Source organism: Pandoraea terrae (assembly GCF_902459695.1).
GTDB classification, from domain to species: Bacteria; Pseudomonadota; Gammaproteobacteria; order Burkholderiales; family Burkholderiaceae; genus Pandoraea; species Pandoraea terrae.
In genome coordinates, this window is record NZ_CABPRZ010000003.1 from 286,355 (window position 1) to 342,569 (window position 56,215).

At 61.7% G+C, this 56,215-nt stretch carries 54 protein-coding genes and 1 pseudogene (2 of these 55 cut by a window edge); 27 read left to right on the plus strand and 28 right to left on the minus strand.

What is annotated here, in order from left to right:
- A protein-coding gene (locus tag PTE30175_RS05075; RefSeq protein ID WP_191628839.1) for a leucine-rich repeat domain-containing protein crosses the window boundary here: on the plus strand, positions 1–864 show its 3' portion. Its footprint begins 318 nt before the window's first position; 864 of the gene's 1,182 nt are visible here — the last part of the coding sequence; the start codon falls outside the window, past its left edge; the stop codon is at positions 862–864.
- Between the two features lie 229 nt (positions 865–1,093).
- The gene (locus tag PTE30175_RS05080; protein ID WP_224788609.1) at positions 1,094–2,077 is read left to right on the plus strand and encodes an ADP-ribosylglycohydrolase family protein; all 984 of its coding nucleotides are present in this window, start codon (positions 1,094–1,096) and stop codon (positions 2,075–2,077) included.
- 21 nt (positions 2,078–2,098) lie between these two features.
- On the opposite strand, the gene PTE30175_RS05085 is transcribed toward PTE30175_RS05080, so the two are convergent.
- Positions 2,099–3,037: a LysR family transcriptional regulator gene (locus tag PTE30175_RS05085; RefSeq protein ID WP_150695962.1), complete on the minus strand. Its 939-nt coding sequence runs from the start codon at positions 3,035–3,037 to the stop codon at positions 2,099–2,101.
- 291 nt (positions 3,038–3,328) lie between these two features.
- Here PTE30175_RS05085 and PTE30175_RS05090 point away from each other — a divergent pair, with 291 nt between their 5' ends.
- Both PTE30175_RS05090 and PTE30175_RS05095 read left to right on the plus strand, forming a co-directional pair.
- Positions 3,329–4,504: a porin gene (locus PTE30175_RS05090; RefSeq protein ID WP_224788610.1), complete on the plus strand. Its 1,176-nt coding sequence runs from the start codon at positions 3,329–3,331 to the stop codon at positions 4,502–4,504.
- Positions 4,505–4,533: 29 nt separating this feature from the next.
- Positions 4,534–5,985 carry an amidohydrolase family protein gene (locus PTE30175_RS05095; protein WP_150695963.1) on the plus strand — a complete coding sequence of 484 codons (1,452 nt, stop codon included), beginning with the start codon at positions 4,534–4,536 and terminating at the stop codon, positions 5,983–5,985.
- 129 nt (positions 5,986–6,114) lie between these two features.
- Here PTE30175_RS05095 and PTE30175_RS05100 read toward each other — a convergent pair whose 3' ends face one another.
- The 3 genes from PTE30175_RS05100 to PTE30175_RS05110 form a co-directional block, all read right to left on the minus strand.
- Positions 6,115–7,425, minus strand: coding sequence for an MFS transporter (locus tag PTE30175_RS05100; protein ID WP_150695964.1), 1,311 nt, complete (start codon positions 7,423–7,425; stop codon positions 6,115–6,117).
- Between the two features lie 132 nt (positions 7,426–7,557).
- Positions 7,558–8,976 carry a pyruvate kinase gene (gene pyk / locus PTE30175_RS05105; protein WP_150695965.1) on the minus strand — a complete coding sequence of 473 codons (1,419 nt, stop codon included), beginning with the start codon at positions 8,974–8,976 and terminating at the stop codon, positions 7,558–7,560.
- Between the two features lie 30 nt (positions 8,977–9,006).
- Entirely contained in the window at positions 9,007–10,101 is a 1,095-nt protein-coding gene (locus PTE30175_RS05110) for a tartrate dehydrogenase (RefSeq protein ID WP_150695966.1), read from the minus strand.
- A gap of 109 nt (positions 10,102–10,210) precedes the next feature.
- Between PTE30175_RS05110 and PTE30175_RS05115 the strand changes: the two genes are divergently transcribed.
- Entirely contained in the window at positions 10,211–11,137 is a 927-nt protein-coding gene (locus PTE30175_RS05115) for a LysR substrate-binding domain-containing protein (RefSeq protein WP_150695967.1), read from the plus strand.
- Between the two features lie 4 nt (positions 11,138–11,141).
- Here PTE30175_RS05115 and PTE30175_RS05120 read toward each other — a convergent pair whose 3' ends face one another.
- Positions 11,142–12,185 (minus strand): Vgb family protein, encoded by a 1,044-nt coding sequence (locus tag PTE30175_RS05120; protein ID WP_150695968.1) that lies wholly within the window; start codon positions 12,183–12,185, stop codon positions 11,142–11,144.
- 392 nt (positions 12,186–12,577) lie between these two features.
- On the opposite strand from PTE30175_RS05120, the gene PTE30175_RS05125 reads away from it, so the two are divergent.
- The 3 genes from PTE30175_RS05125 (at position 12,578) to PTE30175_RS05135 (ending at position 16,385) form a co-directional block, all read left to right on the plus strand.
- Positions 12,578–13,963: an MFS transporter gene (locus PTE30175_RS05125; RefSeq protein ID WP_150695969.1), complete on the plus strand. Its 1,386-nt coding sequence runs from the start codon at positions 12,578–12,580 to the stop codon at positions 13,961–13,963.
- Between the two features lie 79 nt (positions 13,964–14,042).
- Complete coding sequence (locus PTE30175_RS05130; RefSeq protein WP_150695970.1) at positions 14,043–15,149, plus strand: porin; 1,107 nt, start codon at positions 14,043–14,045, stop codon at positions 15,147–15,149.
- Positions 15,150–15,158: 9 nt separating this feature from the next.
- Positions 15,159–16,385 (plus strand): M20 aminoacylase family protein, encoded by a 1,227-nt coding sequence (locus tag PTE30175_RS05135; RefSeq protein ID WP_224788611.1) that lies wholly within the window; start codon positions 15,159–15,161, stop codon positions 16,383–16,385.
- On the opposite strand, the gene PTE30175_RS05140 is transcribed toward PTE30175_RS05135, so the two are convergent.
- Both PTE30175_RS05140 and PTE30175_RS05145 read right to left on the minus strand, forming a co-directional pair.
- Positions 16,363–17,256, minus strand: coding sequence for a LysR family transcriptional regulator (locus PTE30175_RS05140; RefSeq protein WP_150695971.1), 894 nt, complete (start codon positions 17,254–17,256; stop codon positions 16,363–16,365). The genes PTE30175_RS05135 and PTE30175_RS05140 overlap by 23 nt on opposite strands.
- A gap of 103 nt (positions 17,257–17,359) precedes the next feature.
- Positions 17,360–18,073: a hypothetical protein gene (locus tag PTE30175_RS05145; RefSeq protein WP_420819604.1), complete on the minus strand. Its 714-nt coding sequence runs from the start codon at positions 18,071–18,073 to the stop codon at positions 17,360–17,362.
- A 256-nt stretch (positions 18,074–18,329) separates the two neighbouring features.
- On the opposite strand from PTE30175_RS05145, the gene PTE30175_RS05150 reads away from it, so the two are divergent.
- Positions 18,330–18,770: a hypothetical protein gene (locus tag PTE30175_RS05150; protein WP_150695973.1), complete on the plus strand. Its 441-nt coding sequence runs from the start codon at positions 18,330–18,332 to the stop codon at positions 18,768–18,770.
- 106 nt (positions 18,771–18,876) lie between these two features.
- Here PTE30175_RS05150 and tnpA read toward each other — a convergent pair.
- Positions 18,877–19,179 (minus strand): annotated as a pseudogene (gene tnpA / locus PTE30175_RS28520) (IS200/IS605 family transposase); the annotation flags it as partial.
- Between the two features lie 53 nt (positions 19,180–19,232).
- On the opposite strand from tnpA, the gene PTE30175_RS05160 reads away from it, so the two are divergent.
- On the plus strand, positions 19,233–20,477 hold the full coding sequence (locus PTE30175_RS05160) for an RNA-guided endonuclease InsQ/TnpB family protein (RefSeq protein ID WP_150695974.1): 1,245 nt from the start codon (positions 19,233–19,235) through the stop codon (positions 20,475–20,477).
- Between the two features lie 127 nt (positions 20,478–20,604).
- Here PTE30175_RS05160 and PTE30175_RS05165 read toward each other — a convergent pair whose 3' ends face one another.
- The gene (locus PTE30175_RS05165; RefSeq protein ID WP_420819605.1) at positions 20,605–21,345 is read right to left on the minus strand and encodes a GntR family transcriptional regulator; all 741 of its coding nucleotides are present in this window, start codon (positions 21,343–21,345) and stop codon (positions 20,605–20,607) included.
- 195 nt (positions 21,346–21,540) lie between these two features.
- Here PTE30175_RS05165 and PTE30175_RS05170 point away from each other — a divergent pair, with 195 nt between their 5' ends.
- The 4 genes from PTE30175_RS05170 (at position 21,541) to PTE30175_RS05185 (ending at position 25,919) form a co-directional block, all read left to right on the plus strand.
- On the plus strand, positions 21,541–22,920 hold the full coding sequence (locus PTE30175_RS05170; RefSeq protein WP_150695975.1) for a class-II fumarase/aspartase family protein: 1,380 nt from the start codon (positions 21,541–21,543) through the stop codon (positions 22,918–22,920).
- Positions 22,921–22,946: 26 nt separating this feature from the next.
- Positions 22,947–24,362 (plus strand): cation:dicarboxylate symporter family transporter, encoded by a 1,416-nt coding sequence (locus tag PTE30175_RS05175; protein ID WP_150695976.1) that lies wholly within the window; start codon positions 22,947–22,949, stop codon positions 24,360–24,362.
- Between the two features lie 94 nt (positions 24,363–24,456).
- Positions 24,457–24,834, plus strand: a complete 378-nt coding sequence (locus PTE30175_RS05180; RefSeq protein ID WP_150695977.1) for an ArsR/SmtB family transcription factor — start codon at positions 24,457–24,459, stop codon at positions 24,832–24,834.
- A 2-nt stretch (positions 24,835–24,836) separates the two neighbouring features.
- Positions 24,837–25,919: an SRPBCC domain-containing protein gene (locus PTE30175_RS05185; RefSeq protein WP_150695978.1), complete on the plus strand. Its 1,083-nt coding sequence runs from the start codon at positions 24,837–24,839 to the stop codon at positions 25,917–25,919.
- Positions 25,920–26,040: 121 nt separating this feature from the next.
- On the opposite strand, the gene PTE30175_RS05190 is transcribed toward PTE30175_RS05185, so the two are convergent.
- From PTE30175_RS05190 to PTE30175_RS05210, 5 genes are all read right to left on the minus strand, one after another.
- A complete protein-coding gene (locus PTE30175_RS05190) occupies positions 26,041–26,769 on the minus strand; it encodes an amino acid ABC transporter ATP-binding protein (RefSeq protein ID WP_150695979.1) in 729 nt (242 codons plus the stop codon).
- On the minus strand, positions 26,744–27,478 hold the full coding sequence (locus tag PTE30175_RS05195) for an amino acid ABC transporter permease (protein ID WP_150695980.1): 735 nt from the start codon (positions 27,476–27,478) through the stop codon (positions 26,744–26,746). The genes PTE30175_RS05190 and PTE30175_RS05195 overlap by 26 nt, the downstream gene beginning before the upstream one ends.
- A 3-nt stretch (positions 27,479–27,481) precedes the next feature.
- Positions 27,482–28,180 (minus strand): amino acid ABC transporter permease, encoded by a 699-nt coding sequence (locus tag PTE30175_RS05200; RefSeq protein ID WP_150695981.1) that lies wholly within the window; start codon positions 28,178–28,180, stop codon positions 27,482–27,484.
- 51 nt (positions 28,181–28,231) lie between these two features.
- On the minus strand, positions 28,232–29,056 hold the full coding sequence (locus PTE30175_RS05205) for an ABC transporter substrate-binding protein (RefSeq protein ID WP_224788612.1): 825 nt from the start codon (positions 29,054–29,056) through the stop codon (positions 28,232–28,234).
- 238 nt (positions 29,057–29,294) lie between these two features.
- Complete coding sequence (locus PTE30175_RS05210; RefSeq protein ID WP_150696080.1) at positions 29,295–30,245, minus strand: LysR family transcriptional regulator; 951 nt, start codon at positions 30,243–30,245, stop codon at positions 29,295–29,297.
- Positions 30,246–30,371: 126 nt separating this feature from the next.
- On the opposite strand from PTE30175_RS05210, the gene PTE30175_RS05215 reads away from it, so the two are divergent.
- From PTE30175_RS05215 to PTE30175_RS05225, 3 genes are all read left to right on the plus strand, one after another.
- Positions 30,372–31,037 carry an RraA family protein gene (locus tag PTE30175_RS05215; RefSeq protein ID WP_150695983.1) on the plus strand — a complete coding sequence of 222 codons (666 nt, stop codon included), beginning with the start codon at positions 30,372–30,374 and terminating at the stop codon, positions 31,035–31,037.
- Positions 30,940–32,274, plus strand: a complete 1,335-nt coding sequence (locus PTE30175_RS05220; protein WP_338044403.1) for an aminotransferase class I/II-fold pyridoxal phosphate-dependent enzyme — start codon at positions 30,940–30,942, stop codon at positions 32,272–32,274. The genes PTE30175_RS05215 and PTE30175_RS05220 overlap by 98 nt, the downstream gene beginning before the upstream one ends.
- An 88-nt stretch (positions 32,275–32,362) precedes the next feature.
- Positions 32,363–33,742 carry a cation:dicarboxylate symporter family transporter gene (locus tag PTE30175_RS05225; RefSeq protein ID WP_150695984.1) on the plus strand — a complete coding sequence of 460 codons (1,380 nt, stop codon included), beginning with the start codon at positions 32,363–32,365 and terminating at the stop codon, positions 33,740–33,742.
- A gap of 107 nt (positions 33,743–33,849) precedes the next feature.
- Here PTE30175_RS05225 and PTE30175_RS05230 read toward each other — a convergent pair whose 3' ends face one another.
- From PTE30175_RS05230 to PTE30175_RS05240, 3 genes are all read right to left on the minus strand, one after another.
- On the minus strand, positions 33,850–35,124 hold the full coding sequence (locus PTE30175_RS05230; protein WP_150695985.1) for an aminotransferase class V-fold PLP-dependent enzyme: 1,275 nt from the start codon (positions 35,122–35,124) through the stop codon (positions 33,850–33,852).
- A 401-nt stretch (positions 35,125–35,525) separates the two neighbouring features.
- Positions 35,526–36,227, minus strand: a complete 702-nt coding sequence (locus PTE30175_RS05235; RefSeq protein WP_150695986.1) for a YceH family protein — start codon at positions 36,225–36,227, stop codon at positions 35,526–35,528.
- A gap of 22 nt (positions 36,228–36,249) precedes the next feature.
- Positions 36,250–37,143, minus strand: coding sequence for a LysR family transcriptional regulator (locus tag PTE30175_RS05240; protein WP_150695987.1), 894 nt, complete (start codon positions 37,141–37,143; stop codon positions 36,250–36,252).
- Positions 37,144–37,272: 129 nt separating this feature from the next.
- Here PTE30175_RS05240 and PTE30175_RS05245 point away from each other — a divergent pair, with 129 nt between their 5' ends.
- The 4 genes from PTE30175_RS05245 (at position 37,273) to fusA (ending at position 41,167) form a co-directional block, all read left to right on the plus strand.
- Complete coding sequence (locus tag PTE30175_RS05245) at positions 37,273–37,683, plus strand: (R)-mandelonitrile lyase (RefSeq protein WP_150695988.1); 411 nt, start codon at positions 37,273–37,275, stop codon at positions 37,681–37,683.
- Positions 37,684–37,833: 150 nt separating this feature from the next.
- A complete protein-coding gene (locus tag PTE30175_RS05250) occupies positions 37,834–38,043 on the plus strand; it encodes a CDGSH iron-sulfur domain-containing protein (RefSeq protein WP_150695989.1) in 210 nt (69 codons plus the stop codon).
- Positions 38,044–38,208: 165 nt separating this feature from the next.
- Positions 38,209–38,949, plus strand: coding sequence for a BON domain-containing protein (locus PTE30175_RS05255; RefSeq protein ID WP_150695990.1), 741 nt, complete (start codon positions 38,209–38,211; stop codon positions 38,947–38,949).
- A gap of 142 nt (positions 38,950–39,091) precedes the next feature.
- Positions 39,092–41,167, plus strand: a complete 2,076-nt coding sequence (fusA, locus tag PTE30175_RS05260) for an elongation factor G (protein ID WP_150695991.1) — start codon at positions 39,092–39,094, stop codon at positions 41,165–41,167.
- Positions 41,168–41,223: 56 nt separating this feature from the next.
- Here the strand turns inward: fusA and mdcH are convergent, their stop codons facing one another.
- The 9 genes from mdcH to mdcA form a co-directional block, all read right to left on the minus strand.
- Positions 41,224–42,153: a malonate decarboxylase subunit epsilon gene (gene mdcH / locus PTE30175_RS05265; RefSeq protein WP_150695992.1), complete on the minus strand. Its 930-nt coding sequence runs from the start codon at positions 42,151–42,153 to the stop codon at positions 41,224–41,226.
- Entirely contained in the window at positions 42,150–42,830 is a 681-nt protein-coding gene (locus PTE30175_RS05270; protein WP_150695993.1) for a malonate decarboxylase holo-ACP synthase, read from the minus strand. Before PTE30175_RS05270 ends, mdcH begins: the two co-directional genes overlap by 4 nt.
- 4 nt (positions 42,831–42,834) lie before the next feature.
- On the minus strand, positions 42,835–43,605 hold the full coding sequence (gene madM, locus PTE30175_RS05275) for a malonate transporter subunit MadM (protein WP_150695994.1): 771 nt from the start codon (positions 43,603–43,605) through the stop codon (positions 42,835–42,837).
- 13 nt (positions 43,606–43,618) lie between these two features.
- The gene (gene madL, locus PTE30175_RS05280; protein WP_150695995.1) at positions 43,619–44,017 is read right to left on the minus strand and encodes a malonate transporter subunit MadL; all 399 of its coding nucleotides are present in this window, start codon (positions 44,015–44,017) and stop codon (positions 43,619–43,621) included.
- A 174-nt stretch (positions 44,018–44,191) separates the two neighbouring features.
- Positions 44,192–45,031, minus strand: a complete 840-nt coding sequence (mdcE, locus tag PTE30175_RS05285; protein ID WP_150695996.1) for a biotin-independent malonate decarboxylase subunit gamma — start codon at positions 45,029–45,031, stop codon at positions 44,192–44,194.
- Positions 45,028–45,876 (minus strand): biotin-independent malonate decarboxylase subunit beta, encoded by an 849-nt coding sequence (locus PTE30175_RS05290; protein ID WP_150695997.1) that lies wholly within the window; start codon positions 45,874–45,876, stop codon positions 45,028–45,030. The genes mdcE and PTE30175_RS05290 overlap by 4 nt, the downstream gene beginning before the upstream one ends.
- A 10-nt stretch (positions 45,877–45,886) precedes the next feature.
- On the minus strand, positions 45,887–46,189 hold the full coding sequence (locus PTE30175_RS05295; RefSeq protein ID WP_150695998.1) for a malonate decarboxylase subunit delta: 303 nt from the start codon (positions 46,187–46,189) through the stop codon (positions 45,887–45,889).
- A gap of 15 nt (positions 46,190–46,204) precedes the next feature.
- A complete protein-coding gene (locus PTE30175_RS05300; RefSeq protein ID WP_150695999.1) occupies positions 46,205–47,107 on the minus strand; it encodes a triphosphoribosyl-dephospho-CoA synthase in 903 nt (300 codons plus the stop codon).
- A complete protein-coding gene (gene mdcA / locus PTE30175_RS05305; protein WP_150696000.1) occupies positions 47,107–48,768 on the minus strand; it encodes a malonate decarboxylase subunit alpha in 1,662 nt (553 codons plus the stop codon). Before mdcA ends, PTE30175_RS05300 begins: the two co-directional genes overlap by 1 nt.
- 193 nt (positions 48,769–48,961) lie before the next feature.
- Between mdcA and PTE30175_RS05310 the strand changes: the two genes are divergently transcribed.
- Positions 48,962–49,867 (plus strand): LysR family transcriptional regulator, encoded by a 906-nt coding sequence (locus tag PTE30175_RS05310; protein ID WP_150696001.1) that lies wholly within the window; start codon positions 48,962–48,964, stop codon positions 49,865–49,867.
- A gap of 190 nt (positions 49,868–50,057) precedes the next feature.
- Positions 50,058–51,686: an amidase gene (locus tag PTE30175_RS05315; RefSeq protein ID WP_150696002.1), complete on the plus strand. Its 1,629-nt coding sequence runs from the start codon at positions 50,058–50,060 to the stop codon at positions 51,684–51,686.
- 57 nt (positions 51,687–51,743) lie between these two features.
- On the opposite strand, the gene PTE30175_RS05320 is transcribed toward PTE30175_RS05315, so the two are convergent.
- Positions 51,744–52,604, minus strand: coding sequence for a patatin-like phospholipase family protein (locus PTE30175_RS05320; protein ID WP_150696003.1), 861 nt, complete (start codon positions 52,602–52,604; stop codon positions 51,744–51,746).
- Positions 52,605–52,943: 339 nt separating this feature from the next.
- Here PTE30175_RS05320 and PTE30175_RS05325 point away from each other — a divergent pair, with 339 nt between their 5' ends.
- Both PTE30175_RS05325 and PTE30175_RS05330 read left to right on the plus strand, forming a co-directional pair.
- Positions 52,944–53,516 carry a DUF4337 domain-containing protein gene (locus PTE30175_RS05325; RefSeq protein ID WP_150696004.1) on the plus strand — a complete coding sequence of 191 codons (573 nt, stop codon included), beginning with the start codon at positions 52,944–52,946 and terminating at the stop codon, positions 53,514–53,516.
- Between the two features lie 121 nt (positions 53,517–53,637).
- Positions 53,638–54,057, plus strand: coding sequence for a DUF1810 domain-containing protein (locus PTE30175_RS05330; protein ID WP_150696005.1), 420 nt, complete (start codon positions 53,638–53,640; stop codon positions 54,055–54,057).
- Between the two features lie 60 nt (positions 54,058–54,117).
- Here the strand turns inward: PTE30175_RS05330 and PTE30175_RS05335 are convergent, their stop codons facing one another.
- Positions 54,118–54,423 carry a panthothenate synthetase gene (locus tag PTE30175_RS05335; protein WP_150696006.1) on the minus strand — a complete coding sequence of 102 codons (306 nt, stop codon included), beginning with the start codon at positions 54,421–54,423 and terminating at the stop codon, positions 54,118–54,120.
- A 253-nt stretch (positions 54,424–54,676) separates the two neighbouring features.
- On the opposite strand from PTE30175_RS05335, the gene PTE30175_RS05340 reads away from it, so the two are divergent.
- On the plus strand, positions 54,677–55,804 hold the full coding sequence (locus PTE30175_RS05340) for an aminotransferase class V-fold PLP-dependent enzyme (protein ID WP_150696007.1): 1,128 nt from the start codon (positions 54,677–54,679) through the stop codon (positions 55,802–55,804).
- A 164-nt stretch (positions 55,805–55,968) separates the two neighbouring features.
- On the plus strand, positions 55,969–56,215 hold the 5' portion of the coding sequence (locus PTE30175_RS05345; RefSeq protein WP_150696008.1) for a peroxiredoxin. Its footprint extends 407 nt past the window's final position; only the first 247 of its 654 coding nucleotides appear in the window; it begins with the start codon at positions 55,969–55,971; its stop codon lies off the right edge, out of view.

Below are 56,215 nucleotides of genomic sequence, written 5' to 3' on the forward strand. Positions count from 1 at the left end.
TCATACACCCGAGTCCAGAACATCGATGCGCTGAATGGGTTGGCCGGCATGCAGCGCCTCAGTCTCTGGGGCACCCAAGTGCGGAACGTCGACGCGCTGAAGGGATTGACCGGCCTGCAATGGCTTAATCTCTCGCGCACCCAAGTCCGGAACGTCGATGCCTTGAAGGGATTGACCAGCCTGCAACGGCTTGATCTCTCGGGCACGCAAGTCCGCAGCGCCGATGCGTTGAAGTCATTGCCCCATCTGCAATGGCTCAGCCTCTCGGGGACTCAACTCCAGAGCGTCGATGCCCTTGAAGGATTGACTGGGCTGCAGCAGCTGTTTCTCTCGCGCACCCAAGTCCGAAATGTCGATGCGCTGAAGGGAATGACGGGCCTGCAATGGCTCGATCTCTCGGGGACGCAGGTCCGCAGCGTCGACGTGCTGAAGGGAATGACCGGCCTGCAATGGCTCGATCTCACGGGCACGCAAGTCCGGAACATCGATGCGTTGAAGGGAATGACCGGCATGCAATGGCTCAGTCTCTGGGGCACCCAAGTCCGAAACATCGATGCCCTGAAGGCGTTGACCGGCCTGCAATGGCTCAATCTTACGGGCACACAAGTCCAGAACGTTGATGCGCTGAAGGGATTGACCGGCCTGCAACGGCTCGAACTCTCCGGCACGCAAGTTCGGAACATCGATGCATTGGCGGGATTGACCGGCTTGCAATGGCTCGATCTCTCGGGCACCCAAGTCCGGGACGTTGACGCGCTGAAGGGGTTGACTGGCCTGCAACACCTCGATCTTACGCGCACTCATATCCAGAACGTGGACGCGCTCAAGGCCAAGTTGCCGAGAACGCGGATCCTGACGCCGTGAGATCGCTGATGGTCCCCATCAAGCGTTAAAGGCCATCCCGACACCGCACGCCAAACACCGACACCTGATAGACCCCGTACATGTAGCTTTTGCGATCCATCACTTCCCCTCGGAAAGTCGGATCGCTGCGTAGTGAACGCAACCAGTGATCCCGGTGCAAGGTTATATTATGCATGTTGAATGCATCATTTTGGTAAAATCGGTCAGCGGGTAAAAGCGGAGAATGAATTTGACAGACGAGAACGGCTTTGCCGCACTGATGGAGCGCTATCAATTCAGCGCCGAAGTTGGTGGGCTGATCGGGTTACTGATTGGTGACGCGTGCGGTGTCAGTTTCGAGTTTTGCCCGGCAGATCAGATCCCGCCGCGTGATCAGATTGACATGGTTCCGCCGGTCGGTTTCCCCAGGTCGCATCCATCAGTGCCTGTTGGCACATGGTCTGACGATTCCGCCCAAGCCTTATGCCTACTTGCCAGTCTCGTCGATTGTGGCGAATTTTCCCTGCCGGACTTCGCCGAACGTCTGCTGCAATGGATGGAATGGGGCTATATGGCGGTGGACGGGGCGGTGTTCGATGTCGGTAATCAGACCCGGGAAGCACTGGACCGGTTGCGAGAAGGTGTGCCACCCGATGAATCCGGTGGTGAAACGGTCCTGGACAACGGGAACGGGAGTTTGATGAGGGTCTTGCCGCTCGCGTTGTGGCACAGCGGAACCGATGAAGCCTTGGTGCACGACGCCCATCTTCAATCCGTTCCGACACACCGGCATCCTCGTTCAATGGTGGCCTGCGCGTATTACTGTCTGGTAGCAAGGGCTTACCTGGCGAAGGTGTCTGAACCCTGGTGGTGGGCGGACCATCGTCTGGAAAGGATCTACTCGGACTGGCGAGACCAACCGTTGCGCGATTCATTCCTCTTCGAACTGGATGTCCTTCGACGGTTTCCGGTGACAAACAAGCCGCGTGGGACGGGCTATGTGCTGGACACCATCTGGTCGGCCCGACGGGCATTGGAAGAAGCATCGTTTGAGGATGTGGTCCGCACCGCCATCATGTTCGGCAATGACACCGACACAACCAGTGCCGTGTCGGCTGGTTTGGCCGGAATCCGGTTTGGTCTCGAAGGTATTCCTGCACGGTGGTTGCGGCAGTTGCGCGGGGTTGAACTGATCAAGCCCTTGGTGGATCGGTTCTCGAATCAAAGAAACTGAAACCGTCTACGCGGCAAACATTCATTGTTTCAGCGCCGCGATAAACGCTTTTGCGAGTGGCGACAGCGGCCAGTCCTTGCGCCACGCCACGCCCATCGGAACTTGCCACGGCGACAGCGTCAGCGGCAGAATGGAGACGTTTCCACTGTCTCGTTCGTCGGATGCCACGCGGCCTGGCAGGACGGTAATGGCATCGCACGTTTTCAGCATCCCGAGCGCGAGGGGAATGGAAAAAGCCTCCACGACAACGCCCGGTCCCTGCACACCTTCTGCAAGAAATTGCGCCTGTAGTGCGTAGTTGACCGGGGACTCCTTGGGGGGTAGCACCCAGGGGTAGGCAGCGACTTGCTTCCAGTCCAACACGGGCACTTTTTCGAGTGGATGCCCGCGACGGCAGATCGCAAACAGGTCCTCATCGTAAAGCGGTTCAAGGTTGACCGCCGACCGAAAGTACTCCGGCGAGAGGCGCCCCACGACCAGGTCAAACCCGCCGTTGTGCAATCCTTCCGCCAGCCCGAACGAGCCACTTTCGCGCACGGTGATGACGCAGCGCGGGTGCGACTGCACAAGCGACGCGATCGCCTGCGGCAGCAGTAGCGGCATCGCGGTGAAGAGCGCACCCACCGCGAGGCTCTCGCGATGCTCGTTCACCAGGTCACGGATCTCATCCTCGGCGGAGCGCAGGTTGCCCAGGATCATCCGCGCATGACGCGCCAGCGTTTGGCCGAACTTCGTGGGTACCATGCCGGCCGCGGTGCGTTCATAGAGCTCCACACCCAACAAGTCTTCGAGTGCTGCCAGCGTCTTGGACAAGGCTGCGCGTGTGACATGAAGACGGTCCGCAGCCTTGGTCAGACTGCGTGTTTCATCGAGTACCACCACAACCTGAAGGTACTGAATCTTGAGGCGAGACGGTGGCGCCTGACCGGTACTGACATTCATTTTTATCTCCAACGACACCGCATCTGCGGTCGACCGCCAGAAAGGTTCGAGATATTACCGCTAGCCTTGGCTTGCCATTCGCCATCCCCGGCCTGCAGCCCCGGACTTCGAGGACCGTGCGTCAACCAATGGTTGATGCGTGGTTCCTAAAAGTCACCGTATCAAAAAAAGACTCCATCTACACTGAGCTGCCATGTTTCCCGCACGGAAGAGGCCCAGGTGCCACATGCCGTGAAGACGTGGTCGCCAAGCTCACGCGGGCGCGGAAGACGGGCGATGTATTCGGTCACGTCGGGTGGCCTCCACGCAATGAAGGTATACACCCATGCGGCCATTAATTTTAAGCTTAAATTTTATAAATATAAATTATATGGAGGAGACAACGTGAATCGTCACGGCAGTTTTGTATGTTCATGTCTGGTAGCGAGCCTTCTTTGCGGGGGACTCACGCATGCCGTGTACGCGCAAAGCAACGTTGAGATCACCGGATTGCTGGGCGCGGGCGTTGGCTATTCGAGCAACATCGGCGGGCGTTCCAACGTCACGGCAAATCCCGGCATTTTGCGGCCGAGTGCGGTGATCTTCCGCGGCAACGAAGACCTTGGCGACGGAAACCGCGCGGTGTTTTACCTCGGTTCCCTGTTCAGCATTCTCAATGGAAACGTGTTCGGCGGCCCCGGCAGCTTGTTCTCCCGCGAATCCTATGTTGGATTGGGTAATCGCTATGGGACCCTGACCGTCGGCAATCAGCGCGATTTCATGTTCGACAGCCTGACATTGAATCGCTATCCAGGGAGCTTCTTCGAAGGGTCCTATGCGGCCCACCAAGGCCCCTTCCCGAAATTCGGCGTTTCCTATTCCGCGCAAGGATCGTTTGACTTCGACCGCGTGAATGGCGAGGCAATCGCCAACACGGTCAAATTCAGGAGCGCAGACTTTTCCGGTTTGACGTTCGGCGCCATGTACGGATTTGGCGGCGTGCCGGGAAGCTTCGGCAGATCTTCGTCGAGCAGTTTCGGCATCAACTACGAGTACGCCAATGCCGGCATCGGTGCGGCGTACACAATGGTCAAGTCCCCCTCAACGAATAGTGGAAACGACGGCATTCGCAATATCGGCCTTGGCGCCCGTTACGGCTTCGATAAAGCCGTGATATCCGGACTTGCGACGGTCTCCCGCAATACGGCGACGGGCGCGCAGATCACCGCGTTCGATCTCAGTGTGGGTCATGACTTCAGCGCTGTCTGGTACGCGTCGGCAACCTATACCTACATGCGCGGCAACGCCCAATTGAACAACAACCACGCCAATCAACTGACGTCCCTCCTGGGCTACCGTGTTTCAAAGCGCACGACGGTGTACGTAGACGCCGCGTGGCAGGTCGCATCAGGGGCCAACGCGATGGCTCAGGTCAACTCGTCGGCAGGCCCGGCCAGCGGCAATCGTCAGTTCGTGAGCACGTTCAGTATTCAGCACACCTTTTAAAACCGCGTAGCCACCATTGGAGGTGTGACATGAAGAACGATATTCAGCGAAACCGGCGTGATTTCCTCAAAACTTGCGGGGTCGTTGCCGGCAGCATGGCGATGCCGGCGATGTTGGCGTCTGCCCCAAGGGCGTCGCATGCGGCGAGTTCAGGTGGGCTCCCCGAGCGGGGGGAGTTCATCTTGCGCGGGGGGTATGTCCTCACCATGGATCCGGCGCTCGGCGAATTTCCTGTGGGCGACGTGCACGTGAAGCATGGTGAAATCGTGGCCGTCGGCGCCAGACTCGACGTGCCGAAGGTTCGGATAGTCGATGCGAGCAACATGATCGTCATGCCGGGATTCGTCGACACGCACCAGCACTTGTGGACCAGTCTGTTGCGAGGCTCATTGCGTGGCGATGATCCGAAATTCGGCTACTTTCCGAGCAAAGCGCGTGCAGGCGCAATCATGACGCCCGAGGACATCTACAACTCGGTTCGGTTCGGTGTTGCAGAAAGCTTGACGTCCGGTATCACCACGATTCACGATTTCTGTCACAACGTGCCTTCGCCGGCGCATGCGGATGCCGATATGCAAGCGCTGGAGGATCTTGGCGTGCGTTCGCGATTCTCGTATGGCCGCTTTGGCGAACCCTCGTCGCAGCCCATGAACTGGCAAGACGTCGAGAGGGTTCAGCAGACGCTATTGCCGAAGCGTCCGCTCCTGACGCTTGGCGTCGTCGTCGCGCCCATCACGGCAAAGGACGGCACGATGAGCGTAGGCGTATTCGACGATCTCCGTACGTCGATGGCACATGTTCACGCGTTGCAACTCCCGTACACGCTGCACTACGGAAACCTGACGCACGGAATCATCGAAGTGATGGCCAGGCACCAATGGCTGAGCGCTGATTTGCTGCTTGTGCATCCACAGGGATTCACCGCAGCGGAGCGCCAAACGCTGGTTGCATCGAATGTCAGGATCAGCATTGCGCCCGCAGTCGAGATTCAATACTCCACGGTGCGAAGCGGTTATACCCAATTCGCTGAAATGGAGGCGCTCCATGCGCAGATGGGGCTATCCGTCGACTCGTCCGCAGCGTCGGCCAACGCCAATTTCTTCAATGAGATGCGTGCTTTATTGTGGGCGCACAGAACGCGAAGCGATACGGGCGTCAAACTTACGCCGCGCCGGCTGGTCGAGCTTGCCACTATCGACGGCGCAAGAACGCTCAATCTGGCTGACCGGACAGGATCGCTCACCCCGGGCAAACGGGCCGACATCATTCTCGTGCGCACGAACGACCTCGACATCGCTCCGGTATTCGATCCGTTCAATTCGCTCGTGTATTCCGCGCAACCGGCAAACGTGGATACCGTGGTTGTGGATGGCCGCATCCTGCGCCAAGGCGGGAAATTTGTCGCGCTCGATGTCAAGCAGGTCATTCACGACGCAACGCAGTCGGCATTACGCTTGCGGCGTGAAGCGGGGTTGGCGTAACCCAAGCCGGATCAGATGCCGAAAAACGCGCAAAAAGTGAGACCGCCCGGCATCCTGTCGGGGATGCTGTCGGCGGTTTCCACCTCGGATGGAGATTCAACCGGGGGTGCGCCCGATTGATCAAATCGTTCAGTGCCCGTGTCGCTCCCCGATGGCGACATGAGACTGTTTCGCTTGCCGGCTCAACAACAACGTCACGGCGGCCGATACAGCCAATGTCGCACCGACCACATACAAGCCGGCCGAATAGCCGCCCGTCACGTTCTTGAGCCAACCGATCGCGAACGGACCGACGAAGCCGCCGAGGTTGCCGACAGAGTTGATCATGGCGATGCCTGCTGCCGCCCCGGCGCCGGACAAAAACATGCTCGGCATGGCCCACAGGGGCGCTTTGGCAGCACTGATCCCGATGTTCACGATGACAAGCGCCAGGATGATCATCAACGCGCTGCTCGCATTGCCGGCAAAGACGAATCCGAGGCAAGCCACGACACACGGTATGACCACGTGCCACGTCCGTTCTTCCGTGCGATCCGAATGCTTCGCCCACAAGATCATCGCGATCACGGCCAGGATGCTCGGTATGCCCGCAAGGAGGCCGGTTTCGAAAGAGCCGAACCCATATTGGCGAATGATCAGCGGCGCCCACAGGCCAAGGGTGTACAGACCCGCTGACGTACCGAAATAGATCAGTGCAAGCGCGAGCACGCGTGGGTCACGCAATGCGTTGAGTGCACCGGCAGTGTGTCCGGCATGCGACTGCTTCGCGTCTGCTTCCCTCTTCAGCTTGGCGATCAGCCATTCCCGTTCGTCGGGCGCGAGCCAGTGCGCTTTCGACGGCGTGTCGGTCATATATTTCAACACGACGAAGCCGAGGATGATGGCGGGCACGGCTTCAATAATGTAGAGCATTTGCCAGTCGGCCAATCCCGCGATCGGCGGAAGTTTCATGATCGCGCCCGAGAGGGGGGAGCCGATCGCGGTGGAGATCGGCGCTGCCGCCATGAACCACGCGGCAGCGACTGCCCGCTGCCTGCTCGGAAACCACAAGCTGAGGTAAAGGATGATTCCGGGAAAAAAGCCAGCCTCGGCGACACCAAGGATGAACCGTAGCGCATAGAAGCTGTTGGGGCCAACGACGAACGCAGAGGCCGCCGACACAATGCCCCATGACACCATCACGCGTGCGATCCACTTGCGTGCGCCCACCTTGTTGAGAATCAGGTTCGAGGGCACTTCGAACAGGAAGTAGCCGATAAAGAACAGTCCGCCGCCGAAGCCGAACGCTGTCGGAGACAGCCCGATGGCCTTGTTCATCGTTATCGCGGCGAAGCCCACGTTGACGCGATCGAGAAAGCTGACAAAGTACAGCAACATCACAAACGGAATGATCCGCAGCATAAGCTTGCGGGAAACCCGGGCTTCGAGATCGGAAATCATGTTGTCTCCTCCTTGGAGGTTTGCGCAGCGCCCTGTGGGGCGTTGCGCTCACGGGTACGTCGTCCGTTGGCCGTTCAGACGGCTCTATCCGGGCTTGATCAGGATCGAATTGGCGATGCGTCGCTCGATGCCTTACTGAATTTGCGCGATGCGCAAAAGATTGGTCGTGCCGGGCGTGCCGAACGGCATGCCGGCAGAGACGACGACCGTCTGGCCCGTTTCGCCGAACCCTTCCTCGCGCACGGTCTCGCATGCAAGGTCGCTGACTTCGAGCACGTCGACTACGTCCTTGCACACGACGGGATGTACGCCCCAGACCAGCGCCAGGCGACGCGCCGTGCCTTTCCGGGGTGTCATGCCGACGATGGGTGCGCACGGCCGTTCGCGGGCCATCCGCAGCGCCGAATAACCGGAGCTGGTGTAGGCAACGGTGGCCACGGCATTCAGCAGGCCCGTTACGTGCCTCATGGCGTAGCCGATTGCATCCGACGTGTTTGCACGAGGCGACGCATGGGAGGCGGCGATCACTTCCCGGTAATACGGGTCGCGTTCGGTCTGCGAGATGATGAGATCCATCATCCGTACCGCCTCGACGGGATATTTGCCACTCGCCGATTCTGCGGACAGCATCACTGCATCCGCACCGTCGTAGATGGCGGTGGCGACATCTGACGCTTCGGCCCGCGTGGGCACCGGAGCGGTCACCATCGATTCCAGCATCTGGGTGGCGACGATCACGGGCTTGCCGGCCTTGCGGCATGCGCGAACGATGCGCTTCTGGATTGCGGGCACCTGCTCGGCCGGCATTTCAACGCCAAGGTCACCACGCGCGACCATCACGGCATCTGCCTCGTCGACGATCGCATCGAGGCTGCCGATCGCGGCCGGCTTTTCGAGCTTCGCGACGATCCCGACCCGGTCGCCGACAATTTGCCGAACCTCAAGGATGTCTTCGACACGCTGCACAAATGACAGCGCGAGCCAGTCGATCCCCAGGGTCAGACCGAACGCCAGGTCGCGCCGGTCCTTTTCCGTCATTGCAGAGAGCGGGAGCACGACATCGGGAACATTGACGCCCTTGCGTTCGGAAAGCGGCCCGCCAACGACTACCGTCGTTTCCGCAAAGTCGGGACCACATCGCTCGACGCGCAGTTGTACGCGGCCATCGTCGAGCAAAAGGTTCGTGTGCGCCTTAAGCGCCGCGAAAATTTCAGGGTGAGGCAGCGCAACACGCGTCACGTCGCCGGGCGCCGTCGTGTCGAGATCGAGTCGAAACGCTGCGCCCTTCTCTAACGCAACGGGGCCGTTCGCAAAGGTGCCGATCCGCAGCTTCGGGCCCTGAAGGTCAAGGAGCACGCCGATGGGCCGGCCGGCGTCCTTCTCGATGGTGCGGATGACTTCGAGACGGCGTTGATGATCGTCGTGTGTTCCATGGCTGAAGTTCAGCCGAAAGACGTCGGCGCCTGCCTTGAACAGCGCTTCGATGGACTCATGACTTGTGCTCGCCGGACCCAGCGTAGCGACAATTTTCGCATTTCGATTGCGGCGCATCTTGATCGACTCCCTGCGGGATCGCCTCGCTTATGCTGCGTTGGCAGTGGGGACCGCGGCCGTGTCGAGCAGGGCGCATACAGCCGCCGTGACTTGAGCCGTCGTCGCCGTGCCGCCGAGGTCGCCCGTATGAAGCGATTTGTCGGCGGTCACGGCTTCGACTGCCTGCATTACACGCTTTGCCGCATCGAATTCGCCAAGGTGCTCGAGCAACATGACCACCGACCAGAAGGTGCCCACCGGATTTGCGAGGCCCTTACCCATGATGTCGAATGCGGAGCCGTGAATCGGCTCGAACATCGAGGGGTAACGACGTTCGGGATCGATGTTGCCCGTCGGCGCGATGCCAAGGCTGCCGGCCAGCGCGGCGGCGAGATCGCTGAGAATGTCGGCGTGCAGGTTCGTCGCGACGATCGTGTCAAGGCTCGCGGGGCGATTGACCATACGTGCGGTCGATGCGTCCACCAGTTCCTTGTCCCATTTGACGTCCGGGAACTCCTTCGAGATTTCGAGGGCGATTTCGTCCCACATCACCATCGCGTGGCGTTGGGCGTTGCTCTTCGTGATGACGGTGAGCAGTTTGCGCGGCCGGGACTGTGCGAGGCGGAACGCAAAACGCATGATCCGCTCGACGCCGGCGCGGGTCAGGATCGACACGTCCGTTGCAGCTTCGATCGGATGTCCCTGGTGAACCCGGCCGCCGACACCCGAGTATTCGCCTTCAGAGTTCTCGCGGACGATGACCCAGTTCAGGTCTTCCGGCTTGCAGCGCTTTAGCGGCGCGTCGATGCCGGGCAGGATGCGGGTCGGGCGGACGTTGGCGTATTGATCCAGGCCCTGGCATATCTTGAGGCGCAGGCCCCACAGTGTGATGTGATCGGGAATGTCCGGGTCGCCTGCCGAGCCGAAAAGGATCGCGTCCTTGTCGCGAATGGCGTCGATACCGTCCGCGGGCATCATGACACCATGTTTGCGGTGATAGTCGCCGCCCCAGTCGAAGTTTTCGAACTCGAATGCGAACGACTTATCGGTCTTCGCGAGGGCTTCGAGCACTTGCTGACCCGCGGGAACCACTTCCTTGCCGATGCCGTCGCCGGGAATCGTTGCGATGCGATAGGTTTTCATGTCTCCGTCCTTCAGGTGTCTTGGATGTTCATGAACTTTACCCACATCCAGGCGCTAAAACCGGTGCTAAACTCAAAGCATCATTAACTTGAATTCACAAGTGAGACTGATGCGCGATACTGTTCAGCCGGCTGATTTGAGCTTTTTCTCGATGCTCTCGGCGTCGGGAAGTCTGAGTGCGGCAGCGCGTGAATTGGGGCTGACGGCGGCCGCGGTGAGCAAGCGCCTGACGCAGATGGAAAGTCGCGCGGGCGTAGCGCTCATCAACCGGACGACCCGCCGGATGATGCTCACGCCGGAGGGGGAGCTTTATCTCGAGCACGCGCGCCGAATTCTCGACGAGATCGATGAATTGGCGGAGTTGCTTGGCAGCGCGAAGAAAAGCCCGAAAGGATTACTGCGCGTCAACGCGACGCTCGGCTTCGGGCGCAGCCATGTCGCACCCGCGATATCCCGGTTTGTCGCGAAATACCCGCAAGTGTCCGTGCAGCTTCAGTTGTCGGTCAAACCGCCACCGCTGACCGACGACACGTTCGATGTCTGCATTCGCTTCGGCGAGCCGCCCGACACACGGGTGGTCGCGCGCCGTCTTGCTGCAAATCGTCGGCTGCTGTGTGCGGCACCTTCATATATCCAGGCGCGCGGAATACCGTTGACTGCGCACGATCTGACGCGGCACAACTGTATCGGCATCCGCCAGGGCGATGAAGCTTATGGGGTCTGGCGCCTGACGTCGGGCAGAGGTGCGTCGCGCAAGACAGAGGCCGTGCGAATCAATGGCACGCTGACGACCAATGATGGTGAAATCGCCGTAAAGTGGGCGCTGGAGGGGCACGGCATCCTGATGCGAGCCGAATGGGACATCAAACAGTATCTGGCGGACGGTTCTCTTGTCCGCGTACTGCCTGATCACGAAACGCCGAACGCCGACATCTTCGCTGTCTATTCACAGCGACACCAGATGTCCAATCGGATTCGTGCGTTCGTCGACTTTATTGCGCTCGATCTGCAGAGCGAAGCGGGCGAGCATCCGTAGGCCTTCAATTTCCGCTGACATCGGCGGCGCGGGACCGGTAGCGCAGCAGATGATCGGTGCCGGATTCGGACAGCCAGACTTCTCCCGGGCGGCCCATCATCTGACGTACGTTCGCGTGCGGGCGCGGTAGCGCAAACAAGTCGAACCGCTCGGTGCTCGGGTCGAAGCGAACTAGCGCATTGGCGCTCCATTCACTGAGCCAGACGATGTCGCGGTCGTCTACGAATATCGCGTACGCACGCGGCGCGTCGCCAGGCAGTCGCCATTCGCGCCATCGATGCGTCGCCGGGTCGAATACGCCGACTTTTCCTGCAATCCACTCGCTGACCCAGACGCGCCCCTTCGAATCGGCCCATACACGGCGCGCCCCCTGATTTGGTGTCGGCGGCTCGATGACCTGCGCCGCGCCGCTCGCGGGATCGATGCGGCCGAGATAGTTTCCCGCGAGTGACGCGAAATACAGGCTGCCGTCAGGGGTCACGCAGATGCCGTAGGGTCCGGGCCCGCGTGGCGCATCGAAGACGCGCATGGTGGCACGCTGCGGATCGAGTTCGCCATAGATGCCGCGTTGCCCGGTAAACCACAGATGCCCTTGCTTGTCGAAGACAGCGGTGTTCAGATTGGCGTTCGGCCGGTCCTTCGGCAACGGAAAGCGCGTGACGGCGAGGGTCTTCGGATCGATGCGCACGATTGCGTTCAGGCCGCCGTCGGTGACCCATGCCGCGCGATCGGGACCGACGATCACGCCGTGCGGCGCCGACCCGTCGCCGAGCGGGACCCTGTCGATCCTGCCGCCACGCGGGTCCAGCCGTCCGATCGCGCCCTGCGCCTGCGCGGTGTACCACACTGTGCCGTCAGGCGACGGCGCGACGTCATGCGGCGCACTGCCGGTTGGGACGGCGAACGTCTGGAACGACGGCGCCTGCGCCTGCGCCGAACTGATCGCGAGCGCGGCGCCCATCAGGACCGACGCAAACGACCGGGCCAGCCCCGGTACGAGAATCCTGTTCACCGCTGCCACGACCCGCGCCCTCGTGATCTCAAGCATGTTCGCCTCCATGTCCCGGGATGCGTTTCAAAGGCCGCCGACGACTTTTTATTATTGCACTGATCTATAGTCAGTCGCTGCGCCGACGCCTTAACCAAAAGTTTCCACCCCCAAGAAAAATATCAATTCCGCTGGCACCATTCAAAAATTAGGTTCGTGTAGCGCCGGGGCCGTGGCGTTGATTGTGACGCGCCCAAGGCGAACGGCGTGTCGGATCGGAGGGCATGGCGCCCCCGCCACGCACGCTCGATAAAACGAATGGAGACAGAAAATGAATTCCCCTTGTACGCGTACGACCGTTGATCTGCAAATGCCGAATGGCGCCCCCGATATACGCGAGCGGATACCAGGCGGATTCGTAGAAAATGGAATCCGTACAAGGAGTTAAGGCGATGCAGGCAGTCTCGTATTCCCGCGAAACCGTAGCCGACGATAACGCCGCAAAGCGCGGCAATATCGCTGCGCGTATCGAGCGCATGTCCGCCAATCGGATGCATGCCCAGGCTCGAATCCTGATGGGCATCGCCACCTTCTTCGATGGCTTCGACGCCATTGCGATCGCAGCGGCGTTACCGTTGCTGATTGCCAAATGGTCCCTTCACCCGGCGCAGATTGGCTTGCTGATCTCTGCAGGCGCAGTCGGTTCGTTGATCGGCGCCTTCATTTTCCCCGCTGCGGCAGAGAAGTTCGGACGGGTCCGGGCGGTCGCTTGGAGTTCGGGCGTGATCGGCATCACCACTTTGGCCAGCGCGTTCGCTCCGACCTTCGAGATCTTCGTGCTGCTGCGGGTGTTGCAGGGCATTGGCCTTGGCGGCGAGGTTCCGATCGCAGCGACCTATATCAACGAGATCACGAGCGCGAGAAATCGTGGTCGCTTCGTGCTGCTATACGAAATCATCTTCCCGATAGGCCTGCTGGTGTCCGGTGGCTTGGGTGCATGGCTGGTGCCGCGATACGGCTGGCAGATCATGTACTGCGTTGGCGCTGCGCCTTTATTGCTCTACTTCTGCCTCGGGCGTCTGGTGCCCGAGTCGCCGCGATGGCTTGCGGCAAAAGGCCGGCATGAGGAAGCCGATGCCGCAGTTCGCAGGTTCGAGGAGCGCGCTACTGCTCCGCTCGAACCGGTTGATGTGCAGAGCAGTATCCCCACATCCCATCCGCCGCGACGGGTAGCGGATCTGGTCGGTCCGGAATACTGGCGGCGCACGGTTGCGGCATGGTTCCTGTGGATTACCTGCGGTTTTCTCCAGTACGGCCTTTCGACGTGGCTGCCCACCATCTATCGTCAGGTCTATCACGCGTCGTTGCAGTTGTCGTTGAACCTTGCGTTGGGCGCGTCAATCCTCGGTGTGCTTGGCTCCCTGGTCTGTGCGCTTATCGTTGACCGCGTCGGGAGAAAGCCCGTCATCTACGTGTCCTTCGCCATGTGCGCACTTTCGCTCGTGATGGCCGGCCTGTTCCACGACAGCTCCTTATATGTCGTGGCAACTTGCTGCGCGCTCGCCTTCGGCTTCATGGCGTCCGGCTTCATCACGGCGTATGTCTACACGCCGGAACTCTACCCGACCAGTATCCGTGCGGTCGGCTGTGGCGTCGCCAGCGCCTGGCTCAAGGGGGCATCGATCGTCTCCCCCATCATCCTCGCCTCGCTCCTCGGGGGAGGGCAGTTGAACATTGCCTTCTACCTGTTCGCCGCGGTGCCGTTCCTGGCGGCCGTGGTCGTGGCCAGGCTCGGCATAGAGACCAAGGGACGAGTGCTCGAGTCGCTCGAGGTTTAGCGCCCCAACACCTGCCGGCGTTTCCGCAGGCAGGTTCCTGAAGTTCATTTCAAACACATGTCTGGAAAGGCAGGGGAAGATGCGTCCTTTTGATTTGTACGTGCGCAATGTTTTTGTGTTGGCGATGGCGGTTGCCGGACTGTCGCTTCATTCCACCGCACAAGGCCAGAGCCGGGTGGAGATTTACGGCATTGTGGATTCCGGTGTGGCCTACGTAAGCAATCAAGGCGGCAGTTCCGCCATCGCCGTGGTCGGCGGCGGCGGCGACCGTCCGAACCGGATAGGGTTTCGCGGTTCAGAGGACCTCGGAGGAGGCCTGCGCGCCAACTTTGTACTCGAGAACGGCTTTAACGTCGCCACCGGCGGGCTCGGGCAAGGCGGGTTGCTGTTCGGCCGGCAGGCTTACGTCGCCTTGCAGGACAGCCAGCTGGGCGAAATCAGGGTGGGCCGCCAATACGACTTCATGATCGATCTGGTGCCCTATACCGCAGCCGCGAGCGGCAACGGCGGGTTCTACTCGTTTCACCTGGGCGATCTTGACCGGCTTGGCGGTGAACGGCTGAACAACAGTGTTCAATACCGTACGCCCAACGTTGCGGGTCTTCAGGCGGGTGTCCTGTATTCGTTCGGCGGTGTTGCGGGAGACTTCAGCCGGAACAGCGCCAGGAGTTTCGGCGCCACGTACAAATACGGGAGCTTTCAGGCCGGGGCGGCATATACGTCGGTCAACAACTTCCAGGCGGGGTTGGGCGCGGGTGTCTCGGTGCTGGGCAATAGCCTGGTCGGCCCGCCGGTCAATGCCAATTTCGACAGGATCGACGTCTACGGCGCCGGCGCATCCTACCAATTCGACAAGTTGTATACGGCGGCCCTGTTCACGTCGTCATCGCTGCGAAAGGGGGGAGGGTCCGCGATCCTCAGAGCGTACGACATCGGTGCGACGTACCAGGTTATGCCCGCCACGTTCGTGGGTGCAGCGTTGACGTACTACACCATGAGTCCGAACCGGTGGATCGTGCCTTCGGCGTCCGTCGACTACGACTTCTCCAAGCGCACGAACGTTTATCTGCAGTTTGTCAGCATGCACGTCAGCGGCCCCAACGCGGTAGCCGAGCTGTTTGTCTTGCCCGCCTCGGCGAGCCGGAGCCAGACGGCGATCACCATCGGCATGCGTCACAATTTCTGAGGAGGCTTCGTGCACAACATTATCGAGCGAATTGCGGAGCGAGCAGATTTCCTTGCCGGATTGCGACGGGATATACACGCTCACCCGGAACTGGGGTATGAAGAAATCCGGACCGCGGGTATGGTGGCCAAGCTGTTGCGTGACTGGGGGATCGAGGTGACGGAGGGTATCGCCGGCACCGGCGTCGTTGGCACGCTCAGGTCCGGCAAGGGGCGCAAGTCAATCGGCCTGACCGCGGACATGGATGCGTTGCCTATCGAGGAGAAGAACATCTTCCCGCACCGGTCGCGCATTCCCGGAAAGATGCACGGCTGCGGGCATGACGGTCATACAGCGATGCTGTTGGGGGCAGCGGAATATCTATCGCGTACGCGCTGCTTCGATGGAACCGTGCACTTCATCTTTCGGCCGGCGGAGGAGGGGGGCGCCGGCGCGTTGCGCATGATTGAGGAGGGGCTGTTCTCCCGCTTTCCGTGCGACGCCGTGTTCGGGATGCATAACGTTCCCAATCTGCCGGAGGGCGCCATCGGGACCCGCGCAGGCCCGATTACGGCGGGGACTACCGAGGTCAGCGTCGAAATCCGTGGCAAGGGCGGCCACGCGGCTCGGCCGCATCTGGCCGTCGATCCCGTCGCCATCGCAGCCCACGTCGTCACTGCGGCGCAACTGCTGGTCTCCCGCTTCTCAAACCCGCTGGCGCCGGTGGTCTTGTCCATCACGCAAATAGAAGGCGGAAGTTCGCCGACGATCATTCCGGAGTCCGTGACGATGCACGGCACGATACGCACGTTTTCGGAGGCGTCGGAGTCTGCATTGAAAGACGGACTCGTATCGGTCGTGAATCACGCCTGCGCGATGTTCGGTGCGACCGGCAAGGTGCATTTCAATCCGGGGTATCCCCCGTCCGTCTGCGCCCGGGAGGCGACGGCATTGGCGCTTGACGTTGGCCGCTCGCTGCTGGGCGACGCGGCGGTTTTCGCGGATATCGAACCGACGATGGCGGGCGACGATTTCTCGTACCTGCTGAGCGCTTGCCCGGGCGCGTTCCTGTTTATCGGCAACGGTAACGGACATCATCGCGGGACCGCCGAGGGAATGGGCCCGTGCCTGGTCCATAACCCGTGGTTTGACTTCAATGATGCGCTGTTGCCCGTGGGCGCTGCCTATTGGGCACACCTTGCGGAAACATTCCTCGCGGCGGGCAACGGTGTCACTACCACCGTTGATCCTCGATGACCTTCTGTACGACATCCCGGCATTCGCGTGCTGCGGGTGTCAGCTGAACGCCGCGGCGCGTGATGATGCTGGCCGATACCTCGGGCAGCGTCTCTTCGATCGTCAGCGTGCAGAGCCGGTCCTGCGTAACGGAATGCGCGATGTAAGGCAGCGGGAACAGTGCGAGGGCGTCAGTCTCGATGAGCAGCCCCAATGCCAACAGCGACGATTGGCAAGATACGATCTTGCCCGGCGCCTCGATGCCGTTGTTGGCGAACAGATCGGTAAACTCGCTTTTGTCGATGTTCTGTCGCGGGAACAGCCACTCATACGCCAGGAGCCCCCGCAGCGTTCGGCAATCGGCGGCGGGATGCCCGCGCCGGGCTGTCACGAACAGTCGCCCCTTTCGGAGCACGCGCTGTTCACATTCGGGATCGATCTCCTGCGGCGCGTGGGTGACGAAGAAGTCCAGCGACCCATCCAGCAGGTTGACGGCGATATATTTCGGCGGCAGTTCGATCACGTCGATCTCTACGTCCGGCATCTGCTGCCGGAAGACCTTCAAGGCGCGCGGCATGACGATCAGGGCGCTGCTTCCCGACACGCCGATCGATACCCTGCCGGTGACGCCACCCTGGAGTTGCCGGATTTCGTCATGCGCGCGGCGCATATCTTCCAGGATCTGGTGGGAACGGTGATATAGGGCCTTGCCGAATCGCGTCAGCTCGATGCCGCGCGAACTACGCACGACGAGCGGCACCTTCATTTCCTCCTCGAGCTCTTTAAGCGCCTTCGTCACTGCGGGATGCGTCAATGCCAGGCGGTCGGCGGCGGCACGCAGGCTTCCCGCTTCGGCACACGCAACAAGGACTCGGAGTTGATGGATTTTCATGGGGGGCTACCGGTTTGACTGGCATGGGAGGCGACACGCGGACGGCCTCTCTCTATGCCGGAATCCATCCTGGCAGGGCAACACCGCGGGGTCACCACGGCGATTAGTCAACCCGGCACCAACGACCAGAATCCGGGCAAACAGTGGCCTGTGCGCCGTTCAGCCGAACTTGCGTTTCATCCAGTTGCAACGCGGCCGAAGGGGCGATGTCGAAGGCAACCTCAAGTGCCTGCCGAACATGCGCATCTTCGATGGGAAGCTCCCAGGTCAGGAATATTTGAATGCAATCCTGATCCTGCGCGAAGTCGGCCACATTGAAACTGCTGCTGCCGCGCTGAATTACGCCATGAGGCTGGCCAGTATCGAATATCACTGCCGTTCCCCGGGTCAGGGGAATGCGCTGGCCCGTAGCGGGAAAATGCAAGTCCAGGCCCCTGTCCTCGCTCAGGAAGAGATTGCAAAAAGCCGCGCCACCATATTGGGCACCGTCATGGTGGTACTTGGCACCGCGGCAGGCCATGAGGGCTACGTCACTGGAGGCGAGCACCGCGGGCAATCCAAGCGCGCATGTCCAATCGGACACGGCCTGCACGCAGCGCGTGTAGTCCGGCCAACGCGCCCGCGCTCGCGCCAACGGCATTGCCTCGACGTCCCCGGGCTCCAGGACCAGGCGCGTCGATGTCTCCCTTTCCCAATCGGCAAGCAAACGTGCAGGGGGCACAGGCACGTCGACCGTGCCGGAGAGCACGATGTCGCTCACGCGCCGACTGCGGATGGCGTCGCCACTCCAGAAATAGGAAGTCAGTATGTCTCGCACTCGATGCTGTTCAGGGGGACTTATCCGGACTATTGTAACGATTCCAGGGGATCACTTCGGCGCAAAATCGGCCATTATCGGAGGTTCGCTCGCGCAGTCACGCGGCCATCCGATCGTTGGCGCTACCCGGACATCGGAGAAAAAAACCGCCGAATCATTTTGTTACACCTCTTACCGAGGCGGAACCGATGCGCCACGGAAGTCATCCGGCGGTCCGGTATACTCGGTCGCGTTCCAAAAGCAAAAGACCCCTTATATGTCGAAGAAAATCATTCAGTTTGTCGCCATTGCAGCGCTCACCGCCGTGGCTTCGTTGCCGGCGGTGGCCAGCGATATGAACAACGCCGTTGGCGGTGCGCTTGGCGGCGTAGCCGGCGCTGCCGTGGGCGGCGCCCTGGGCGGCAGCACGGGCTCGGTGATTGGCGGTGCGGTCGGCGGCGGCGCCGGCGGCGCGATCACGTCGAACCGCAGGGAACGCACGGGTGCCATCGTCGGCGGCGCGCTCGGCGGCGGTGCCGGCACCGCGGCAGGCAATGCGATGGGCGGCCGCGCCGGTGGCCTCGTCGGTGCTGCCGTTGGCGGCGGCGCAGGTGCAGCGCTTGGCGGTAATGTGTCGCGGTCCAACTCGTATGCGGACGACTATGACCGTGGCTACCACAAGAGCCGTCACCATCACAAGCATCACCACCGCGACTGATCAGTCTGCGCGCCAACCCCCGCCCTTCATTCAGCGCAGGGAAGGATGGCCCAAGGCCACTTCCTTCGGGGCGTAGCGCAGACGCCATAGGCGTCCTTTGCGGCGGTTAATGCGGCGCTTGGTGCTGTTCGATGTACCGGCGTATCACGGCGAAAGGCGCTCCGCCGCGGCTTCCGGCGAAGCAGGACGGCGACCAGAGTGCGCCACCCTACCGTTTTTTGCAGATGCCGGGGTACTGCTTCTGCCTGATCATGCGGATGGACACGCCCCTGAGACGGTTCACCGGCGATGACACGAAAACCTTCGGCGGGCAATTCACCCGCAGGTGAACGTGGTCGTCTTGTCCGTCGGACTCGACCCGTTCGGACTCGAAGCCGATCCAGACGCTGGCGACGATTGCGTGCAGATCACATTCAGAATCGGCTCGGTGCCTTGGTGAACAGGCCGAACTATAATCGAGCCATGCAGCGCCTCCAAGCCTTCAAATACGAACTCATGCCCGACGGTGGCCAGCAGCGACAGATGCGCCGCTTCGCCGGGGCGTGCCGTTTCGTGTTCAACAAGGCACTGGCGCTGCAGAAGGAGAATTACGCGGCGGGCGGCAAGTTCGTCGGCTATGTCCCGATGGCGAAGCATCTGACCGCGTGGCGCAACGGGAGCGAAACACCCTGGCTCAAGGAGGCCCCGACGCATCCGCTGCAACATGCGCTCAAGGACATGGAGCGCGCGTACCAGAATTTCTTCGCCAAACGGGCGGCGTTCCCCCGTTTCAAGAAGAAAGGCCAAGGCGATAGCTTCCGTTACCCCGACCCGAAACAGATCAAGCTCGATCAGGCCAACAGCCGGATATTCCTGCCCAAGCTTGGCTGGCTGCGCTACCGCAATAGTCGCGACGTGCTTGGCGCGGTGCGCAATGCGACCGTGAGCCTTTCGGGCGGCAAGTGGTTCGTCTCGATCCAGACGGCCCGCGAGGTCGATGCGCCCGTACCGCAGGCGACCGATGCCATCGGCATCGACATGGGCATCGCGCGCTTCGCCACGTTCAGCGACGGCACGCACCTCGCGCCGCTCAACAGCTTCAGGAAGCATGAGGCACGCCTGCGCCGCTATCAGCGCGCGATGTGCCGCAAGATCAAGTTCAGCAACAACTGGAAGAAGGCGAAAGCCCGTATCCAGCGGATTCACGCCCGCATCGGCAATGCCCGTCGCGACTACCTGCACAAGGCCACGACCACGATCAGCCAAAACCACGCGATGGTGTGTATCGAGGACTTGCAGGTGCGAAACATGAGCAAGTCCGCAGCGGGCAACACTGAGCAACCGGGCAAGAACGTTCTGGCCAAGTCTGGCCTGAACAAAGCCATCCTCGACCAGGGATGGTTCGAGTTCCGTCGTCAACTGGCGTACAAGCTGACATGGAACGGCGGATACCTGATTGCCGTGCCGCCGCACAACACGAGCCGAACATGCCCGTGCTGTGGCCACGTCTCGGTCGAAAACCGTATGAAGCAGGCGCAATTCAAGTGCGTCGCGTGCGGATATGAGAATCACGCCGACGTAGTCGGTGCGATCAATCCCCCAAGGGGACTTCCTACGGGGCGCATTTTAGAGCGCGGACAGCGCTTGTTTGCCTGTGGAGGGATGGTGCAGTCGGGCCACCCGGCGAAGCAGGAACCCGCCGAAGCGACTGCGCAACTTATCGCGTAGCGCCGTAGGAAGCCCCTTCCTGCAGGGATGGGTGGATGTCAACGGTGAGAGAAAAGGCGGTGTGGTCCAATCCCGGGTCACACGCGCTTGACTTGCCATGCCCCCGCGCGCCTGGATCAAGGCGCCTTCACGCTTCCTGCGACCGCTTTAACCGCATCGACACGACAAAACGTTGCGCCGGGTGCACGGTCACTGAAATCTCGAAGACCTGCCCGGCCGCATCGAGATATCGGCGCACGATCTCCAGTGCCGCAGATCCCGGTTCCGAGTTGAGGCGCACCGCCTGCTCCGGCGTCAACATGATGGCACGCACTTCCTGATCGACTTCATCGATGCGGCGACCGTAGCGCGCTTCAAGCAATGAACTGACGAGCGTGCCCGGCGACTGCCGCACCTGATCCGCGATTTCCGCATACGCTGGATCGATATAAACATCCGTCCAGCCGATCGGCGTGCCAGCGCCGTCCGCGTCGATGCGCAGGCTCGATATCCGCACCCAGCGTGTGCCGGGCGGGCAACCGAGCTTGTCCGCGAGCGCCTTGCCGGCGGTCACCGCTTCCGTCGATTGCACGCTGCGCAGCATTTCCGCACCGAATTGCACAAGGTCGTCGAGCGACGCGAGCGACGGCCGGAAATCGTTCGTCGGATGCGACGACGCCACACGCGTGCCGACGTTCTTCTTGCGCGACACCAGCCCCAATCGCTGCAACTCCTGCAGCGCTGCGCGTACTGTGTGCCGGCTTGTCTTGTAGTGATCGCACAACTCCAGCTCGGTCGGCAATGTCGATCCCACCGGCAACCGTCCCGAAGCGATCCCCTCGGTCAGGTCTCTGGCGATGTCGACGAAGTGCATTTTTGCGATGGCCATGGCGTGGAGCGGTATCGGAATTTTCTAGGGGATTTCACCAGTGCTCACGATTATAGCTTGCCATATATGTTCGAACATATTAGTTTACATATGTCCGGACATATTGATTCGAGTCAACCAAGCGAATCGGGGTGTCCGTGGTTCAAACTTGGGGGGCGCGTGACACCGTTCCTCCGTTTTGCCCGAGAGGTCTCCATGTCGCCCAATGCCATCCCGACGGCCAGCACCGTTGTCGATTCGATTCTTTTTCGCGATGCCTTCGGCACCGCGCAAATGCGTGCCCTGTTTTCCGACCGGGCGCTGATCCAGCGCTACATCGAGGTCGAAGTGGCGCTTGCGAAAGCACAGGCGCGCGTCGGCGTGATTCCGGCCGAAGTGGCCGAGGTGATCGCGCGCGAATCGACGATCGAGCGCGTCGACTTCGACCATATGCGTCACGAGACCGACATCGTCGGTTATCCGATCCTGCCGCTCGTGCACCAGTTGGTCGAGATGTGCGGTGACGCGGGCCGCTACGTGCACTGGGGCGCGACCACGCAGGACATCATGGACACGGCGGTTGCGCTGCAGGTACGCGACGCGCTCGACGTCATCGATGACGACATCTCGACGCTGCGCAAGATCCTGTCGGACATGGCGGTGCGCTACCGCGACACGGCAATGGCCGGCCGCACGCATCTGCAGCAGGCGCTGCCTGTGACGTTCGGCTACAAGGCGGCCATTTGGCTGGCGATGTTCGACCGCCATCAGGAACGTTTGGCGCAATTGCGTCCCCGCGTGGCGGTGGTGGCGTTCGCCGGTGCGGCTGGCACGCTCGCGTCGCTGGGCGACAAGGGATTCGACGTGCAACGCGCGCTGGCCGAAGAACTCGGTCTCGGCGTGCCGGCCACGACATGGCATGTGGCCCGCGACGGCTTCGCCGAAGCGGTCAATCTGCTGGCACTGGTGACCGGCTCGCTCGGCAAGATCGCCCTCGACATCATGATCATGGCGTCGACGGAGTTTGCCGAGGTCTATGAGCCGTTCGTCAAGGGCCGCGGCGCGAGCAGCACGATGCCGCAAAAACGCAATCCGATCTCGAGCGAACTGATGCTCGCTGCGGCGAAAGCCGTGCGTCAGCATGCCGGCCTGATGGTCGACGCCATGATCCAGGACTTCGAGCGTGCCACGGGTCCGTGGCATGCCGAGTGGGTCGCTATTCCGGAGAGTTTCATTTTGACGGCCGGGGCACTGCATCAAGCCAAGTTCGCATTGGGCGGTCTGATCGTCGACGAGGCGCGCATGAAGGCGAATCTCGGCATCAGCCGCGGCCTGATCGTCGCGGAAGCCGTGATGATGGCGATGGCGCCGTTCACAGGCCGCCAGCAAGCGCACGACATCGTCTATGACGCGTGCCGTACGGTCAACGAAAGGGGGGGCACGCTGGCCGAGGCGTTGGCCGGTTTGCCCGCGGTCGCCGAACACTTCGATCGCGCCGCGATAGACCGCATGACCGATCCGTGCAATTACCTCGGACTCGCACCGCTCATGGTCGACCGCGCGGTCGCGCTGTCGGCGGCACAACGTCAAGCCTGACCCGGTTCGCCGGAGGAGACAACGACATGCATAACGACAATCTGAATCGGGGCGGGTCCGCCGCGCCCCTGGCGCCCGTCAAGCGTCTTCCGTGGTTCCGGCGCTTGGGAATGCAGGTGCTCGTGGCACTGGTGCTGGGCATTGCGGTGGGTTTGATCTTCCCGAAATTCGCCGCGCAACTGAAGGTGCTCGGCGACATCTTCCTGTCGCTGATCAAAGCCGGCGTCGCGCCACTGGTATTCCTGACGATTGTGCATGGCATCGCCTCTGCCGGCGATGTGAAGAGCGCCGGTCGCGTCGGTTGGCGCGCCCTGGTGTATTTCGAGGTCATTTCGACGATTGCGCTTGCGGTAGGTCTGCTCGCGGGCAACCTGCTGCAGACCGGCAAGGGCATGGCACACATGACGGCGGGCAGCATACCGGCGGCCACCGCCTCGGGCAGCCCGCAATCGTTCGCCGAATTCGTCAAGCACATCGTGCCGGACAATTTCATCGGTGCGTTCACGCGCGGCGAACTGCTGCAGGTCGTGGTATTGGCCGTGATGGTCGGCATCGGCATCCTTGCCATTCCGGAAGGCAGGCGCGCGCGCATCAACGAGGGGCTCGATCTCATCTCGGAAACATTGTTCTCATTCATCAACCTGGTCATGAAGCTCGCGCCGCTGGGCACGTTCGGTGCCGTCGCCTTCTCTGTCGGCAGCAACGGCACGGCGGTACTGGTCGCGCTGGCGCAGTTGGTGATGAGCTTCTACGCGGTCGTGATACTGTTCATCGCTGTCGTCATGGGCCTCGTTGCGAAGTTGGCCGGCTTTAGCCTGTGGCGCTTCCTGCGCTACATCAAGGACGAGATATTCATCGTGCTCGGTACGGCATCGTCCGAAAGCGCATTGCCCCGCCTGCTGATCAAGCTCGAACGCCTGGGTTGCGCCAAACAGACGGTCGGCCTGGTGCTGCCTACCGGCTACGCCTTCAACCTCGACGGCACGTCGATCTTCATGTCGATGGGCGTGATGTTCATTGCGCATGCCTACGGAGTGCCGATTACGTTCGAACACCAGTTGGGCATCCTGCTGCTCATGTTGTTGACCTCCAAGGGGGCGGCAACCGTCTCGGGCGGCTCGTTCGTCGTGTTCGCGGCAACGGTGACGTCGACTGGCATCCTGCCGGTGGAAGGGCTCGCGGTGATCTTCGGCGTGTACCGCTTCATGTCGATGGCCATCGCCACATGCAATACGATCGGCAACAGCCTGGCCACGGTCGTTGTCGCGAAATGGTCGGGGACGTTCGATGCAAGCGTCGCGCAACGACACTTCTATCCGGAACGATTCCCGGCGACCGCAGCCTCGGACAGCGCATTGGGTGACGGCAACCTGTTGCCCGAAGATGTCAGCGACGCCAATCCGCACCCCACGGGAATCGCGTGGACGAAATCAGGAAGCTGATTGGCTGCTCGCGAATTGTCAGTCGAGACATTCACCGCTTCATTGATCTCCTCTCGGGCTTGACTTTCAATTAACCTGTTGGTTAAATGAAGTCATGCCTTCCTCCACTGATCCGCTTTCTTCAATCTTTGCCGCCCTGGCCGACCCGACCCGCCGCGCCATCCTGGCACGTCTGTCGGAAGGCGGGGCTTCGGTGGGCGAACTGGGGCGCCCGTTCGACATGTCGGCGCCGGCGATTTCGAAGCACCTTCGCGTGCTTGCAGACGCCGGGCTGATTGAACGGGAGGTCAGCGCGCGCTGGCGTATCTGCCACCTGCGCGCCGGTGCCCTGCGCGACGCCCATGACTGGCTGGATGCCTATCGCCGCCATTGGGAAGGCAATCTCGATCGGCTCGTTGAATTCGTCGAGCGTACCCATGCCGCTGACTCCGCCAAAGGGGCTCGCGGTGCAACCAAAGCACGAGGGAAATGATCATGACCCAAGCTGCCACGTTTCACCTGGAAATGAACCGCTTCGTTCGCGCGCCGCGCGAGAAAGTGTTCGATGCATTCACGAGCCAGACCGCGCTGGCTGCCTGGCATTGCCCCCGCGGCATGCGCGTGGTGGAAGCACGCACCGATGCGCGTGTCGGCGGCAAGTACCGCATTGTGATGGGTGGGCGCGATGGCGCGCAGCACATTGTGGGCGGCGAGTACCAGGCGATGGATCGCGCCAACTTCCTCGCCTATACGTGGTCCTGGGAATCCGGCTCCATGCCGCCCGATCTCAAGACACTGATCGAAGTCACGCTAACGGACGAGGAGGGCGGCACGCACCTGCACATGCGCCACAGCGGCTTCCCCGATGCATCGACCCGTGATTCGCACAACAGCGGCTGGCAATCCGTGTTCAACCGGCTCAGCGATTACCTGGACCCGGCCGGCAGCGCAGGTACCGTCACGGTGATCGGCGACCCGCGCAGCACCTACTGCCGCACGGTGCGCATGGCGCTCGCGGAAAAAGGCGTGGCTTACTCGTTGCAGCCGCTGCCGCCGCATTCGCCGGAGGTGCTTTCGCGCAATCCGTTCGGCCGCATTCCGGTATTTTGCGATGGCCCCATCGAGTTCTACGAAACCCGCGCGATCCTGGGATATATCGAGGAAGCCTTTGACGGGCCGAACTTGCTTCCGCAATCGGGGATCACAGCGCGCGCACGGGGCGAGCAATGGATCAGCCTGATCAACTGCCACGCCTACGATGCGATGGTGCGCCGCTATGTCTTGCAGTACGTCTTCCCCAAGGGGGAGAACGGCCAGCCCGATCGCGCAGTGATCGACGCGGCACTGCCGGAGATCGCCTCGCAACTCGCCGTGCTGGACCAGGCCTACGGCGAGCGCGATTACCTGGTCGGTACGACGGTGTCGATGGCTGACCTGTTCGTCGCACCGGTCCTTGCGTATGTCGGGATGTTCCCCGAAGGCGCGGCGCTGCTCGAGAAGTCTCCCAATGTGCAGCGTGGACAGGCGGTCATGCGCGACCGGCCCAGCTTCGCCGCCACACAGCCGCAGCTTGGCTGACACCGGGCGCCGATGTCAGCGACGGCAGGCCGGAGACGCCTGCCGTCAATCCAGTCGAATGAGGTAGCCCGACATCGCCTCATTCGAGTTTCGACGCGTCCATGACAATAGCGGTGTCAACTCAGTGCGTGCGGAGCTCGGAGAGGAACTGTTGCGCGCGCGGGTGTTTGGGCTGAGAAAAAAACTCGCCAGGCTTGGCCACTTCGAGAATCTGTCCCTTGTCCATGAACCAGATGGTATCGGCCACCTCGCGAGCAAACCCCATCTCGTGCGTGACACATACCATCGTCATTCCCTCCCTTGCCAGCGCTTTCATGACCTGAAGGACCTCGCCGACCATTTCCGGGTCGAGCGCGCTGGTGGGTTCGTCGAACAGCATCACCGGCGGATTCATGGCCAGTGCCCTGGCAATGGCGACCCGCTGCTGCTGTCCTCCGGAGAGCTGTCCAGGGTAGGCGTCCGCTTTACTTTTCAAGCCAACGCGCTCGAGAAGCCGCAGCGCCGTTTCCCGGGCATCCGCTTTGTTGACGCGGCCAACGGCGGTCGGTGCAAGAACGATGTTCTCAAGCACCGACATATGAGGAAACAGATTGAATTGCTGGAAGACGAACCCGACACCGGAACGGAGTTTGTTCACGTCGAGACCGATGGCGTGGACGTCGTGACCGTCGACGGTAATGGAACCCTCCTTGATATCTTCCAGCCGATTGACGGTGCGAATGAGGGTTGACTTGCCGGAGCCGGACGGTCCGCAGACGACCACGACTTCGCCCCGCTTCACTTGTGCCGTGACGTCAACGAGGGCGTGGTACTCCCCGTACCACTTATTCACCTTGGAGAAGTAGATCATTGGCTTGACTCCGTTGGGTCGAAGCGCCCTTGCGCTTGTTGTAGATGCGCTTCTCGAGGCGATGTGCGAACTGGGTCAGGACAAAGCACACGATGAAGTAGGTCAGGGCCAGGATGGCGAAGACGCCAAACGGCTGGGTCAGCAGGTTGTTGTTCACCTGACTTGCCGAGAAAGTCAGCTCCTGCACGCTGATGACGTATCCAAGCGACGTTTCCTTGATCGTGGACACGAACTGACTCACCATGCTCGGCAGCATGTTGTAGAGCGCTTGAGGAAGCACCACGCGGAAGGTCGTCGTGAAATACGACAAGCCCAGTGCTCGAGCAGCTTCCACCTGGCCGCGCGGTAGTGCTTCGATACCCGCGCGAATGACTTCGCCGAGGTAAGCCGACTCATAAACAACCAGTGTGCACAGCAGCGTCGTGAAGCCGGTCACCGGCCGGCCGATGATCAAAGGCACGAAGAAATACACCCAGAAAATCAGCATGATGAGCGGCACGCCGCGCACCACGTACACGATAACCGTGGTCGGGATTCTGAACAGCGCGATAGGGCTGGTACGTCCCACGGCGATCAGGACGCTGAACGGGAACGAGAGGGCCAGGCCTGCCACCGACAAAATCAACGTGAGCGCCAGCCCGCCGAGTGGGCCATTGGGGTACTGCCCGAGCAGCAGTAGTTCCCAATTGTTCTTCAGGATATCGAGCATGATTCAGCGCCCCTTGATGCGATGTTTGCTCGACGTGGCTGCGCCGGCCGCCATTATCAGAAGCGAAATCAGCAGATACACGACTGTGGCAACGAGATAGCTCTCGAAGGTCCTGAATGTGTGGTTCTCAATTTCGCGAGTGGCGTATGAGAGTTCCGCGCATCCGATGGCCATGGCGAGACTGGTGTTCTTGAAAAGCAATACCGAATGGTTTATCAAAGGCGGCATCGCAACCCGAACGGCTTGGGGAAGTACGACGTAGCGCATCGTTTTCACGTACGACAGCCCTAATGAGCGGGATGCTTCTTGTTGGCCATGAGGCACGGCGCGAAGTCCGCTGCGCAGATCTTCGGAGATGTACGCCGCCATGCAAAGTCCAATGGCGATAACGGAGAAGAGAAATTCGCCGTTGTGCGTGTTGAACCAGGTTTGAATGGCGTCAGGAAGGATTGCCGATATGCCGAAGTACCAGAGCAGTATCTGCACCAGCATCGGCACATTCTGATGATAGGCAACGTACGCCTTGACAAACTTCTGAAGTATCCGGCCGCCGCCGAGCCGCAATACGGCGAGAATCGTTCCGACGAGAATCGCCAAAATCCAGGCTTCGACCGTGAGAAGCAGCGTGAGCTTCAGCCCTTTGAACAGCAGGGCGCCATACTCACCATGAAATACGGCGTTGAAATCCAGCTGGTAATTCATATGCACCCCATCGTTGCTACGAGGCGCGGGAGACCCCGCGCCCGTTATGCGTCATTGTGTCTTGATGGGTTGAATCGTAAATTCACGATTCATCTTGAAGATGGAGCCTTGGCCTAGCCATTTGTCGAAGATCTGTTTCGCTTCGCCGGACTTTTCCATGGCCTGAAGTGCGGCGTTCACGGCTTTCTGGAACGCCGGTTGGTCCTTTCGGACGCCCAGGCCCCATGTTTCTTCGCCGAGCGGCGGGGTCAGCACTGTGATTTTCCCGTTTGCGCCCAGCTTCGCGATGAATCGGCGAAGCAGCGTTTCGGATAGCGCGTAGCCGTCAACTTTGCCTTGGGCCAGCGCCATGAACGCCGACGGGCCGTCTTCGTAGCTGACGAGTTGGGCGGTCGGAAGGACTTTGGCCAGGAAGTTCTGTGTACTCGAACCCTTGATGATGCTGATGCGTTTGCCGGCCAGGTCGTCACGCATCTTGTAGGGGCCGTCCGCTCGCACGGCCAACCGGTGTTGGCTCACGAAGTAGCCGTCGCTGAAGCCGATTTGCTTTGCTCGTTCAGGCGTATATCCGAGCACCGCTGCGAGCAAATCAACGTGGCCGCCGAGCAGTTCGGGGATACGGCCCTCGAGCGACACAATCTTCAGTTCGGGCTTGACCCCGAGATGTTTGGCGACACCCTTGCAAAAATCGATGTCATAGCCCTGCAGCTCGCGAGTCGCCTGGTCCTGGAAACCGAATGGCTCAAGGTTGCTTTGTACGCCGCACACGAGGGTTCCGCGCGCTTTGATGTCACTGAGTTCATCCGCATGCACGCTGCTCGCAAAAGCGGCAGTCAGGGCGCATACGGCAACGGCGAGTTGCGCAATCGTCTTCATTGAATGCTCCATCTACGTAGCGGTGGTCCAAATATTGCGGTGACCACGCCCATGGACGTCGCATCTAGCCGATTGTAGACTCGCGGGTCACCGATGAACCGATTGTTTCAGGGCAAAAATAACGAAAATAGCGATATTTTTTTATGATTTTCCATGAGAAAAAGCGATGTATTGCGCGGCCCCCCGGGTTCAAGGGCTTCTTGATGAGATCGGGTTTCAGCGTTTGATGTGGCCGACGCTACTTCGAGGGAATTCCCCTACGTTGGCCGGGTGCTGGTTTGGGGGCCTGTGGCGTCAAAAGCAGCGCACTGAAGTCGCAGCTCTCTTCAGCCAGCTTGGCGATTTCCGCATTAAGGGAATAGGCGTGATCGGCACGATACAGGGCCACGTATTCGATCGGGGGAAGCGGTGGGCGCGTCCGTATTTCCTGCAGCACGCCGCCGGCGATCAGGTAGTTGAGGCATGCTTTGGGCAGATAGCTCACGCCCATGCCGGACAACGTCAATCCAATCTGCGCCAACAGGTTGTTACTGGCGAATACTTTGGGGATACTCACGCCGTGCTCGAGAAGGAACCGGCCGTAGGTCATGCCCGTGCCTGAAAGGTTTCCTTGGGTCAGCAGGGGAAACTGGGCGATTTCGGAAAGCGGAATCGAGCCTTTGTTCTGCGCCATCCCGGGCACACAGAGCCATGCATTCTCGACGGAGGCGATGTGCGTCGAAACAAAGCGTTCGCTGACGGGCGCACTCGGGACGATGATGAAGTCCACCGTGTCGGCCTCAAGCCGCTCACGCAGCGTGGCGCTCAGTTCGACTTCGGCCTCCACGACGACCTTTGGATACGCCCGCTTGATGGCGGCGATGAGGTGCGGCAACCAAGTAAGTGCAGTCAGTTCGGTCACGCCCAGGCGCAACCGCCGTACCAGCACCTCTTTCGCACTCACGCGTTCGACGATTTCGTCGCGCCGTTCCAGCAGCTCTTTGGCGTAATGAAAGAGCTCCTCCCCCTTCTCCGTCAGCCTGGCGCTGCGCTTCGAGCGGTCGAACACATCAAACTCGAAGGTGCTCTCGAGCTCCTGGACGCGCTTCGAGATCGCTGACTGACTCGCATTGAGCTTGCTCGCGGCAGCTTCGAAAGAGCCGAGTTGCACAATCCAGTACAGCGCCTCGACTTGCTTGAAGGTAAGCATCGTCGTCTCCAAACATGAAATTTATCGATATTTTACGATAGAAAAAAATCGCTTTTTTACAACAATTTGGCGCCGTATTGTTATCTCCGTTGCGCCGCTTGGCGTCTTACAAGACGGAGATTTTTCATGAGCCTCCCGGGCTTTCGCGTCAATCCGGCGCCTGTCGTAGCACCGGCATCCATCGTTGCCGCACTCGAGAAGGTTGTCGTACCCCATTTGAGCGACAACCTTGCACGTAGCATCGGCATTGTCGGACTCACGCGCTATAACCGAACGCGCAAGCTCATCGGTACCGCCTTTACCGTCAAGTGCCGTCCAGGCGACAACCTGATGGTTTACAAGGCACTCACGATGCTTCAGCCGGGCCATGTCCTGGTGATAGACGGCGGTGGCAATTCCCGCAATGCGCTTGTCGGTGAACTTATCAAGCTGCACGCACAGGCGCAGGGTTGCGTCGGCTTTGTGATTGACGGCGCAATTCGAGACGTGGCCTGTTTCGAAGATTTTCCGTGTTATGCCCGAAGCGTCATCCACCGCGGTCCGTACAAAGACGGTCCCGGCGAACTGAATGTGCCGGTCAGCGTGGGCGACCAGATTGTGAACCCGGGCGACATCATCGTGGGCGATGAGGACGGCGTGGTTTGCTTCCCGCAATCCGACGCCGACGAGCTCCTGGCACTCGCGGCCAAACACAATGAGAAGGAGCAGGCCATTCAGGCGGAGATCGCGACGGGGCACCGCGAACAGGCGTGGATCAAAACGATTCTTGAAGCCAAGGGTCTGGCCGCATAACTCATCCGGAATTCTCGAGCTCAACATGTCGAATACCCCATTTCTCTCCGAACGCATCCATCGAATCAAGCCGTCGCCAAGCATGGCTGCAAAGGCACTCGTCGATAAGCTGCGAGCGGAAGGCCGCGATATCATCGATTTCACGATTGGCGAGCCGGACCTGCCAACCCCTGACCACGTGATCGAAGCGGCAATCGCCGCGATGCGTGCCGGACGGACCAAATACACCGGCTCCAGCGGTACGCCGGAATTGCGCAAGGCAATTGCGACAAAGCTTCTGCGGGACAATCAAGTTGAATTCGGCCCTCAGAACATCGTCGTGGGTGCCGGCGGGAAACACATCATCTTTCATGCGCTTTCGGTGACGTTGAACCCGGGCGACGAAGTCATCATTCATGCGCCGTATTGGGTTTCCTATCCGGACATGGTTGTCGTGAACGACGGCGTTCCTGTCGTCGTTGTCGGCAGCGAACCCGAAGGGTTCAAGTTGACGCCGGCCGCACTGGAGTCGGCGATCACGCCGGCGACGAAATGGCTCATCCTCAACAGCCCCAATAATCCGACGGGTGCTGTCTACTCCGAAGAAGAGATCCGGGCGTTGGGAGAGGTGTTGACGCGCCATCCGCACGTTTGGCTGATGTCAGATGAAATTTACGAGCATTTCATCTTCGACGGAAGTAAACACGTATCCCCGTTGGCGGTCGTGCCGGAACTTCGGGAGCGCAGTTTGATTGTCAATGGTGCGTCGAAGGGTTATTCGATGACCGGGTGGCGACTGGGTTATGGTGCGGGTCCGGCGACTCTGGTCAACGCTATTTCGAAATTGATTTCGCAGACAACGACTTGCCCGAGCTCCATTAGCCAAGCGGCAGCGATTGCCGCATTCGCTGGCAGTCAAGCGTCCCCGCAGCACGCTGCCAAGGTCTTCGCAGCACGAGGAAAGCTCATGGCGCAACTGCTCAAAGATGCGCCAGGCATGCGAGTGACGCCTCCCTCTGGCGCGTTCTATCTCTACCCGTCCGTTGCCGGCATGCTCGGAAAGAGGACGCCGAAGGGCAAGACGCTCAACTCCGACATGGACGTGGTCAGCTATTTCACGGAGGAAGCCGGCGTGGCCACGCTGGATGGCACCGCTTATGGTGTTCCTCCGCACATTCGACTCTCGTTCGCCGCGTCGGAAGACGCGATTCGTGAAGGATGCAAGCGCATTGTCGCCGCTTGCGTGGCACTGGGCTGACTGAGTCAACATGCACCGCCGGCGCTTCCATGTCGGCGGTGCGCGTCGTTTGCGTCACTGGAGTACGGCGCAAGCAGGAGAGAGAAACATGCGCGCTGTCGTAAATCAACACCTGGATGCTGCTCCGAAGCGGCCCGCTGTCCGCATTGGCTTGGCCTTTCAGATTGCACTTGGCTTGGCGACAGGAATTCTGATTGGCTTTCTGCTCAACCATTTTCCCGCAGCGCGGGCAGATATTGTCGCCAATTATTTGCAGCCCGCCGGTGACCTGTTCATCAAGCTTATCAAGATGATTGTGGTCCCCATTGTGTTTACCAGCATGGTGGTTGGCATTGCGGGCGTGGGAGATGGAAAAACGCTGGGTAGAATCGGATTCAAGACACTGATCTATTTCGAGGTCGTTACCACGATCGCCATCATGATCGGTCTCGCTTTCGGAAACTTGCTGCAACCTGGCGCCGGCACCGATATTTCCCAACTCGGGAGGGTCGATATCTCGACGTTTCAGAATGCAAGCCAGAGCGTGTCAACCCATCACGGGTTTATGCAGCTGGTGCTTGGCATCGTGCCGGATAACATTTTTGCATCCATGGCCCGCGGTGATCTGCTTCCGGTGATCGTTTTCTCGGTGCTTTTCGGACTGGGGCTTCAGACGGTATCTCCGGAGCTTCGACAACCGGTGTTGGCTACACTTCGCGGCGTATCTGACGCGATGTTCAAAGTCACGAATATGGTGATGCGATATGCGCCTGTCGGGGTCGCGGCGCTTATCGCCGTGACTGTGGCGAACTTCGGCTTTAGCTCACTGCTGCCGCTTCTGAAACTTGTGGCTGTCACCTACAGTGCGATTCTCATATTTGCGGTCGGCGTGCTCGGAATTACCGCGAAGCTTTTCGGGTTCAACATCTTTACGCTTTCGCGCATCATCAAAGATGAACTCGTGATCGCGTTTTCGACGTGCAGCTCTGCGACCGTACTTCCGCAACTGATGAGGAAGATGGAGGACTATGGCGCGCCAAAGGCAATCACAACCTTTGTTGTACCCACCGGATACACCTTCAATTTGGACGGTGCGTCCATTTACCTGGGCGTTGGAACGCTGTTCGTGGCTCAGCTCTACGGGATTCAGCTTGGGCTGCAAGAACAAGTCGTGCTCACACTGACGATGGTCGTGACCTCCAAGGGGGCGGCGGGTGTTCCTGGCTTCATGTTCGTTATCCTTCTGGCGACCTTGGCGAGCGCGGGGCTACCTCTTGAAGGTCTGGCCTTCATCGCAGGCATCGACCGAATCATGGACATGGGCCGTACTGCATTGAATGTCATTGGTAATGCCTTGGCACCGTTGGTGATCGCCAAGTGGGAAGGGCAATACGACGCGGCGAAGGGGCGAGCGTATCTGGCGAGCCTGAACGCCAAGGAAGACCCGCTGAATACGCGAGAGGAAATGGCCCTGGTGCATACCGAATAAGAAAACTCATCCATGCAGTACGCTTGAGCAGAGATGTGGGGGCATCTCTGCTTTTTTTATTGTGCGGATATCCGGGAAGATCGCGCTGCGCGAGCGCTATATGCGCTTCATGGCTGCATGATTTGAGCGGTAATCGTCAGAAACCTGTCGATATCTTCCACCGAATGGCAATGAAGCGGGGATACCCGAATGGCGCCATCGATGCCGAACGAATCAAGCATGCGCTTTGAGTACAAGCTTGTCGCAACCCGCTCATATACGATAACGCCACGCTTCTCGTACTCCTTGACCGCTTCGGCGGGAGAGAACGCTTGCAATTCAAGGGCAACAATCAGGTCGCGTTTGGTCAGGTCCTCGTGGTCAAGAAGAACCTTCGCCCCCGTGATGTGCCGCAAACCGAGGACGTCAGGCGTGCCGTCAAGCATGCGTGCGAGCAGTGCACGCTCGTGCAGTTCGATTTTCTTCATTCCTGACACAAACAACTCGCGACGGTCAGAAGTCTCGGTGTAGTGGCCGCCAAGCCAGCATACGTAGTCGACGATGGAGGTGATCGCGGCGAACTGTGCCGGCGCGGAACTGCCAAGGTCCCAAAAGTCGACAGGCTTGCCATTCAGTTTGTGATGAGGCAGTCGCGCGGCACGGTCTGACAGCCACGACAGTCCCGAGCCTCGGCAGCCGAAGAATTTGTAAGGGGCGATGTTGATGGCGTCGACCGGCGTTTCATTCAGGTCAATCACCCCGTGCGGTGCGTGTTGAACTGCGTCGACAATGATGTACAAGTCGGGCTTGATTTCACGCGCGCGCTTGACGATCGTCCTGATGTCGATTTTCGCGCCGGAAATGTTTGACGCGTACATCACGCTCAGGAACGAGGTGTTTTCGTCAATCAGCCCAACAATTTCGCCAACATCGATGCCTCCCGTTCCGGGGTTGCTCCTGGCCACCCGAAGTTCTTTATTGAGGCGCTGTGCATAGCAGGTGACCGCGTCAAACGAGGACGGGTGTTCCAGGCAGGATGTCACGAAATTGGTGCCCGGGATGTTCTCGGCAATGGCTCGAACCATATCGAACATCGCGCCGGATGCCGTCAGTGAGGCGAACACAGCACCGCCCACTGCATTCAACATGAGACGAAAGTCGTCGGTACCTCTCGATTGAATCGCCTGAAGGTGCCGAGAAGTGCGATGTGTGCGCTCGGTGCAATCGGGGATCGCGTCGACTGTCGCATATTGTTCGTCCGCCGCCTTGAGCCTGAATGAGCCGCCGGCATTGTCGAAGAACAACCTGATTTTTCCGTCAAAGTCGCGATCTACGTAGTGAAACCGCGATTTGATTTCTCGAGTGAGTGCTTCCGGGAACAGTGAGCCGATAGATTCGTTCATGGCTGAGACGCGTCGTTTCCACTTCGTTATGGGGCGGCTGACAGGAGTCCGGCATCTCTCGAGAAAGGCTTGCGGCCGAGTCTGAATCGTCCGCATCGTGAAGAAAAAAATCTTCACCTTTGGCGTCACTTGGGAATCGAGGATTCCGAACGCCGGTTCCTGGCCGTGCGGACACGATATGACGCCGTAATCAGGAGAAAAAGCGATTTTTTGTGATGAAAATATATCGATTTTTCTCACTGATTGCGCGCGCAGAGGGAACGACCTTCGAGAGATGGCACGCGGTGCATGACGTATTCTGGATACGGGACAACCGCGTCGTGGAGGGCCCTTTCGGCGTTGCCGATGTTGGCCCGGAGGATCTTCGACGCTGTCGCCAAGGCGTACGCGGCAGCGCTGGACTAAAGCGTGTCCTTGTCGATGGAAATTCCCAGTTCGCCGGCCATGTGTTCGAGTAGCGCCTGAAGCTGGCTCACCTTGTGAGCAAGCGCCTTTTGCTCGGCCTTGAGCGCCTCGAACTCGGCGGGCGAAATGGCGTCCTCGACGGTGCCGCGTTCCGGCACGACATTCAGATTGACTTCGCCACACAGCAAATGCATCCAGCGACTCTCGCGCTCGCCCGGGGTCCGCGGCAGCTTTACCACGCGGGGTGGATTGTGGGCGGCGAGCTCTTCCAGAAACACTTCGACCGACGAGGTGTCGGCAAAGGAATGCAGCCGCGCGGCGTTCAAGCGCAATTCGGCAGCCGTCTGCGGACCGCGCAGAAGCAGCGTCCCGAGCAACGCGGCGGATTGGCTTGGAATGCTGAACACGCGATTCATGTTGTGTTCGAAGCGCGGCACACGGCTTCCGCTGCTTTCCATCACCAGGCTCAGGTGTTTCAAGCCATCGATGGCCATGAGTATCTCGGCCTCGGTGGCATTCATGACGGGGGATCGCGCGGTTTTCTGATTGCAGCCCGAGGTCAGTGCATTAAGCGACAGCGGATACGTGTCCGGTACCGTGAACTGCTTCTCGAGCAACACGGCCAGCACGCGCCCCTCAAGGGGTGTCAGAGAACGAATTTCTCGGCGCGGAACAGCATCGGAATTGGCGTTTGTCATTGAAATAAAGTGAACCTCTGATTTAGCGCGGGTAGCGCAGCGCGTTGACCAGCAAGGCGAACGCCGGCGACGTCTGCCGGCGGCTTGGATAGTAGAGATGGTAGCCGGGAAACGTGGGACACCAGTCGTCGAGCACTTGCCTGAGGCGCCCTGCAGCGGCATGCTCAAGCACGAGGTCCTCCGGCACGTACGCCAGGCCAAACCCGGCCAAGGCTGCCGTGAGCATCTGCGGGGTGGTATTGAATATGCATTGACCTTGAACGTGCACCTGCAAACCTTGACCATCCTTCACGAATTCCCAGGCGTAATGGCCGCCGTGGGTGGGTAGCCGCAGATTGATGCAGTCGTGCGCAGCCAAGTCTCGAGGCGTCTCCGGCTTTGGGCGACTGGAGAAGTAAGTTGGAGACCCGACGACCGCCATGCGGTAATCCGGGCCAATACGCGCCGCGATCATGTCTTTCGCCACCTGATCGCCGCTGCGCACGCCGGCGTCATAGCGCTCCGCGACGATGTCGATCAGCCCGTAGTTGACGTTGATCTCGACACTGATGTCCGGATAGTTTGGCAGGAACTTGGCCAACTTGGGCCAGAGAATGGTATCGACCGCGTGGTCGTGCGCGGTAATGCGGATGTTGCCTGCCGGCTTTTCCCGCAGCTCACTCAGGGCGACCAGCTCGGCTTCGATGCCCTCGTAGTATGGCCCGACGGTCAATAGCAACCGTTCACCCGCCTCGGTCGGCGAGACGCCGCGCGTCGTGCGTGTGAGCAGCCGGATGCCGAGTTTTGCTTCCAATCCACGAATGGTATGGCTGAGCGCCGACTGGGACACGCCCATTTGCGCGGCTGCCCGCGTAAAGCTGCGTTCGCGCGCCACGACGATGAAGGCGCGAAGGTTGTTGAAGTCTATGCGCTGCATTTATGAATTTGGCTCATATCGCTTTGCGCAGTTTAGCACCTACCCGTGGATCGCTCCGCGCACTACATTCACGTCATCGGCAGTCGGAAACCGACGCTTGCACTCATCGAACAGAGAAGGAGTTTTGAAATGGAAATCAAACGTTGCGGCTCGCAGCCCTCCGGCAATGGTCCGGCCGAATGGTTCACCGGCACGGTACGCGTTGACCCGTTGTTCCAGGTCAACGATCCGGCGCGTGCGTCGGCCGCCAGCGTTACGTTCGAGCCCGGCGCCCGGACGGCATGGCATACCCACCCGCTGGGCCAGAGGCTGATCGTCACGGCAGGCTGCGGCTTGGTACAGCGCTGGGGCGGCCCGATCGAGGAAATCAAGCCGGGTGACGTGGTCTTGATCGCGCCGCACGAGAAACATTGGCATGGCGCCGCGCCGTACACGGCCATGGCCCACATCGCCGTTCAGGAACAATTGGAGGGCACGGTCGTTGCTTGGATGGAAAAGGTGAGCAACGAACAATACTCGGCCGGTTCCGCGGCTCAATAGGCGGGCGGCGCCCGCGGCATCGCTCCGGATGCGCTGTACGTGGCCCTGGTCTGGCAGGGAAGCCGACTGCCGGGGCGGCGTTCGCTTGATGCGCCGCCGCGTGGGTGCCTACAATGGGACTTCGTTCCTCATTTCCCTCGGGAGGCAGCCATGAGCGACGACGTCGTTGTTACCGTTCAGGACAACGGTCCGTACCGTGTCAAGGGCAATCTCAAGATCGTGACGCCGGCGGGCCGCGAATTCGCCTTCGAAGGCGAACAGGTCTGGCTGTGCCGCTGTGGACATTCCGAAAACAAGCCCTTCTGTGACGGCACGCACAAGAAAGTCGGCTTCCAGAGCGTCCCGGAGCCCAAGCCCTGACCATAGGCTCCCGCGCAGCGCCTGACAAGCCCTGACAATTTGCGCTGGCGCAGTGCCTATAATGATTTGAGTGGCACTGGCCCCGCCCGCATCGATGTGGCCAGGTCCGCGTGGGGGCGGCCCATCGAGTGTGCCGCGCCATCAATTCTTTGCGCGAGGCGGATCATGCAAAGCAGTGATACGGTCTTGAAGCAGGTACTGGCGGCATTCGAGCATGAATCGCACTTGAATCCGCAAAGCTTTCCCATCCATATGAGCCTGTCCGACGGCATCTTGACGGTCACAGGCGAGGTGCCGGATATCGCGTCCAAGAAGCGCCTGATGCATCTGACGCACAAGTTCAGCGAGGGGGCGGCGCTGGTCGACCGCCTGCGCTTGCGTGCCGGCCCGCCGGTCGCCGACGGCGCGCTGCGGGACAGTGTTTGCGAGCGGCTCTTGCAGGCGGTGGATTTCCGCAACTGCGTCATCTGCGCGCGCGTCAAGGGGCAGGTGGAAATACTGCGCAGCGCGATGGACGAGGCTGGCAGTGAGGATGGCAGCGGCGCCATCGAAGTCACGGTGCAGGACGGCGTCGTGACGTTGACGGGGCAGGTGATCAGCCTGTCCCACAAGCGCCTGGCCGGGGTCCTCGCCTGGTGGGCCGGCGGTTGCCGCGACGTGATGAACCTGCTGGATGTGTTCCCTGACGAAGATGACAACGACGACGAAATCACCGACGCGGTTCAGCTGGTGCTCGAATCCGACCCGTATGTGCATGCCGACCAGATCACAGTCCATTCGCAGGATCACATGGTGACGCTTGCGGGCTGGGTGTCGAGCGAGGCGGAGAGCAAGCAGGCGGAACGGGACGTCTGGTACGTGGACGCGATTGACAAGGTTGTCAATCGCATCGAAGTCAGGGCCTGACAGAGCGGCGGCGGCATAGTCCACTGAATCACTGAAATCGGACGGCGCTGGTCACGTGAGGCGCCCATCCCACTGATTCAGTGGACCAAGGCCTGTTCACGCTAATTTCGGGCTCGCGTTGCCCGGCCCCAGGAGATGCGCCGTGGCAGAACCTCTTGCGCCGACCGCCGCCATCCGCAACATTGGCGTCATCGCCCACATCGATGCCGGCAAGACCACCATCACCGACCGGATTCTCTTCCACACGGGCCGCACGCATCGCCTGGGCTCGGTCGACAACGGTACGACAGTGACCGACTGGATGGCCCAGGAGCGCGAGCGCGGCATCACGATCGTGGCCGCGGCCATCAGCGCGCGTTGGCGCGACTGCATGATCAACCTGATCGATACCCCGGGTCATATCGATTTCACCGCCGAAGTCCAGCGTTCGTTGCGGGTGCTGGATGGTGCGGTGGTGCTCTTCGATGCCGTGCACGGCGTGCAGCCGCAAAGCGAGACAGTGTGGAGGCAGGCCGACCGCTACCGGGTGCCGCGGCTGTGCTTCATCAACAAAATGGATCGTATCGGGGCAGACTTCGAGCGCGCGGTGGCGAGCGTGCGTGAGCGCCTCGGCGCGCCGGTGGCGTGCCTGCAAGTCCCCCTCGGCCAGGAGGCGGGGTTCGACGGCGTGATCGATTTGCTGTCGATGCAGGCGCTGCGCTGGGGGCTCGTCCCGGACGGCAGGCCGGAGCGAGGTGCCGTGCCGGCCGAGTATCGTGCCGAGGCCGATGCGGCGCGGCAGCGCTTGATCGAGGCCGTTGCCGAGGCGGACGATGACCTGCTCTCGCTTTACCTGGCGGGCGGCGACATCGGCGCGCAATCGTTGCGCGAGGCGCTGCGTCGCGCCACCCTTGCCAATCGCCTGTTCCCCGTGTGCTGCGGCGCCGCATTGCGGGACGTTGGCGTACAGCCATTGCTGGACTGTGTGGTCGATTTTCTGCCTTCGCCGCTCGACGTCGGCGAAATCCAGGGGATCGATCCCGCGAGCGGCCTCACGATTTGTCTTGAGCCGGACGACGAGGAACCCCTCGCAGCGCTCGTCTTCAAGATCGTCAACGATCCTTATGTCGGGCATTTGGCCTACGCGCGCGTCTATTCGGGCACGGTCGGTTCCGGCATGTTGCTGCACAACGCCACGCGCAACCGCAAGGAACGGGCCGGGCGCCTGTTACGCATGTACGCTAATCACCGCGAAAGCGTCGAAATGCTGCATGCCGGGGACATCGGCGCATTCCTGGGCTTGAACCAGACGTTTACGGGCGATACCCTGTGCCAGGCGGAGCATCCGGTGACGCTGGAGTCGATCACGTTTCCGGAGCCGGTCCTGCGCGCCACGGTGGAACCGAAAACACTTGCCGACCATGACCGAATGGCCGATGCATTGCGGCAGCTGACCGACGAAGACCCGACCCTGCAACTGAGCGTTGACGACGAAAGTGGCCAACTGGTGATTGCCGCCATGGGAGAGCTCCACCTCGAAATATTGATGGACCGGCTGGCGCGCGAATATGGCATTGCGGCAAAAATGGGGCGTCCGCATGTGGCCTACAAAGAAACGCTTACGCGCGCGGTGGCGCACGAAGAGGGGCGCTTCATCCATCAGACCGGCGGGCATGGTCAATATGGCCATGTGATTCTGTCGTTGCGCCCCGGCGCGCGCGGTTCGGGCGTGCGCTTCGAAAACGCCGTCAGCGGCGGGGCGGTGCCGCGCCAATTCATTCCGGCCGTGGAACAGGGGGTACGAGACGCCACCGACGCCGGCGCGCTGGCGGGCTATCCTGTGACCGACATCGAAGTTCGCCTCGAAGGCGGGTCTAGCCATTCCGTCGATTCGAGCGAATTTGCCTACCGTACGGCGGCCGCCCATGCCTGCCAGGCGGCTTTCGGCAAGGGGCGGATGGTGCTGCTCGAACCGATGTTCCGCATCGAGGTATTGGTCCCGACCGAATTCACCGGGGCCGCGCTGAGGCAACTGGGGGCCCGTCGCGCCGAAATCGAGTCGGTGGCGCCACGCCCGGGCGGCGTGGAAGCCATCGTCGGCCAGGTGCCGCTCGCCGAAATGTTCGGTTATGTCACCGACTTGCGCTCAGCCACCCAGGGTCGCGGGCTGCATTCGATGGAGTTCGACCACTACGCCGAGGTCGAGCCCGAGGTGGCGGGTGTGCTGTCACGGAAATAGACGGCTGCGCGATACCATGGCGCACGCCGGGACAGGGCATTGCGGTGCCATCGGTGTTACTGCCGAGCATTTCGCTGAATGTGCGCCACGATCGAGTCGATCCGTTCGGTATCCACGCTGAGCGCGCCGCTGTCCTCCGGCCCGGCGTGGGCGAGCCGGGTCAGCACGCCGCCGCCCGGCATCTCCACCGAGAGCCGTGCGCCGCGCTCGTAGGCATGGCGTACGGCGTCGTGCCAATGCACTTGGCGCGCCATGTTCCAGGCGAGGTCGTGACCGATCGTGTCGGCCCTGAAGAGGACTCTGGCGTGGCTGCCGCTAACGTAGGTCACACGCGGCAGGCGCAGCGAGACGGATTTGACCGCGTCGGCCAACACGGCTGCCTGACGATCAAGCAAGGGGCAATGCGATGGAACGCTCATCGCAAGCCGGCACGCGCGCGACGCGCCGCTTGCAAGGGCTTGCACACGTACTTGTTCGAGTGCGGCATCAGCCCCTGCGACCACCGTCTGGGTCTCTGCATTCAGGTTCGCGACGTATGCGGGCGCATCGGGGGAATGGGCGCGCGACACAATGGCCGCCACTTCCGCTTCGCGCAGTCCGACGATCGCGACCATCCCGAACCCGGAGGGGTAGGCGGCTTCCATGAGTTGCCCGCGCAACTCGACCAATCTGACGGCATCGGCAAAATCCAGCACGTTCGCGACCACCGCTGCAGGCCACGCACCGATCGACAAGCCGGCCACCATATCGGGACGGGCGTTGCGGGCGATCAACACGCGGGCCATCGCAACGCCTGCGATCAGCAGACACAGTTGTACCGATACCGTCGAGCGCAGTGCGGCCTCGCTATCGAGCGTCAGCGGATCGCGGCCCAGCGCGGCATGCGCTTCCGAGAGCGTGCGCGCGACCTCGGGTGCGTCGGGCAACGCATGCAACATGCCGGTGCGCTGGCCGCCCTGTCCGGGGAATGTGAACAGGACGCTCACTGCACGATCTCCGCCGTGCCGGCCGCCCACGGATCCGTGACCAGACGGGGGCCTCGATCCGTCTTGAGCAGCACTTGTTGCGGCGTCGCAAGCCACTCGCGCAGCGCGAATCCACCGAATCCGGTATCGATCTGCAGATCGACACGGCAAATGGCTTGTGCGGCGACCGCCGTCAACACACGGCGCGTTTCGGCCGAAGGCGGCTGGTCCAGGTGAACCACCAGGTCCAGATCGCTCTGCGCGCGCAGCACCGGCAGGCCGCTCGCGAGCGCGAAGCCGACGCCGCCGGTGGGCCCCCATTGCAGGCCCGCCGCATTCAATGCCGGCGCCACCATCCCGAGCACGACAAGCGCCGGCAGATCCGGGCGCCGCACCGCCCATGGCAGCGGGTCCATGCCGGCGCAGCAAGCCGCCAACTGCTCGGGAGTCACCACGCGCACGATGGCCGACTCGGCAACGTGGGCAGCGCAACGTTGGTGACGTTCGCTCCCGCGAAGGCCGACCGGCACGCCGCCGGCCGACCGTGCCGCACGCCGCACCACCACGGGCGCCACCTGTTGCCAAGCGGCGTCGGCCCATGACGGCAGGGCTTGATCGCCGTGCACGACGGGTGCGGCATCGACCCACAGCAGATCATGTGGGCGCACGGCCCAGGCATCAGCGCGGCGATTGTGCATGACCCTAGCGGCCCGACACCAATGCCTGCGTGGCGAGGAAAAGCACCGACGGTCCGAGCAGGCAGCCGAGTCCCGTGTGGAATGTGGCGACGAGCGCGCCGTAGGGGACGAGCCGGCGATCGGTGGCCGCCAGCCCGGCCGAGACGCCGCTGACGGTGCCTGCAAGTCCGCCGAACACCATGGCGGCGCGCGGATTGTTCAGACCCAGCAGACGCGCCGCGAACGGCGTGCCGACCATCACCAGAATCGCCTTGATGAGCCCCGTGGCAATGCTCAGGGCCATGACGTCGGAACTCGCGCCAAGGGCGGCGCCGGTGACCGGGCCGACGATGTAGGTCACCGCACCCGCGCCGATCGTGGTCATGCTCACGGCATCGGAATACCCGAAGGCCCGCGCCAGCGCCGCACCCACGATGAATGGGAGCACGGTGCCCAGCAACAGCGAGACTGCGCCGATGAGGCCGGCTTTACGCGCTTCGGTGACCTGCACTTCAAACGCCGTGGCAACGATCGCGAAATCGCGCAACATGGCGCCGCCCATCAGGCCGATGCCGCCGAACAGCGATACATCCGCGAGACCTTTCTCGCCGCCGGTCAACACGCCGCCGTAATACGCAAGCAGCAGACCGATCATGATGGCGATCGCGGAACCGTGCACGCGGCCGAGCGTCAGGCGGCGCGAAAGCCACGCAGACAGCCCCATCACAATGCCGACCATGGCGAATGCGGCAACAAGCCCGTTGTGCTGCAGAATTTTTTCGAACATCGATAGCATGACGGACCTCGCTTCAGGCGGTGGCTTGACCGGATTCGGTCAGCGGCGGCAACGGTTCGGCGTGACCGGTACGATTGATCAGGGCGATGCACACGCCGCAAACGAGCACGGCGCCAATCGCGGCGAGCAGCGCCACCGGGCCGCCGCGCAATGCCGTCACCACGTTCTGCTGCGCGGCCATGGCGACCACGACCGGGATATACATCGCGCCCCAGAACGACACGCCGGATTCGGTGGCGGCCGGCATCAGTCCCCGGCGGTGCAGATAAATGCGCGCGCCGATCAGGAGCAGCATGGCGATGCCGACGCCGCCCACGTTCGCCTTGACGCCAATGGCCTGGCCGAGCAGGTCGCCCAGGAAGAGTCCCGCGAGGTGGCAAATCGCGAGCAGGGTCGTACCGTAGATAATCACTTGCTGTCTCCTGACGAATGCGACGATGGATCGTCTTGTAAAGGGTGCATCGATTCACAACAGGTGCTGCATGACGCCGGACGGCGCGTTCGCCGATCCCGCGGGTTGGGTCCGCACCGGCCGTTCTCCAGGCGGCGGGTACGGTTCAAGCCAGTGCGCGGCGGACATTCTCCTTCATGCCTCGGGTGCCGCGTGCCATTGCGCCCGCAGATGTGTACGGACCTGCATGGAGGCTTGCCGCAGGGGCGCGCCCAGCCGCGTTTCCAGTCCGCGCGACGGATCGGCCTCGATATCGGCCAGCGCCCGGGCCAGCGCGGTCTGCACGGCATCGATATCGGCGGGATTCGGGGTCTGTGCGGAGGTCACCGGCAGCAAACGCCAGAGCAGCCCCAACGAGTGGAAACTTGCGATGTCGTAGGCCATCGGCGGGATCGTTTGCGCCAGTTGTTCCAGGTCGGCGACCGAGCGTTGCGTCACCCGCGCGGCGGCAGCCTTGCCCATTGCGTGCACCATGACGCCGGCATCGTCCAGCGCAATCAGGCGGTTGGCCTGATAGCCGTGGGCAAGCAGCCCGCCAGACATCGCGCGGCCCACGATCAGGCCGATGACCGGGTGCCCGGCAAGCCTTGCAGCGGCATAGGCGTCGGCTGCGGCGGCCAGCGCGAGATGGATGCCGAACGCTTCCTCGCGGCGGCCGTAGGCTTGACTTGCCACGGCGACCACGGCGACGATCGCGCGCTTGCACGCCCGGTTGGCGTCGGCCGCGATGGCGTCGCGCACGGCACGCGCGAGCTGCCAGCCTTCGACAAGGCCGACTTCCCCCTGGCGCACACGCGGGAAGCGGTTGTCCGGGTCGGGGACGACGGCGATGTAGCGTGCGTCGCGGTTCGCGATCTGTGCGTCGACGACCCGCAAAGTGTCGCCGTAACCGGCAATCTCGGTGGCGCCGTCGAGGCCGGCGTTCAGCGCGGCGATCCACACCGCGCCACGGCTGGAATGTTCGGCTGGGTTCATGCGTTGTCTCCGTGGACGTAAAGGGCGCGCACATCCGCAGGGCTCGGCTGATGCGTGGTGTCCACGGCGCTCAGCAGCGCGAGATAGTGCGCGATCCGTTCGCTGCGTTGATGCTCGGGCGCACCCGCGCTCAGCCAGGCGACGACCTGGGCGCGAATGGCGTCGGTGTCGTCGGCAAGGCAGGCGTCGGCCAGGCCCGTGGCCACCCGTTGTTCGCCGCCTGTGAGGCTCCAGATGAAGGGGCGATCGCGCGAGTCGTACTCCTCGACACCGGCCTCCTGTTCGATCACGGCGGGCCCGTTCAGCCCCAGCCGCGCCTCGCGCGTGACCAGTAGATAGCTGCACATGCCCGCAGCGATGCTCATGCCGCCGAAGCAGCCGACCACGCCGGCGGTGATGCCGATGACCGGCCCGAACGCGCGCAACGCGTGAATGGCCGCGTGGATTTCGGCAATGGCGGCCAGGCCGAGGTTGGCCTCCTGCAAACGTACGCCGCCCGTCTCGAAGACGATCACGGCGCGGGTCGGAATGCCTTGCTCGTTGTCGGCCACGGCCAGTTCCAGTGCGCCGGCGATCTTTGCGCCCGAGACCTCGCCCATGCTGCCGCCCTGGAACGCCCCTTCGATGGCGAGCACCACGGCGGGTTGGCCGTCGATCGTGCCCTTCGCCACGACGACACCGTCATCGGCTTGCGTAACAATGCCTTGACGCGGCAGCCACGGAGAAGTGACACGCGCGAACGAGTCAAGCAATTCCCGGAAGCTGCCGGGGTCGAGCAGCGCAGCGGCGCGCGCGCGTGCGTCGCGTTCGATGAAGCTGTCGCGGTGAATCAGATCGGGGGACATTGTCTTCCTCTCACGGTTGGGCGCAGACGGCTTCAAGCACTTGCTCTAGCCGAAGTCGAACCACAGCGGGCGTCGCGCCGAAGTCGTTGATCTCGATGGCGGCCGACGGCCACGCTTGCGCGGTGAATATGCGGCTTAACTGGGCTTGCCAGATCGCGGCCATGCCGCCCACGGACGTCGTGACCGAAACGTCGATGCGGCCGGCGGACTGCGGCTGCAGCAGCACTTCGAGATCGCCGGAGCCGACAACGCCGGCGCGCGCGCGATGTCGGGCAGGGGCGCCGGCGGGAAAATTGAAAACAAGGCTTTCCATGACAAATTCCAGAACTCAGTGAAGCGGGGCGTCGTCGGACAACGCGTGCAGCCTCGCACGCGGCAGACGATCGAGAAACAGGGCGGCGGCAAGCATGTCGGCCGCGCCGCCTGGCGATACGTGGCGCGCCAGCAGATCGGCTTCCAGCCGGGCCAGCGCGCGGCGGCCTTTCGGCGTGACGACCCCGCCCTCGGCGCGCACGGCTGCGGCACCGGTCTGTACGGCGCGCAGTGCATCGGGGCCGCCACGCGCGAGCACGCAGGTGTCATCGAGACTGGCCATGACGGCGAGCAACGCGTCGATGCGCGCGGCGTCCTCCCGAATGCCTGCCGCACGGGCTTGCCGTAACGCGGGCAGGGCCACCTTGACGACATGCGGAAAGCCCGCGCACGCCTGTCCGCGCGCACCGCCCACGCCGTAGTCAAGACACGCGCGCTCGCCCTTGTGGCCGGTCATGCCGGGCGCAAAACGGTCGGGCAAGTTGGCGAGCACGGCCGCGCGCCGGGCGACGTGAGTGGCGGCGAGCGCCCTCGGGGCTTGCGCGGCAGCCGTCACCAGCAGTCCCAGGGCCCAGATTGCGCCGCGGTGCGTATTGATGCCGCCCGTCGCCGTCAGCATGGCCTGCTCGCCGAGGCGTCCCAGCCTTCCGATCTGTTCGCGCAGACGCATTGGCTCGGCGATCAGCGCGCCGGCCTTGGCCATCGCCTCGAAGCTCGGCCGCAGGGTTTGGGCCGAACGCACCATCAGCGCCCAGCCAAGGTCATGATGCGCGCCGCGGCCACGCACATCCACCAGTCCGGGCTTCGGCGAGAGCGTGACTTCGTCGATGAGCGAACCCTGCACCAGATCCGCCAGCGCAGTGGCCAGCGCGTGCGGCTGCGCGCGCGACTCGATGCGCTTGAGCAACGTCTTGTCCATTACCAGCTCCGGAAACGCGCAGGGGGGGCGTACAGCCCGCCGGACCATTCGACCAGTTCGGCAATGCTTTTGGCGGCCAGCAACTCGCGGCTCGCATCGGCGCGGCGCACGCCGAGATCCTCGGGCAGAACGATCAGGCCGTCGCGCCGCATCTGCGCCGTTTTCGCGGGGTCGTGCCGCAGACCGATGGGGGTCACGCCCGCGACGGCGGCGATCATCGCGCGACGCTCTTCGAGTGAGCGTGCCTTGTAGAGATAAGCGATGCCGTCTTCGGTCAACAGATGGGTGACATCGTCGCCGTAGATCATGACCGGTGCGAGCGGCATGCCGCTTTGCTTCGCGACAGACACGGCGTCGAGCGTGTCGACGAAGGTCGGCTTGCCGCCTTCCTGGAACGTTTCCACCATCTGCACGACGAGTTTCCTGCCGCGCTCGAGCATCGTCACGGGTTCCGTCATGTCGAGCCATGCGGGCGTGGCATGGCGGCGTCCGCGCGGATCGTGCCCCATGTTCGGCGCACCGCCGAAGCCGGCGAGACGACCGCGTGTTACCGTCGACGAATGCCCGTCGCCGTCGATCTGCAGTGTTGCGCCGATAAACAGGTCGACCGCGTATTGTCCCGCCAACTGGCAGAGCATACGGTTCGAACGCAGCGAACCGTCCGGACCGGTGAAGAAAATATCCGGACGCGCTGCGACATAACGCTCCATGCCCAATTCGGTGCCGAAACAATGCACGCTCTCGACCCAGCCCGATTCGATCGCGGGGATCAGCGTGGGATGCGGATTGAGGGTCCAGTTGCGGCAGATCTTGCCCTTGAGCCCGAGCCGTTCGCCGTACGTCGGCAGAATCAGTTCGATGGCCGCCGTGTTGAAGCCGATGCCGTGATTGAGCGACTGCACGTTGTGCCGCTCATAGATGCCCCGGATTGCCATCATCGCCATCAGCACGTGGACTGGCTTGATCAGGCGCGGATCGCGGGTAAACAGCGGTTCGATATAGAACGGCTGGTCCGCGACCACGACGAAATCAACCCAGGAAGCGGGAATGTCCACCCGTGGCAGATCCGTGACATCGTCAACGAGTTCATTGACCTGCACGATCACGATGCCATCGGAAAACGCGGCCGGCTCGATCAGGGCCGGCGTGTCTTCGGTGCTGGGTCCGGTATAGATGTTGCCGTGACGGTCCGCCATGAAACCGGCGGCGAGCACGACGTTCGGGATCAGGTCGACCACGAGCCGCGCGTAGAGCTCGATATAGGTGTGGATCGCGCCGATCTCGAGTTGACCATCGGCCAGCAATTGGCTGATGCGCAGGCTTTGGGGGCCTGCGAACGAGAAGTCCAGCTTGCGGGCGATACCGGCCTCGAACAGGTCGAGGTGTTCGGCGCGGCCCACACTCGGCATGATCATGTGCAGATCGTGCAGGCGCTCGGGATTGACCTGCGCGAGCGAGCGCGACAGGAAATCGGCCTGCTTCTGGTTATTGCCTTCAAGCACGACGCGATCGCCGGGCGCAATCAGCGCTTCAAGCGCGGCGACGATATCCTGCGTGGGAATCACGACGCCGTCGGTGATCTTGCGTGCTTTGTCGAGACGGCGTTGTTTCTCGTCGCGTCGCCGGCGCCATTGGGCGGGGATGGGGGACGTGGCTTGCATTCGGGGGCTCCGGCTGTCGTTCATCGTTAGCATCAAACGTAAGCCCTTGCGCAGCGCGTTTCAATCAACCTAAACGTCGTTTCGTTAACCCGGCGTTAATGACATAATCGTCGGCATGGGAAAATTCCCGCCTATCGAGCTCGCCAGACGAGCGGGCGGCCGGCAAGGAGGCACAAGGGGAGGCGCACGAGAGATGGCGATCGACGAAGACATCACGCTCAGGAAACTGGAAGTGTTCCAGGCGTTCATGAAGCTGGGCAATATGGCGCGGGTGTCGGAAGCGCTCGGTCAGAGCACGGTCAGCGTGCACCGGGCGCTGCACTCGCTGGAGGGGGGCCTTCGCTGTCCGCTGTTCAAGCGCGACGGCCGCAAGCTGATTCCCTTGTCGACGGCGTACGTGTTTCTGGAGCACGCCGAACGCATCTTGCGCGACTGCGAGGACGGCATCCGCCGCACGCGCGAGACGGCCGGCTTCACCGCCACGCGCCTGAAGATCGGCGGGCTCTACTCGATGACGGTGCGCACCATTCCGCAATTGCTCGTCGGGCTGAAGACGCGCCGGTCGTCGCTCGATATCGACCTGACGCTCGGCTCGAACCGGGAACTGCTGCATAAACTGCAGGAGGGCCAGCTGGACGCCATTGTCATCGCATTGAGCGAGCCGCTGCGCAATCCCGACTTGCTCGAGGTGCCGATGTTCGACGATGACATCATGTTCGCGGCGCCGCTCGGCTCACCCTATGCGCAGCATACGAACATCGACTTGCTGGCGTTGCGTGCCGAGCGCTTCGTGTCCCTGAGCGACGAGTTCGCCACCTACCACGACTTCACGAGCGCGTTTGCGCGGGCGGGTTTTGCGCCGGAAATCGCGATGCGGGTGGGGGACATTTTTTCGTTGATGAACCTGGTGAGCAATGGCATCGGGTACGCCTTGCTGCCGCGCCGCGTTGCCGATTTCAGTCCGAAAGTGCAGTTGATCCCGTTGGCTGAGCGCTACGCCATCAGCCAGCACATCGTGCTCGTGATCCAGCGCAAGCGTGAGCGTGATCCGAACCTCCTCGCGCTCTCGGCCGAGTGCCGAATGATCGCCGAACGTTGATCGCTGATCGAGCGCGGCACCCGCTCGCGCTGCGGCGCTTTGCGGATCTCCGCCCCCGGCCGGACGAATACGCTAACATTACTGTCGCAGTAATGAACTGCCGTGCAGGTTGATTGAAGCAGGGTTCGGTTGGCCCTAACGTTGTCTCCAGGATAGTGACGCTCGATCACATACCGACAAAGGAGACGACATGAAAGAGGAGACGCGTTCAGGCAATGGCTTGCAAACCAATGAATGTTCCGAAGGGCGGCGCCAGTTTCTCGTCAAAGGCGGAGCGATCTCAGGCACGATGCTGGGCGCTGCCGCATTCGCAGGAGTGCCTGGTTTGGTAGCGTCATCCAATGCCGGTGCGGCAACGGCAACGCCGACGGGCGCCGCGTCGTCCGATATTGTCTCGATGGATGCCGTGACGCTTTCGCGCGCCATCAAGGCACGCAAGGTTTCCTGCCGTGAAACGATGGCGGCCTATCTCGCGCACATCGAACGAATCAATCCCAAGGTCAATGCGATCGTTGCGCTGCAGGATGGCGATGCATTGCTCAAGCAGGCCGACGCGCGCGACCGCGAGCTTGCGCGCGGCGAATATATGGGCTGGATGCACGGTATGCCGCATGCCGTGAAGGACCTCGCGGCGACGGCAGGCATCAGAACCACCTACGGCTCGCCGCTGTTCAAGGATAACGTCCCCAAGCATGACGATATTTTCGTCGAGCGTATCAAACGCCAGGGGGCGATCCTCATCGGCAAGACGAATACCCCCGAGTTCGGCCTGGGATCGAATTCGTACAACCCGGTCTACGGCACCACGCTCAATGCCTACGATCAAACCCGTATCGCCGGGGGGAGCAGTGGCGGCGCTGCCGTGTCGCTGGCCCTGCACCTCGTGCCGGTGGCCGACGGCAGCGACATGATGGGTTCGTTGCGCAATCCCGCTGCCTATAACAATGTTTACGGTTTTCGCCCTTCCGCGGGTTGCGTGCCGTCGGGTCCCAGCGACGAACTGTTTCTCGGTGACTTGTCCACCAACGGCGCGATGGGCCGTACCGTGACCGACCTCGCGACGCTGCTGTCCACGCAGGCCGGCTACGATCCTCGGGCGCCGCTGTCGATTCAACAGGACCCGGCGCGTTTTGCGGAACCGCTCAAACGCGACTTTCGCGGCACCCGGGTGGGCTGGCTTGGCGACCTCCACGGTTACCTGACGATGGAAGCCGGGGTGCTGGACCTGTGCCGCAGTTCGCTGAAAAATTTCGAGGCGATCGGCTGCAAGGTCGAGGACGCCGATCTGAATTTTTCGCCGCAACGCCTGTGGCAAACCTGGTTGACGCTGCGCCACGCCTCCGTCGCCGGCAGCAAAGGCGATGCCTACAAGGACCCTGCCAAACGCGCGCTGATGAAGCCGGAGCTGATTTGGGAGATCGAAGGCGGCCTGAAGCTCAGCGTGCAGGACTATTTCAAGGCGTCGGCCGACCGCAGCGCCTGGTACAACGCCGTCAACGACCTGTTCAAGCGCTACGATTATCTGCTGCTGCCGACCGCCCAGGTCTTTCCGTTCGATGCCAAGACCCATTGGCCGGCGAGCATTGCCGGAAAGACAATGGACACGTACCACCGCTGGATGGAGGTGGTCACGCCGGTGTCGTTGGCCGGCTGTCCTGCGATGAGCGTTCCGGTCGGCTTTGGCGCGCAAGGCTTGCCGATGGGCGTGCAGATTATCGGCAAGCGCCAGGCGGATCTTGCCGTGCTGCAGCTCTCGTATGCCTATGAGCAAGCGACCCAATGGGTACAGCGCCGTCCACCGGCGTTACTCCGGGCGTAATCGGTACCTGTTGGCCTGAAGCGGAGCATCCTGCCGGGGGAGGGGGGGCGTTGCCGGTCAATGCTGATGCGGGCGCAAGGCGCCGGGTATGCCGCGTTGCGCGGCGCCGCCCGCGGCGAGCCAGGCACGCGTGGCTTCGGCCGCGCGGTCGATCAGGGTGCCGCACTGCCGGTAGTCGTACGGCGATACGTCGAGCGGACACAGCGGCGGCACGACCGCGATATGCACCTGATCCGCCCACCGTTCGAGATCGATGACAAGCTGGCGCGCAACCAACAGGCTCAGCGCATGCATGGCGTGTTCGATCGGCCCGCGCGGCGCGCGGCGCGCAGCACAGGCGAAGCCGGCCGGCAGCACGATGACGCGCTTGGCGCCCAGGCGGACTGCCGTCGAGACGGGGGTGTTGTTGGCGACGCCGCCGTCGATCAGGGCTCTGCCGGCCACCATGACCGGCGGGAACACCCCCGGAATCGCGGTGCTCGCCATGACCGCGTCGACGGCCAGACCGTCCGACATCACGACTTCGTTGCCGGAGTCCATGTCGGTCGCGACGATATGTATCGGCACGCCGGCATCCTCGAGGCGCCTGTCTTCGAAATGCGTACGTAGCAGCTTTCGCAGCGCAACACCGTCGACGAAATGATCTCGCCGGCCGCGTAGGGCCGACAACATTGACAGCCATGACCACGGCATCACATGCTCACGCCGGATACCGCGCCACACCGCTGCCAGTGCCGCTGCGCCGTCGGAATGGGGGGAGAACGCAAAATAGGCGCCGTTGATTGCGCCGGCCGACGCGCCGACGATCAGATCGGGTTTGATGCCAGCAGCCACGAGTTCGCCCAGCATGCCGACCTCGATCGCGCCCAAACTGCCGCCGCCGGCAAACACGAACGCAGTGATATCGTTGGTTCCCATCGCGCCTCCTTGACCTTCAAGGGCAGCCACCGCACACGACATCCGCCGGTGTCATCACAGTCTACGCGTTTTTCTGCTTTAGCCGTTTGGCTGGCAGGTCTCCTCAGACCAGTAGCCGCAGTGCGAGCCCTGCCATACCGCAAAGTTCAAATGCGAGATGGCAATGTGAAATAGCGATCGAATATCGGTATTGTGCCGCTCGCGCAAACTCGCGTTATCACCCCGGAGTCGGGTATTATCCGCGCGGATGCGTCGCACTGAGGTTCGATCCTGGCGGCAATCGAATCTCAACGCATCCGCAGACCTTGCTGCCGGCTTCGATTGACGATTGGGAAGAGAATGTCAGAAGAATTTCACGTACACGGTGCCCACGACCATGTGCTTGAGCACGCGGCCGAAGTTGGACATGCCGACAGCTTTGCGGGCCGCATCGCGGTGATGACGGCCATCCTGTCCACCGCCGGCGCAGTCTTCGGCTACCAGGGCGGCGCGACCCAAAACGAGGCGCTGCTCCTCAAGAACGAAGCGGCCATCCACAAGACCGAAGCGGCCAACCAATGGGCTTACTACCAGGCGAAGGGGCAGAAGCAGGCCATCGCGGAACTGACGGCACAGTTGCCTGGCGTTGATCAGGCAGCCGCCAAGCGGGAGGCGTCGCGCTACGCGGCGGAGAAGGAGGCCATCCGTCAGAAAGCTGAGGCGCAAGAGCAGGAGGCGCGGGCGGCGGATAACGCCAGTGAGCTGGCCGTTCACCGTCATCATCGTTGGGCGCAAGCGATGGTCGCGGTCCAGGTTTCCATCGCGCTTGCGGCAATCACATTGCTTACGCGGCGCAGATGGTTGTACATCGCCTCGTGTGGCGTCGGCGCGCTCGGCGGTGTCCTCGCAGTGCTTTCGGCAATTCACGTCTAAACTGGGAGTGAGACGGCGATCGTGCCGTTGACAAAAACCTCCGATCTGGAAGGGGCGCGACGCGCCCCTTCTTCGTGGTGGACGTGGCACCCTGCCGCGATCGATATGGATGGAGGATGGCATGGACGATCCTTATGACCTTCAACGTTTCATCGACGCGCAGGACCCGGTGTACGCGCAGGTATGCGATGAACTGCGCGACGGGCATAAGCGGAGCCACTGGATGTGGTTCGTGTTTCCGCAGATTCAGGGACTCGGGGGAAGCGCAATGGCGCAGCGATTCGCGATTGCTTCGCTGGAAGAGGCCGAGGCCTATCTGCGCCATCCCATACTCGGCGAGCGGCTGCGGGAGTGCACGCGGCTGGTCAACCTCGTCGAAGGGCGATCGATCGAAGCGATTTTCGGATATCCGGATTTTCTGAAGTTTCGTTCGTCGATGAGCTTGTTCTCGCGTGCCGCCCGCGACAACGACGTATTCACGCAGGCTTTGCAAAAGTACTTCGATGGCGTACCGGATCCGCTGACGTTGCAGCGGGTCTGAGTTACCTTTGGCGCGCCGCCGAGCCTTGCGAGCCGGAGGCGGCGCGTAGCCGAGCGCCTGCTATCTCCATTTCTTTCCAAGATCCTCGAGCCCGGCTTTTTGGATGTCTTCCGGGAGCATCACGACGCGAAATTCGCAGTCGGCATTGAATTTCAGAAACCAGGGTTCTGCCAGCGCGGGAACTCCCGACGGATCGTCGAGATTCACGATGAGTACTGCGCCGCGTGTGCCGTTCTGTTCGGTAAAGTAGGCGGCCTCGGGCTTTATCTCGTCGAGTATCTTCGCCATCACGTCTCCGATCGTGCCTTCGCGCACAAAAGTGTTGAATGGCTCGTGGGGAATCCGTATGTTGAGAAGCATGCGCATGATCATCCTCCTGGTGGGCGCCGAAACGGCCTCTTAAGGATAGATGCTTTGCGCAGGTTCCCAAGGTATTCTGCACGCATTGAACCGGACGGTCACATGCCCGGCGACTGACGGGTTCGCAAGCAGCCCGGCAGGTCTTCCATTTGCCGTTCGTTGCTGATTCCCTGAAAACGCATCTTCGCGCCTATTCGGGGTAGGATTGCGGCAGACAGCATGCCACGTCCGAGCATGCGCGTTCTTCCAGGAGACGAACTTGCCAAGTCTAATACCTGACGTCGATCCCGATGGGCTTCTCGAATACTCCGTTGTCTACACCGACCGCGCGATAAACCATATGTCGCAGGCCTTCCAGGGTGTGATGCGAGATATTTCAGGCATATTGAAGCAAGTCTATAACGCTCGCTCGGCCGTGATCGTTCCCGGCAGCGGCACCTTCGGCATGGAAGCGGTGGCGCGGCAGTTTGCGACGGGCAAGCAATGTCTTGTCATCCGCAACGGATGGTTCAGTTTCCGCTGGAGCCAGATTTTCGAGATGGGTGGCATTCCTTCCGGTGCGCAAGTGCTCAAGGCGCGCCCGGTGACGGACGGCAGGCAAGCGGCCTTCGCCCCGCCGCCGATTGAGGAGGTGGTTGCCGCGATAAAGGCAAGCAAACCGGATGTGGTATTCGCGCCTCACGTCGAAACCGCGTCCGGCATCATCCTCCCCGATGCGTATATACGCGCGGCCGCCGACGCGGTGCACGCCGTGGGTGGACTCTTTGTATTGGATTGCATCGCGTCCGGCACGCTCTGGGTCGACATGCAGGCGACTGGCGTGGATATCCTGATCAGCGCACCGCAAAAGGGCTGGAGCGCGTCGCCGTGTTGCGCCATGGTAATGCTGAGCCCCTTGGCGCGGGAAAGGATCGATGCCACCATCAGCACCAGCTTCGCCTGCGATTTGCGCAAGTGGCTGCAGATCATGGAGACCTACGAGCAAGGCGGCTTTGCCTATCATGCCACCATGCCCACCGATGCCTTGGCGGTCCTGCGTAACGTGATGCAGGAGACAGCGGCGTACGGCTTCGACAAAGTCCGTGCGGAGCAACTGGCGCTAGGAGAGAAGGTGCGCGCACTGCTGGCCGCAAAAGGTTTCAGGAGCGTGGCGGCGAAAGGCTTCGAGGCGCCGGGCGTGATCGTCAGCTATACCGACGACGACGCCATCCAGTCGGGCAAGAAATTTGCGGCGGCGGGACTGCAAGTCGCGGCGGGCGTTCCGCTGAAGTGCGACGAGCCGGACGATTTCAAGACCTTTCGCATCGGGCTGTTCGGCCTGGACAAGTTGCATAACATCGATCGTACGGTGGGAAGCCTGGAAAAGGTGCTCAACGGGATCGCGTAAGGGGCTCGGCCGCGAAGCGGAAGTGTTGCAACACGGAAATTCTCGGCCGGGCGTCAAATGAAGCCGGAAATCCGGCGATAACTTGACTACAATTCGAAGGATCAGGCGCCATCGTGCCGTCCGCGGCGGCGTACCCTGATGCACCCACCCCATGGAGGCTGAAGATGTCGATTCGTATTGGCGAAGATGCGCCCGATTTCACTGCTGAGACCACCGAAGGGACAATCCGTTTTCACGAGTGGATCGGCGATCAATGGGCGATCCTGTTCTCGCATCCGAAAGATTTCACGCCCGTTTGCACGACTGAACTCGGGTACCTGGCCAAGCTCAAACCGGAGTTCGACAAGCGCAATACCAAGATCATCGGCCTTAGCGTAGATCCCGTCAGCGACCACCAGAAATGGGTAAAGG

What these genes read in the sequence shown, in the direction of transcription:
- PTE30175_RS05225 (WP_150695984.1), top strand. Translation starts at nt 32,363, where the DNA reads ATGCGCGCTGTCGTAAATCAACACCTGGATGCTGCTCCGAAGCGGCCC.
- PTE30175_RS05165 (WP_420819605.1), bottom strand. Translation starts at nt 21,345, where the DNA reads ATGGCCATCGCAAAAATGCACTTCGTCGACATCGCCAGAGACCTGACC.
- PTE30175_RS05175 (WP_150695976.1), top strand. Translation starts at nt 22,947, where the DNA reads ATGCATAACGACAATCTGAATCGGGGCGGGTCCGCCGCGCCCCTGGCG.
- PTE30175_RS05325 (WP_150696004.1), top strand. Translation starts at nt 52,944, where the DNA reads ATGTCAGAAGAATTTCACGTACACGGTGCCCACGACCATGTGCTTGAG.
- PTE30175_RS05230 (WP_150695985.1), bottom strand. Translation starts at nt 35,124, where the DNA reads ATGAACGAATCTATCGGCTCACTGTTCCCGGAAGCACTCACTCGAGAA.
- PTE30175_RS05140 (WP_150695971.1), bottom strand. Translation starts at nt 17,256, where the DNA reads ATGAAAATCCATCAACTCCGAGTCCTTGTTGCGTGTGCCGAAGCGGGA.
- mdcA (WP_150696000.1), bottom strand. Translation starts at nt 48,768, where the DNA reads ATGCAAGCCACGTCCCCCATCCCCGCCCAATGGCGCCGGCGACGCGAC.
- PTE30175_RS05110 (WP_150695966.1), bottom strand. Translation starts at nt 10,101, where the DNA reads ATGAAAACCTATCGCATCGCAACGATTCCCGGCGACGGCATCGGCAAG.
- PTE30175_RS05255 (WP_150695990.1), top strand. Translation starts at nt 38,209, where the DNA reads ATGCAAAGCAGTGATACGGTCTTGAAGCAGGTACTGGCGGCATTCGAG.
- PTE30175_RS05250 (WP_150695989.1), top strand. Translation starts at nt 37,834, where the DNA reads ATGAGCGACGACGTCGTTGTTACCGTTCAGGACAACGGTCCGTACCGT.
- PTE30175_RS05320 (WP_150696003.1), bottom strand. Translation starts at nt 52,604, where the DNA reads ATGGGAACCAACGATATCACTGCGTTCGTGTTTGCCGGCGGCGGCAGT.
- PTE30175_RS05300 (WP_150695999.1), bottom strand. Translation starts at nt 47,107, where the DNA reads ATGGACAAGACGTTGCTCAAGCGCATCGAGTCGCGCGCGCAGCCGCAC.
- PTE30175_RS05240 (WP_150695987.1), bottom strand. Translation starts at nt 37,143, where the DNA reads ATGCAGCGCATAGACTTCAACAACCTTCGCGCCTTCATCGTCGTGGCG.
- PTE30175_RS05115 (WP_150695967.1), top strand. Translation starts at nt 10,211, where the DNA reads ATGCGCGATACTGTTCAGCCGGCTGATTTGAGCTTTTTCTCGATGCTC.
- PTE30175_RS05195 (WP_150695980.1), bottom strand. Translation starts at nt 27,478, where the DNA reads ATGCTCGATATCCTGAAGAACAATTGGGAACTACTGCTGCTCGGGCAG.
- PTE30175_RS05220 (WP_338044403.1), top strand. Translation starts at nt 30,940, where the DNA reads ATGAGAAGGAGCAGGCCATTCAGGCGGAGATCGCGACGGGGCACCGCG.
- PTE30175_RS05205 (WP_224788612.1), bottom strand. Translation starts at nt 29,056, where the DNA reads ATGAAGACGATTGCGCAACTCGCCGTTGCCGTATGCGCCCTGACTGCC.
- pyk (WP_150695965.1), bottom strand. Translation starts at nt 8,976, where the DNA reads ATGCGCCGCAATCGAAATGCGAAAATTGTCGCTACGCTGGGTCCGGCG.
- PTE30175_RS05245 (WP_150695988.1), top strand. Translation starts at nt 37,273, where the DNA reads ATGGAAATCAAACGTTGCGGCTCGCAGCCCTCCGGCAATGGTCCGGCC.
- PTE30175_RS05270 (WP_150695993.1), bottom strand. Translation starts at nt 42,830, where the DNA reads ATGCACAATCGCCGCGCTGATGCCTGGGCCGTGCGCCCACATGATCTG.
- PTE30175_RS05100 (WP_150695964.1), bottom strand. Translation starts at nt 7,425, where the DNA reads ATGATTTCCGATCTCGAAGCCCGGGTTTCCCGCAAGCTTATGCTGCGG.
- PTE30175_RS05290 (WP_150695997.1), bottom strand. Translation starts at nt 45,876, where the DNA reads ATGTCCCCCGATCTGATTCACCGCGACAGCTTCATCGAACGCGACGCA.
- PTE30175_RS05130 (WP_150695970.1), top strand. Translation starts at nt 14,043, where the DNA reads ATGCGTCCTTTTGATTTGTACGTGCGCAATGTTTTTGTGTTGGCGATG.
- PTE30175_RS05235 (WP_150695986.1), bottom strand. Translation starts at nt 36,227, where the DNA reads ATGACAAACGCCAATTCCGATGCTGTTCCGCGCCGAGAAATTCGTTCT.
- PTE30175_RS05160 (WP_150695974.1), top strand. Translation starts at nt 19,233, where the DNA reads ATGCAGCGCCTCCAAGCCTTCAAATACGAACTCATGCCCGACGGTGGC.
- PTE30175_RS05335 (WP_150696006.1), bottom strand. Translation starts at nt 54,423, where the DNA reads ATGCGCATGCTTCTCAACATACGGATTCCCCACGAGCCATTCAACACT.
- PTE30175_RS05210 (WP_150696080.1), bottom strand. Translation starts at nt 30,245, where the DNA reads ATGCTTACCTTCAAGCAAGTCGAGGCGCTGTACTGGATTGTGCAACTC.
- PTE30175_RS05215 (WP_150695983.1), top strand. Translation starts at nt 30,372, where the DNA reads ATGAGCCTCCCGGGCTTTCGCGTCAATCCGGCGCCTGTCGTAGCACCG.
- PTE30175_RS05310 (WP_150696001.1), top strand. Translation starts at nt 48,962, where the DNA reads ATGGCGATCGACGAAGACATCACGCTCAGGAAACTGGAAGTGTTCCAG.
- PTE30175_RS05315 (WP_150696002.1), top strand. Translation starts at nt 50,058, where the DNA reads ATGAAAGAGGAGACGCGTTCAGGCAATGGCTTGCAAACCAATGAATGT.
- PTE30175_RS05180 (WP_150695977.1), top strand. Translation starts at nt 24,457, where the DNA reads ATGCCTTCCTCCACTGATCCGCTTTCTTCAATCTTTGCCGCCCTGGCC.
- PTE30175_RS05125 (WP_150695969.1), top strand. Translation starts at nt 12,578, where the DNA reads ATGCAGGCAGTCTCGTATTCCCGCGAAACCGTAGCCGACGATAACGCC.
- madM (WP_150695994.1), bottom strand. Translation starts at nt 43,605, where the DNA reads ATGCTATCGATGTTCGAAAAAATTCTGCAGCACAACGGGCTTGTTGCC.
- PTE30175_RS05185 (WP_150695978.1), top strand. Translation starts at nt 24,837, where the DNA reads ATGACCCAAGCTGCCACGTTTCACCTGGAAATGAACCGCTTCGTTCGC.
- PTE30175_RS05330 (WP_150696005.1), top strand. Translation starts at nt 53,638, where the DNA reads ATGGACGATCCTTATGACCTTCAACGTTTCATCGACGCGCAGGACCCG.
- mdcE (WP_150695996.1), bottom strand. Translation starts at nt 45,031, where the DNA reads ATGAACCCAGCCGAACATTCCAGCCGTGGCGCGGTGTGGATCGCCGCG.
- PTE30175_RS05095 (WP_150695963.1), top strand. Translation starts at nt 4,534, where the DNA reads ATGAAGAACGATATTCAGCGAAACCGGCGTGATTTCCTCAAAACTTGC.
- PTE30175_RS05090 (WP_224788610.1), top strand. Translation starts at nt 3,329, where the DNA reads ATGAAGGTATACACCCATGCGGCCATTAATTTTAAGCTTAAATTTTAT.
- PTE30175_RS05120 (WP_150695968.1), bottom strand. Translation starts at nt 12,185, where the DNA reads ATGCTTGAGATCACGAGGGCGCGGGTCGTGGCAGCGGTGAACAGGATT.
- PTE30175_RS05200 (WP_150695981.1), bottom strand. Translation starts at nt 28,180, where the DNA reads ATGAATTACCAGCTGGATTTCAACGCCGTATTTCATGGTGAGTATGGC.
- PTE30175_RS05190 (WP_150695979.1), bottom strand. Translation starts at nt 26,769, where the DNA reads ATGATCTACTTCTCCAAGGTGAATAAGTGGTACGGGGAGTACCACGCC.
- PTE30175_RS05170 (WP_150695975.1), top strand. Translation starts at nt 21,541, where the DNA reads ATGTCGCCCAATGCCATCCCGACGGCCAGCACCGTTGTCGATTCGATT.
- PTE30175_RS05150 (WP_150695973.1), top strand. Translation starts at nt 18,330, where the DNA reads ATGTCGAAGAAAATCATTCAGTTTGTCGCCATTGCAGCGCTCACCGCC.
- PTE30175_RS05295 (WP_150695998.1), bottom strand. Translation starts at nt 46,189, where the DNA reads ATGGAAAGCCTTGTTTTCAATTTTCCCGCCGGCGCCCCTGCCCGACAT.